Source organism: Streptomyces sp. NPDC039736 (assembly GCF_055596485.1).
Genome location: NZ_JBVIUQ010000014.1, coordinates 1 through 55,132 on the forward strand (window position 1 = coordinate 1; position 55,132 = coordinate 55,132).

Annotated in this window: 53 protein-coding genes (1 of these 53 cut by a window edge); 26 read left to right on the top strand and 27 right to left on the bottom strand. The window is 73.7% G+C overall.

Annotated features, from left to right (window positions below):
* The coding region (locus ACZ56L_RS31930) for a hypothetical protein (protein WP_471068054.1) at positions 1 to 197 on the bottom strand (197 nt) is incomplete at its 3' end.
* Positions 198 to 251: 54 nt separating this feature from the next.
* On the opposite strand from ACZ56L_RS31930, the gene ACZ56L_RS31935 reads away from it, so the two are divergent.
* Both ACZ56L_RS31935 and ACZ56L_RS31940 read left to right on the top strand, forming a co-directional pair.
* Complete coding sequence (locus ACZ56L_RS31935) at positions 252 to 1,550, top strand: DUF6986 family protein (RefSeq protein ID WP_468690719.1); 1,299 nt, start codon at positions 252 to 254, stop codon at positions 1,548 to 1,550.
* A 73-nt stretch (positions 1,551 to 1,623) separates the two neighbouring features.
* Entirely contained in the window at positions 1,624 to 3,525 is a 1,902-nt protein-coding gene (locus tag ACZ56L_RS31940) for a serine/threonine-protein kinase (protein ID WP_471068290.1), read from the top strand.
* Between the two features lie 24 nt (positions 3,526 to 3,549).
* On the opposite strand, the gene ACZ56L_RS31945 is transcribed toward ACZ56L_RS31940, so the two are convergent.
* Complete coding sequence (locus ACZ56L_RS31945; RefSeq protein WP_468690717.1) at positions 3,550 to 4,545, bottom strand: LacI family DNA-binding transcriptional regulator; 996 nt, start codon at positions 4,543 to 4,545, stop codon at positions 3,550 to 3,552.
* Positions 4,546 to 4,837: 292 nt separating this feature from the next.
* Here ACZ56L_RS31945 and ACZ56L_RS31950 point away from each other — a divergent pair, with 292 nt between their 5' ends.
* The 5 genes from ACZ56L_RS31950 (at position 4,838) to ACZ56L_RS31970 (ending at position 9,793) form a co-directional block, all read left to right on the top strand.
* A complete protein-coding gene (locus ACZ56L_RS31950) occupies positions 4,838 to 5,779 on the top strand; it encodes an ROK family protein (RefSeq protein WP_471068058.1) in 942 nt (313 codons plus the stop codon).
* 340 nt (positions 5,780 to 6,119) lie between these two features.
* Positions 6,120 to 6,854 carry a GAF and ANTAR domain-containing protein gene (locus ACZ56L_RS31955; protein ID WP_471068061.1) on the top strand — a complete coding sequence of 245 codons (735 nt, stop codon included), beginning with the start codon at positions 6,120 to 6,122 and terminating at the stop codon, positions 6,852 to 6,854.
* Positions 6,855 to 6,859: 5 nt separating this feature from the next.
* A complete protein-coding gene (locus tag ACZ56L_RS31960; RefSeq protein ID WP_471068064.1) occupies positions 6,860 to 7,594 on the top strand; it encodes an ANTAR domain-containing protein in 735 nt (244 codons plus the stop codon).
* Positions 7,595 to 8,475: 881 nt separating this feature from the next.
* Positions 8,476 to 9,012 carry a cupin domain-containing protein gene (locus ACZ56L_RS31965; RefSeq protein ID WP_471068067.1) on the top strand — a complete coding sequence of 179 codons (537 nt, stop codon included), beginning with the start codon at positions 8,476 to 8,478 and terminating at the stop codon, positions 9,010 to 9,012.
* On the top strand, positions 9,005 to 9,793 hold the full coding sequence (locus ACZ56L_RS31970) for an SDR family NAD(P)-dependent oxidoreductase (RefSeq protein ID WP_471068069.1): 789 nt from the start codon (positions 9,005 to 9,007) through the stop codon (positions 9,791 to 9,793). The genes ACZ56L_RS31965 and ACZ56L_RS31970 overlap by 8 nt, the downstream gene beginning before the upstream one ends.
* Before the next feature lie 7 nt (positions 9,794 to 9,800).
* Here the strand turns inward: ACZ56L_RS31970 and ACZ56L_RS31975 are convergent, their stop codons facing one another.
* Entirely contained in the window at positions 9,801 to 9,983 is a 183-nt protein-coding gene (locus ACZ56L_RS31975) for a hypothetical protein (protein ID WP_345225516.1), read from the bottom strand.
* Positions 9,984 to 10,267: 284 nt separating this feature from the next.
* On the opposite strand from ACZ56L_RS31975, the gene ACZ56L_RS31980 reads away from it, so the two are divergent.
* Complete coding sequence (locus tag ACZ56L_RS31980) at positions 10,268 to 11,329, top strand: NUDIX hydrolase (protein ID WP_471068073.1); 1,062 nt, start codon at positions 10,268 to 10,270, stop codon at positions 11,327 to 11,329.
* Positions 11,330 to 11,399: 70 nt separating this feature from the next.
* Here ACZ56L_RS31980 and ACZ56L_RS31985 read toward each other — a convergent pair whose 3' ends face one another.
* Together ACZ56L_RS31985 and ACZ56L_RS31990 are read right to left on the bottom strand one after the other, a co-directional pair.
* Positions 11,400 to 12,110: an MBL fold metallo-hydrolase gene (locus ACZ56L_RS31985; RefSeq protein ID WP_468690704.1), complete on the bottom strand. Its 711-nt coding sequence runs from the start codon at positions 12,108 to 12,110 to the stop codon at positions 11,400 to 11,402.
* A 113-nt stretch (positions 12,111 to 12,223) separates the two neighbouring features.
* Complete coding sequence (locus ACZ56L_RS31990; protein WP_471068077.1) at positions 12,224 to 13,603, bottom strand: M20/M25/M40 family metallo-hydrolase; 1,380 nt, start codon at positions 13,601 to 13,603, stop codon at positions 12,224 to 12,226.
* A 284-nt stretch (positions 13,604 to 13,887) separates the two neighbouring features.
* On the opposite strand from ACZ56L_RS31990, the gene ACZ56L_RS31995 reads away from it, so the two are divergent.
* A complete protein-coding gene (locus tag ACZ56L_RS31995; protein ID WP_471068080.1) occupies positions 13,888 to 15,273 on the top strand; it encodes a geranylgeranyl reductase family protein in 1,386 nt (461 codons plus the stop codon).
* Between the two features lie 51 nt (positions 15,274 to 15,324).
* The gene (locus ACZ56L_RS32000; RefSeq protein ID WP_471068083.1) at positions 15,325 to 15,699 is read left to right on the top strand and encodes a WHG domain-containing protein; all 375 of its coding nucleotides are present in this window, start codon (positions 15,325 to 15,327) and stop codon (positions 15,697 to 15,699) included.
* Positions 15,700 to 15,722: 23 nt separating this feature from the next.
* Here ACZ56L_RS32000 and ACZ56L_RS32005 read toward each other — a convergent pair whose 3' ends face one another.
* From ACZ56L_RS32005 to ACZ56L_RS32015, 3 genes are all read right to left on the bottom strand, one after another.
* Positions 15,723 to 16,007: a DUF6332 family protein gene (locus ACZ56L_RS32005; RefSeq protein WP_471068086.1), complete on the bottom strand. Its 285-nt coding sequence runs from the start codon at positions 16,005 to 16,007 to the stop codon at positions 15,723 to 15,725.
* A gap of 62 nt (positions 16,008 to 16,069) precedes the next feature.
* Complete coding sequence (locus ACZ56L_RS32010; protein WP_471068089.1) at positions 16,070 to 16,822, bottom strand: maleylpyruvate isomerase family mycothiol-dependent enzyme; 753 nt, start codon at positions 16,820 to 16,822, stop codon at positions 16,070 to 16,072.
* A 73-nt stretch (positions 16,823 to 16,895) separates the two neighbouring features.
* Positions 16,896 to 18,296, bottom strand: coding sequence for an MFS transporter (locus tag ACZ56L_RS32015; RefSeq protein WP_471068092.1), 1,401 nt, complete (start codon positions 18,294 to 18,296; stop codon positions 16,896 to 16,898).
* 67 nt (positions 18,297 to 18,363) lie between these two features.
* Between ACZ56L_RS32015 and ACZ56L_RS32020 the strand changes: the two genes are divergently transcribed.
* Positions 18,364 to 19,608 (top strand): ROK family protein, encoded by a 1,245-nt coding sequence (locus ACZ56L_RS32020; RefSeq protein ID WP_345225534.1) that lies wholly within the window; start codon positions 18,364 to 18,366, stop codon positions 19,606 to 19,608.
* 31 nt (positions 19,609 to 19,639) lie between these two features.
* Positions 19,640 to 20,287 (top strand): maleylpyruvate isomerase N-terminal domain-containing protein, encoded by a 648-nt coding sequence (locus tag ACZ56L_RS32025; RefSeq protein ID WP_345225535.1) that lies wholly within the window; start codon positions 19,640 to 19,642, stop codon positions 20,285 to 20,287.
* A gap of 201 nt (positions 20,288 to 20,488) precedes the next feature.
* Here ACZ56L_RS32025 and ACZ56L_RS32030 read toward each other — a convergent pair whose 3' ends face one another.
* Together ACZ56L_RS32030 and ACZ56L_RS32035 are read right to left on the bottom strand one after the other, a co-directional pair.
* Positions 20,489 to 21,001, bottom strand: coding sequence for an ATP-binding protein (locus tag ACZ56L_RS32030; RefSeq protein WP_471068095.1), 513 nt, complete (start codon positions 20,999 to 21,001; stop codon positions 20,489 to 20,491).
* Between the two features lie 203 nt (positions 21,002 to 21,204).
* The gene (locus tag ACZ56L_RS32035; protein WP_471068098.1) at positions 21,205 to 21,519 is read right to left on the bottom strand and encodes a hypothetical protein; all 315 of its coding nucleotides are present in this window, start codon (positions 21,517 to 21,519) and stop codon (positions 21,205 to 21,207) included.
* A gap of 377 nt (positions 21,520 to 21,896) precedes the next feature.
* Here ACZ56L_RS32035 and cds1 point away from each other — a divergent pair, with 377 nt between their 5' ends.
* The gene (gene cds1, locus ACZ56L_RS32040; protein ID WP_471068100.1) at positions 21,897 to 23,075 is read left to right on the top strand and encodes an L-cysteine desulfhydrase Cds1; all 1,179 of its coding nucleotides are present in this window, start codon (positions 21,897 to 21,899) and stop codon (positions 23,073 to 23,075) included.
* On the opposite strand, the gene ACZ56L_RS32045 is transcribed toward cds1, so the two are convergent.
* Positions 23,072 to 23,548 carry an SRPBCC family protein gene (locus ACZ56L_RS32045; protein ID WP_471068104.1) on the bottom strand — a complete coding sequence of 159 codons (477 nt, stop codon included), beginning with the start codon at positions 23,546 to 23,548 and terminating at the stop codon, positions 23,072 to 23,074. The genes cds1 and ACZ56L_RS32045 overlap by 4 nt on opposite strands.
* 61 nt (positions 23,549 to 23,609) lie before the next feature.
* Positions 23,610 to 24,443, bottom strand: coding sequence for a DeoR/GlpR family DNA-binding transcription regulator (locus ACZ56L_RS32050; RefSeq protein WP_471068108.1), 834 nt, complete (start codon positions 24,441 to 24,443; stop codon positions 23,610 to 23,612).
* A gap of 337 nt (positions 24,444 to 24,780) precedes the next feature.
* On the opposite strand from ACZ56L_RS32050, the gene ACZ56L_RS32055 reads away from it, so the two are divergent.
* On the top strand, positions 24,781 to 27,180 hold the full coding sequence (locus ACZ56L_RS32055; RefSeq protein ID WP_471068111.1) for a hypothetical protein: 2,400 nt from the start codon (positions 24,781 to 24,783) through the stop codon (positions 27,178 to 27,180).
* On the opposite strand, the gene ACZ56L_RS32060 is transcribed toward ACZ56L_RS32055, so the two are convergent.
* From ACZ56L_RS32060 to ACZ56L_RS32075, 4 genes are all read right to left on the bottom strand, one after another.
* Entirely contained in the window at positions 27,177 to 29,585 is a 2,409-nt protein-coding gene (locus ACZ56L_RS32060) for a right-handed parallel beta-helix repeat-containing protein (protein ID WP_468690681.1), read from the bottom strand. The two genes, ACZ56L_RS32055 and ACZ56L_RS32060, sit on opposite strands and share 4 nt — an antisense overlap.
* 102 nt (positions 29,586 to 29,687) lie before the next feature.
* Positions 29,688 to 30,359, bottom strand: coding sequence for an Rv1733c family protein (locus ACZ56L_RS32065; protein ID WP_468690679.1), 672 nt, complete (start codon positions 30,357 to 30,359; stop codon positions 29,688 to 29,690).
* A 95-nt stretch (positions 30,360 to 30,454) separates the two neighbouring features.
* Positions 30,455 to 31,285 (bottom strand): MOSC domain-containing protein, encoded by an 831-nt coding sequence (locus ACZ56L_RS32070; protein ID WP_471068113.1) that lies wholly within the window; start codon positions 31,283 to 31,285, stop codon positions 30,455 to 30,457.
* A 76-nt stretch (positions 31,286 to 31,361) separates the two neighbouring features.
* Entirely contained in the window at positions 31,362 to 31,961 is a 600-nt protein-coding gene (locus tag ACZ56L_RS32075) for a DUF6643 family protein (protein WP_401763216.1), read from the bottom strand.
* 173 nt (positions 31,962 to 32,134) lie between these two features.
* On the opposite strand from ACZ56L_RS32075, the gene ACZ56L_RS32080 reads away from it, so the two are divergent.
* On the top strand, positions 32,135 to 33,547 hold the full coding sequence (locus ACZ56L_RS32080; protein ID WP_345225552.1) for a TerD family protein: 1,413 nt from the start codon (positions 32,135 to 32,137) through the stop codon (positions 33,545 to 33,547).
* Between the two features lie 25 nt (positions 33,548 to 33,572).
* On the opposite strand, the gene ACZ56L_RS32085 is transcribed toward ACZ56L_RS32080, so the two are convergent.
* Positions 33,573 to 34,766: a glycosyltransferase gene (locus ACZ56L_RS32085; RefSeq protein WP_471068116.1), complete on the bottom strand. Its 1,194-nt coding sequence runs from the start codon at positions 34,764 to 34,766 to the stop codon at positions 33,573 to 33,575.
* A gap of 89 nt (positions 34,767 to 34,855) precedes the next feature.
* Here ACZ56L_RS32085 and ACZ56L_RS32090 point away from each other — a divergent pair, with 89 nt between their 5' ends.
* The 4 genes from ACZ56L_RS32090 (at position 34,856) to ACZ56L_RS32105 (ending at position 38,681) form a co-directional block, all read left to right on the top strand.
* A complete protein-coding gene (locus ACZ56L_RS32090) occupies positions 34,856 to 35,683 on the top strand; it encodes a glutamate racemase (RefSeq protein ID WP_471068119.1) in 828 nt (275 codons plus the stop codon).
* Positions 35,661 to 36,227, top strand: coding sequence for a hypothetical protein (locus ACZ56L_RS32095; protein WP_345225560.1), 567 nt, complete (start codon positions 35,661 to 35,663; stop codon positions 36,225 to 36,227). Before ACZ56L_RS32090 ends, ACZ56L_RS32095 begins: the two co-directional genes overlap by 23 nt.
* Positions 36,228 to 36,525: 298 nt before the next feature.
* Complete coding sequence (lnt, locus tag ACZ56L_RS32100) at positions 36,526 to 38,124, top strand: apolipoprotein N-acyltransferase (RefSeq protein ID WP_471068123.1); 1,599 nt, start codon at positions 36,526 to 36,528, stop codon at positions 38,122 to 38,124.
* 35 nt (positions 38,125 to 38,159) lie between these two features.
* Positions 38,160 to 38,681: an NUDIX hydrolase gene (locus ACZ56L_RS32105; protein ID WP_345225564.1), complete on the top strand. Its 522-nt coding sequence runs from the start codon at positions 38,160 to 38,162 to the stop codon at positions 38,679 to 38,681.
* A 73-nt stretch (positions 38,682 to 38,754) separates the two neighbouring features.
* Here the strand turns inward: ACZ56L_RS32105 and ACZ56L_RS32110 are convergent, their stop codons facing one another.
* The 3 genes from ACZ56L_RS32110 to dhaK are packed head-to-tail and all read right to left on the bottom strand — an operon-like array spanning position 38,755 to position 40,829.
* Positions 38,755 to 39,162 (bottom strand): PTS-dependent dihydroxyacetone kinase phosphotransferase subunit DhaM, encoded by a 408-nt coding sequence (locus tag ACZ56L_RS32110; RefSeq protein ID WP_471068126.1) that lies wholly within the window; start codon positions 39,160 to 39,162, stop codon positions 38,755 to 38,757.
* Positions 39,159 to 39,797 carry a dihydroxyacetone kinase subunit DhaL gene (gene dhaL, locus ACZ56L_RS32115; RefSeq protein WP_471068129.1) on the bottom strand — a complete coding sequence of 213 codons (639 nt, stop codon included), beginning with the start codon at positions 39,795 to 39,797 and terminating at the stop codon, positions 39,159 to 39,161. Before dhaL ends, ACZ56L_RS32110 begins: the two co-directional genes overlap by 4 nt.
* A gap of 39 nt (positions 39,798 to 39,836) precedes the next feature.
* Positions 39,837 to 40,829, bottom strand: coding sequence for a dihydroxyacetone kinase subunit DhaK (dhaK, locus tag ACZ56L_RS32120; RefSeq protein ID WP_345225571.1), 993 nt, complete (start codon positions 40,827 to 40,829; stop codon positions 39,837 to 39,839).
* 462 nt (positions 40,830 to 41,291) lie between these two features.
* Between dhaK and kdpF the strand changes: the two genes are divergently transcribed.
* From kdpF to ACZ56L_RS32140, 4 genes are read left to right on the top strand one after another with little or no spacing between them, the layout of a single operon-like run.
* The gene (kdpF, locus tag ACZ56L_RS32125; RefSeq protein WP_345225574.1) at positions 41,292 to 41,381 is read left to right on the top strand and encodes a K(+)-transporting ATPase subunit F; all 90 of its coding nucleotides are present in this window, start codon (positions 41,292 to 41,294) and stop codon (positions 41,379 to 41,381) included.
* Positions 41,382 to 41,388: 7 nt separating this feature from the next.
* Positions 41,389 to 43,053, top strand: a complete 1,665-nt coding sequence (kdpA, locus tag ACZ56L_RS32130; protein WP_471068135.1) for a potassium-transporting ATPase subunit KdpA — start codon at positions 41,389 to 41,391, stop codon at positions 43,051 to 43,053.
* The gene (gene kdpB / locus ACZ56L_RS32135) at positions 43,050 to 45,149 is read left to right on the top strand and encodes a potassium-transporting ATPase subunit KdpB (RefSeq protein WP_471068138.1); all 2,100 of its coding nucleotides are present in this window, start codon (positions 43,050 to 43,052) and stop codon (positions 45,147 to 45,149) included. Before kdpA ends, kdpB begins: the two co-directional genes overlap by 4 nt.
* A gap of 23 nt (positions 45,150 to 45,172) precedes the next feature.
* Positions 45,173 to 45,907, top strand: coding sequence for a potassium-transporting ATPase subunit C (locus ACZ56L_RS32140; protein WP_468690659.1), 735 nt, complete (start codon positions 45,173 to 45,175; stop codon positions 45,905 to 45,907).
* 56 nt (positions 45,908 to 45,963) lie between these two features.
* On the opposite strand, the gene ACZ56L_RS32145 is transcribed toward ACZ56L_RS32140, so the two are convergent.
* The 5 genes from ACZ56L_RS32145 to ACZ56L_RS32165 all read right to left on the bottom strand — a co-directional run bounded on the left by ACZ56L_RS32145 (position 45,964) and on the right by ACZ56L_RS32165 (position 50,794).
* Positions 45,964 to 47,154: a cytochrome P450 gene (locus tag ACZ56L_RS32145; protein ID WP_468690658.1), complete on the bottom strand. Its 1,191-nt coding sequence runs from the start codon at positions 47,152 to 47,154 to the stop codon at positions 45,964 to 45,966.
* A 309-nt stretch (positions 47,155 to 47,463) separates the two neighbouring features.
* Complete coding sequence (locus ACZ56L_RS32150; protein WP_345225588.1) at positions 47,464 to 48,255, bottom strand: ABC transporter permease; 792 nt, start codon at positions 48,253 to 48,255, stop codon at positions 47,464 to 47,466.
* Positions 48,252 to 49,268 (bottom strand): ATP-binding cassette domain-containing protein, encoded by a 1,017-nt coding sequence (locus tag ACZ56L_RS32155; protein WP_471068141.1) that lies wholly within the window; start codon positions 49,266 to 49,268, stop codon positions 48,252 to 48,254. The genes ACZ56L_RS32150 and ACZ56L_RS32155 overlap by 4 nt, the downstream gene beginning before the upstream one ends.
* Positions 49,269 to 49,370: 102 nt before the next feature.
* Positions 49,371 to 50,225, bottom strand: coding sequence for a DUF4097 family beta strand repeat-containing protein (locus ACZ56L_RS32160; RefSeq protein ID WP_471068145.1), 855 nt, complete (start codon positions 50,223 to 50,225; stop codon positions 49,371 to 49,373).
* Positions 50,226 to 50,293: 68 nt separating this feature from the next.
* Positions 50,294 to 50,794 (bottom strand): toxin-antitoxin system HicB family antitoxin, encoded by a 501-nt coding sequence (locus ACZ56L_RS32165; protein WP_468690653.1) that lies wholly within the window; start codon positions 50,792 to 50,794, stop codon positions 50,294 to 50,296.
* A 338-nt stretch (positions 50,795 to 51,132) separates the two neighbouring features.
* Here ACZ56L_RS32165 and ACZ56L_RS32170 point away from each other — a divergent pair, with 338 nt between their 5' ends.
* The 3 genes from ACZ56L_RS32170 to ACZ56L_RS32180 are packed head-to-tail and all read left to right on the top strand — an operon-like array spanning position 51,133 to position 53,542.
* Positions 51,133 to 52,005: an MEDS domain-containing protein gene (locus ACZ56L_RS32170; protein ID WP_468690651.1), complete on the top strand. Its 873-nt coding sequence runs from the start codon at positions 51,133 to 51,135 to the stop codon at positions 52,003 to 52,005.
* A complete protein-coding gene (locus ACZ56L_RS32175; protein WP_471068148.1) occupies positions 52,002 to 52,955 on the top strand; it encodes an anti-sigma factor RsbA family regulatory protein in 954 nt (317 codons plus the stop codon). The genes ACZ56L_RS32170 and ACZ56L_RS32175 overlap by 4 nt, the downstream gene beginning before the upstream one ends.
* A gap of 38 nt (positions 52,956 to 52,993) precedes the next feature.
* Positions 52,994 to 53,542, top strand: a complete 549-nt coding sequence (locus ACZ56L_RS32180) for a YciI family protein (protein ID WP_345225602.1) — start codon at positions 52,994 to 52,996, stop codon at positions 53,540 to 53,542.
* Between the two features lie 30 nt (positions 53,543 to 53,572).
* Here the strand turns inward: ACZ56L_RS32180 and ACZ56L_RS32185 are convergent, their stop codons facing one another.
* On the bottom strand, positions 53,573 to 54,364 hold the full coding sequence (locus ACZ56L_RS32185) for an SAM-dependent methyltransferase (RefSeq protein ID WP_468690647.1): 792 nt from the start codon (positions 54,362 to 54,364) through the stop codon (positions 53,573 to 53,575).
* A gap of 58 nt (positions 54,365 to 54,422) precedes the next feature.
* Positions 54,423 to 55,132, bottom strand: partial view of a methylmalonyl Co-A mutase-associated GTPase MeaB gene (gene meaB, locus ACZ56L_RS32190; protein ID WP_468690645.1) — the 3' portion only. 286 nt of this gene lie beyond the right edge of the window; only the last 710 of its 996 coding nucleotides appear in the window; the start codon falls outside the window, past its right edge — the gene reads right to left on this strand; it ends in the stop codon at positions 54,423 to 54,425.

The following is a 55,132-nucleotide window of genomic DNA, read 5'->3' on the forward strand; positions in this document are numbered from 1 at the left end:
TCTTCGAACTCGTCGACTACGGCGTCGTCGGCGACCTCTTCGAGGTCGTCCCCCAGCTCACCGCCGAGGTCGAAACCCGCAAGGGCTGACCTGCGCATTCCGTACGACTCGGGGCCGCCCGGCATGTGCCGCCGGGCGGCCCCGAGCCGTTCCGGTACGTGTGTCAGGCACCCATTGACTCCCGTCGTGAGCCGCATTAACTTCACTATGCGGATTGTTGATTCCGTGAAGCGGAAACTTGGAGGGTTGGAATGGGTCAGCAGGAGAAGGTGGCAACGAGCCTCGCCGGTGCGGTCAGCGAGGGGATCAGCGCGTCCCTCGCGTCCGTGGACGCGGAGCTCGAACGCCGCTACCCCGGAGACCCCGGAACCCGGCAGCCCGTCCACACCGTGTACGTTCCCGGCAACCTCTACGACGCCGGCACCCTCCGCTCCTGGGGCGACCAGGCGCTGAGGATGCTCGACGAGCACGCGCCGAACGCCGGCGTGTTCGCCGAGGTGCTCGGCCTCGACCCCTCCCTCGCCGACGCCGTCCACGACCGTGTGCGCGCCAAGCTGGAGCGCGAGCCGGTCGAGGACCTCCGGGTCGACTTCGAGGACGGCTACACCGGCCCCGCCGCCGAGGAGGACGCCTACGCCGCCCGGGCCGCACGCCTGGTGGCCGCCTCCTACCGGGACGGCACGGCCGCTCCGTACACCGGCATCCGCATGAAGTGCTTCGAGGCTCCGGTGCGCGAGCGGGCCATCCGCACGCTGGACGTCTTCCTCACCGGCCTGATGGAGAACGGCGGCCTGCCCGACGGCCTCGTGCTCACGCTTCCCAAGGTGACGTACTGCGAGCAGGTCACCGCGATGGTGCGCCTGGTGGAGGCCTTCGAGAAGGCGCACGGGCTGCCCGGGGGCCGGATCGGCTTCGAGATCCAGATCGAGACCAGCCAGTCCATCCTCGGCGCCGACGGCACCGCCACCGTCGCCCGCATGATCGACGCCGCCGAGGGCCGCGCCACCGGCCTGCACTACGGCACCTTCGACTACAGCGCCTGCCTCGGCGTCAGCGCCGCCTACCAGGCCAGCGACCACCCGGCCGCCGACCACGCCAAGGCGGTCATGCAGGTCGCGGCCGCAGGCACCGGCGTGCGCGTCTCGGACGGCTCCACCAACGTCCTGCCCGTCGGCTCCACCGAGAAGGTGCACGACGCCTGGCGCCTGCACTACGGCCTCACCCGCCGCGCCCTGGCCCGCGCCTACTTCCAGGGCTGGGACATGCACCCCGGCCACCTGCCGACCCGCTACGCGGCCGTCTTCACCTACTACCGCGAGGGCTTCGAGCAGGCCGCCGCGCGCCTGGCCGCGTACGCCAACCAGGTCACCGGCGGCGACGTCGCCGACGAGCCCGCCTCCGCCAAGGCGCTCGCCTCCTACCTGCTGCGCGGCGTACAGTGCGGCGCCCTCGACGCCGCCGAGGTGGCCGGGCTCAGCGGCCTGACCCAGGCCGACCTGGAGGGTTTCGCCGCACCGCGCCGCGGGGACCTCACGGCGTCCGCCCGGTAACCGCCCGCCCGGCTGTCACCGCTGCCCCGTACTCTGTGCACGACCACTTTTGGCGTGACGGAACGGGGCAGTGGTGGCCACGGGGGACAACGAGCGGCTGGCCGGCCGCTACCGGGTGATCGAGCAGCTGGGGCGCGGCGGCATGGGCGTCGTCTGGCGCGCCGTGGACGAGGTGCTGGGCCGCGAGGTCGCCGTCAAGGAACTCCGTACGTACAACGACTCCTCCGCGCCCGAACTGGCCGACCTGAAGCTGCGCATGCAGCGCGAGGCACGGGCCGCCGCCCGGGTCCGGCACCCCGGAGTCGTCGCCGTCCACGACGTCACCGAGCACGACGGCCGCCCCGTCATCGTGATGGAACTGGTCGACGGCCCCTCGCTCGACGACGTCCTCGGCGAGCGCGGCCCCCTCGACCCCCGCGAGGCGGCGGGCATCGGCGCGAAGGTGCTGGAGTCGCTGGCCGCCGCCCACCGCGTCGGCGTGCTGCACCGCGACGTCAAGCCCGGCAACATCCTGCTGGAGCGCGGCGGCCGCGTCGTCCTCACCGACTTCGGTATCGCCGCCATGGACGACCCCGGCGACGGCTCGGCCACCCACCTCACGCGCAGCGGCGAACTGGTCGGCTCCCTCGACTACTTGGCGCCCGAACGCGCCCAGGGGCAGGAGCCGGGGCCCGCCTCCGACGTCTGGGCGCTGGGCGCCACGCTGTACGCGGCGGTGGAGGGCGGTTCGCCGTTCCGCCGTACGTCGACCTGGTCGACGCTGACCGCGATCGTCGTGGAACCGCTGCCGGAGCCGGTGCGCTCCGGGCCGCTCGCACCCGTGCTGGAACGGCTGCTGTGCAAGGACCCGGCGCGGCGCCCCGACGCGGAGGAGGCCGCCCGGCTGCTCACCGCCGTCGCCGACGGGACGTCCGCGGCCCCGCGGGGGTTCGGCCCCGCCGCGTCGTACGGGCAGCAGGCGCCGGGCTTCGGCCCACCGTCCCCCTCGCCGTCCCCGGCATACGGTGCCGCCTACGGCCCGAACGCCCCGGCCCACGGGACTGGGCCCGGCCCCGCCGCTGCACATCCCCCCTACGGGACCGGCCCGGACTCCGTCGGCGGGCGATCGCCCGCGTTCCCGGGGGGACCGGTGCCTCCGGGCCGGAGTTACGTTCCCGGGCCAGGACCCTCCGTCGGAGCCCCGGCGGCGGAGCCGTCCGGCCGACGGCGGGCGCAGGCCGACGCCGCGTCCGGAGGCCGACGCAAAGCCGTGGTCGCGGCAGGCGTGGCCGGGGTGCTGCTGGTCGGCGCGGGCGTCACCTACGCGGTGAGCCAGCGGGACGGCGGCGACACCCGGGCGTTCGGCGGTCCGACGGCCACCGCGCCCGTGTCCGGCGACGGCGCACCGCGCCAGGACGGCGCGCTGCCGCCGGGGGCCCTGCCGACCGACGCCGGCCTGAAGACCGCGCTGCCCACGCCCCCCGGCAAGAGCAAGGACACCGGGAAGAAGACGCCGCCGCCCGCCAAGGACGGCAAGAAGCGGGACGACGCCGACAAGGGCAAGACCTCCGATGGCGGGAACGGCGGTGCGGCGACCGGCGGTTCCGCCGGCGGCAAGCCGGGCGGCGGCTCCTCCGGTTCCGGCGGCGGCTCCGCCGGCGGCGACCCAGGCCGCACCACCGGGGGGAACAACCCGCCCCCGCCGCCCGCGGCACCGGCGTGTCACGGCGCGGGCGGCGGCAAGTACAACTGCGACGTCTGGCGCACCGCGGAGTCGATCCGCGCGGGCGGCGAGCGCGCGGGGACGCTCAACGCGGGCACCAACTACTTCTACTGCCAGGCCGACCTGGGCCGCCGGGTCACCTACGGGAAGTGGACGAACGTCTGGTGGGCCAGGACCGACGACGACAGCGGCAACACCGGGGTGTACGTCAGCGTGGTCTACCTCAAGGGCGGCGACAACGACAAGCCGCTGCCCGGACTGCCCACCTGCTGACCCGGCCCGCCCCCGCCGGGCGGATCAGCCGGCGTCCCACGGCGGGATCTCGCCCGAGCCCCGGGCCACCAGCCGCGTCTCCAGCACCACGTGCGACGGTGCGCCGCCCGCCCCGTCGAGCCTGCTGAACAGCAGGTCGGCGGCGGTGCGGCCGAGCGTCGCCGCGTCCTGGGCGACGACGGTGACCCCGGGGACCAGCAGGTCCGCGAGCTCGAAGTCGTCGAACCCGACCAGGGCGACCGGCCGTTCGCGCTCGGCCAGGACCCGTACGACCGTGACTGTCACCCGGTTGTTGCCGGTGAACACCGCGGTCACCGGCTCGTGCGGCGCGTCCAGCATCGTCCGTGCCGCGGCCCGCACCCGCTCCGGTCGCGTGCTGCCGAGGGCGACCCACTCCGGTGCCACCGCGAGCCCCGCGTCCGCCATCGCCGCGTGGTAGCCGCGCAGGCGCTCGGTCGCGGTGTGGATGCGCGGCTGGTCGCCGATGAAGCCGATCCTGCGGTGCCCGTGGGCGATGAGATGGGCGACCCCCGCTCGTGCGCCGCCGAAGCTGTCGGACCGTACGACATCGGCGTCGATCCGGCCCGCCGGGCGGTCCACGAACACGGTGGCCACCCCCGCCGCCATCTCCGGCTCCAGATAGCGGTGGTCGTCCCCGGCGGGGATCACGATCAGTCCGTCGACCCGGCGCGCGCACAGCGCGAGCACCAACTCCTGCTCGCGGTCCGGGTCTTCGGCGCTGGAACCGTTGATGAGCAGCGCCCCGTGCGCGCGGGCGACCTCCTCCACGGCGCGGTTCAGCGGCCCGTAGAAGGGGTCGGCGAGGTCCTCCAGGACCAGCCCGATGCTGGCCGTGCGGCCCTTGCGCAGGACCCGGGCGCTGTCGTTGCGGCGGAAGCCCAGGGCGTCGATGGCCTCCTTGACGCGCCGTTCGGTGTCGGGGGTGACGCCCGGTTCGGCGTTGACGACGCGGGACACCGTCTTGAGGCCGACGCCCGCGCGGGCGGCGACGTCCTTCATCGTCGGCCGGTTGCCGTAACGGCGTTGCGGCGGGACGGGGCGGAAGTGTTTCCCCGCGTCGGAGGACTGGGACCTCCCTGCGGCGGAAGGCGGAGGAGCGGTGTCGGCCACGGTGCGCTGTCCTGTCGGTCGGAGGAGGGGATCGCGGGGCGGCGGTGCCGGTGTGGGCGGGTGGGTGTCGGTGTGGCATCGAGCATAGGGCCCCGCCATCTGGACAACGTTGTCAGCAAAATGGAGACTGACTCCGTCGTTTGATCTTTCCTGTTCCTCTTCCTACTGGAGATGTTCGCCGATGTCCTCCGAGTTCACCGACCTCGTCGCCGCGCTCGACATCGGCGGAACCAAGATCGCGGGCGCGCTCGTCGACGACACCGGCCGGATCCATGTCAAGGCACAACGGGCGACCCCGGCGCAGGAGGACGCGGACGCGGTGATGGGCGCGGTCGAGGAGGTCATCGCCGAACTGCGCACGTCCCCGCTCTGGGCCGGGGCGCGGGCCGTGGGCATCGGCAGCGCGGGCCCCGTCGACGCGTCCGCCGGGACGGTCAGCCCGGTCAACGTCCTTGGCTGGCGCGGGTTTCCGCTGGTCGCACGGGTCGGCGCGGTGGTCGACGGGCTTCCCGTACGCCTCGTGGGCGACGGCGTCGCGATGACCGCGGCCGAACACTGGCAGGGCGCGGCGCGCGGCTACGACAACGCCCTGTGCCTGGTGGTCTCGACCGGGGTGGGCGGAGGGCTGGTCCTCAACGGCCGGCTCCACCCGGGCCCCACCGGCAACGCGGGTCATATCGGCCACATCAGCGTGGAGTTGGCGGGCGACCTGTGCCCGTGCGGCTCGCGCGGCTGCGTGGAGCGCATCGCCAGCGGCCCCAACATCGCGCGCCGCGCGGTGGAACAGGGGTGGCGGCCGGGCCCCGACGGCGACACGACGGCGGCGGCGGTCGCGACGGCGGCCGCGGCCGGTGACCCGGTCGCCATCGCGTCCTTCGAGCGCGCCGCCCGGGCGCTGGCCGCGGGGATCGCGGCGACGGCGACGCTGGTGGAGGTGGAGATCGCGGTGGTCGGCGGGGGAGTGGCGGGGGCGGGCGAGGTCCTCTTCACGCCGTTGCGGAGGGCGCTGGGGGAGTACGCGAAGCTGTCCTTCGTGCGGGGGCTGCGGGTGGTGCCGGCGAGGATGGGGACGGAGGCGGGGTTGGTGGGGGCGGCGGGGGCGGTGCTGCTGGACCCGTGCTGAGGACGGCATCCTCGGCCCTCTCCGGACCCCGGGTCCTCTTCCGGGACCCGGTCCTTTCGGCGGACGCGAAGGCGGTAGCAGGGCCACACGTTCCCACAGGTCATCAGGCACAAGACCATCCGTCGTCCGTGCCACTCTGCCTGCCACCGGGCCGACTGCGGAGCTGCACAATCGAACTCATTCCGAATCGGCGCGCCACCGATCACTCACCAGTCGCCTTTCCGGCGGGTCCGGCCGGCCGGGCCGCTGCCGGGTGGGATCGGGGGGCGGGCCGGTAGGCTGACGGTGCGGGCTGCTCGATGGGAGCGGGGCGTTCGGCGGCCTGGGAAGCGGTGACACGGTGGGGCAGGACGCACGACTGGCCGCTGTACTGGCTGCCCTGGTCTCGTCGGGTTCCGGCGAGCTGGTGGGTGGGGACCCGCAGCTGTGCGCGACGGTTCTGGGAGCAGACGGGGTCGCCGTCTCGGTCCTCACGGATACGGACGGGTTCGAGCGGGTGTGGTCGAGCCCGGGGGCCAGCTCTCTGCTGGAGGACGTCCAGTTCACGGTCGGCGAGGGCCCGGGGGCGGACTCCGCCCGTTCCCGCTCACTTGTGCTGGTCCCCGACCTTGCCACCGTGCCCGCCGACCGGTGGCCGCTGTTGTTGCCGGCCGTGCAGGAGCTGGGCGTGCGGGCTGTGTTCTGCTTCCCGTTGCGGATCGGAGGGGCCTGCCTCGGGGTGTTCACCGTGCAGCGGAGCTCTCCGGGCCCCCTGACGTCCACGCAGACCGACAACGCGCTGATCCTGGCAGCCACGCTCACCGCGGTCCTGCCCCGGGGGGCGGCCCCGGGCCATCCCTTCCTGCAGCAGGACGGCGCCGGGGGCGGGCTGCACCGGGCCGCGATCCATCAGGCCACCGGCATGGTCAGTGTGCAGGCGTCCCTTTCGCTGGACCAGGCGCTGGCTCTGCTGCGCGCCCACGCCTTCCGGCGGGAGCGGACGCTGGAGGTCGTTGCCGATGAAGTGGTGACGCGGCGCTTGCATTTCCGGGACACTTACGAGGGGACGGCACTTCCGTCCGGGACAGAGGGATGACGGCGATGAGCAGCCAGCAACGCGTGATGGACATCCTGGTCGAAGCCGTGGACACCCTGACCCACGACTTCGACCTGATCGATTTCCTGCACCGGCTCAGCACACGCTGCGTGGAGCTCCTCGACGTGGACGCAGCGGGGGTGCTGCTGGTCGATGAGTTCGGCCAGCTCCAGCTGATCGCCGCTTCCGACGAGCGCACCCGGCTCCTGGAACTCTTCGCGCTCCAGCACGAGCAGGGGCCTTGCGTGTCCTGCTACCACACCGGGCAGGGCCAGCTGAACATCGACCTCACCTCGGCTGCCGCCACCGCCGACTTCGGGCCCTTCGCGCAACGGGCCCGCGAGCGCGGCTTCGTCAGCACGCACGCCCTGCCCATGCGGCTGCGCGAACAGGTCATCGGCGCCCTCAACCTCTTCAGCTCCCGCCCCGAACGCCTCAGCGCCCAGGACCTCACCGTCGGCCAGGCCCTCTCCGACGTGGCCACCATCGCCATCCTCCAGCAGCGCACCATCGCCCGCGGCGACGTCGAGCGCGCCCAGCTCCAGTACGCCCTGCACTCGCGCATCGTCATCGAACAGGCCAAGGGCATCCTCGCGGAACGCCACAGCCTCGAACTCGACGCCGCGTTCGACACCCTGCGCAGCTACGCACGCCACCACCAACTGCGCATCACCGACCTCGCCTCCCAGATCATCGACAACAAGCCGCCCCAGGGCTTCCCCCCGGCCCCCCGCCGCTGACCACACCATGCAGCGGCACACCCGCGGCCGTCTCCCGGATGTGCCGCTGGAACGTTCCGGCCTTGCGCCCCGCATGCCCGGCCTCCTTTGCCGCCGGTGAGACGTGCACCTGCTGGAGGTGCGGAGACTGCGGCCTGTTCGCACCTGTCGCACCGTCGCGGGCGCGGTTATGCTCCGGACAAGGTGTTCTCCACCCGCGCCCGGTTGAGATGGCGGCGGTTGCGAGCACCTTCTGGCTCCCTGCCCCCGGGCCGGTCGACCGACCACTGTGAAGGGCCGGAGCCACCTCACCGAGAAGGCGGCTCCCGCCGCGTCCACTGCCGGTCCAGGCCGGGGAGTCCTCCCGCACTCCCCGCGCCCCGGCAGAGGACGCCCACGGCGGGGGCGGCGGCGAACCCGGAGGGGGGCGCCGCCCCCGCAGTGGCAGAGCGGCAGTCAGACCCTCCGCCACCGGAGCGACGGGAGTGGCGTGCGCGGTTCCCGCAGCACGTATGGGCGTCATCGACTTCGAGTCTCATTCCGAAATGATCAGTAAGCACCTTGTGCGGCGCAGCCCCTCCTGCGCCCCCGCCCCCTGGCCCGCCCGGGTGCCGCCCCCCACGCAAGCGCCTGTGCCGGATGCGCGGCCCCGCCAGGCCGTGAGCCCAGCCCCCGTGTCGGATGCGTCAGCCCCGCCCGGCTCGGGCAGGAGAGGCCCCGGGCCCTTCCCCAAGCTCTCGACTTCGTTCGAGCAGGGGAGACCCCGTCCTTTCCCTGAAGCGCTCGCCGCGCGGCCGGTGCACGGTTCCGTGCAGGTGCGTCATGGCCGGGCGCGCGGTTTCCCGCGCCCCTGAGCGGGGCGTCGCAGGCGTAGGCCGTCCGGGGGTGGGTACGTTCGGCGCGTGAAGGACACCGGAAGTCCGTATGCCGAAGCGCACCGTATCGCCGCGCTCCACCAGCTCCGACCCCTCCCCGTCGAAGGCGGGTTGTTCCGGCAGACCTGGGCGGGGAAGCCGGACGGCGCCGGGCGGCCCGCCGGGACGGCGATCACGGTGCTGCTGACCTCCGCACCCGGTGACTTCTCCGCCCTGCACCGGCTGCCCACCGACGAGGTCTGGCACTTCTACCAGGGGGACCCGCTGGAGCTCCTGCTCCTCGCGCCCGACGGCACCGGCCACCGCCTACGCCTCGGAGGCGCCGAAGGAGCCGTGCAGCACGTCGTCGAGGCGGGCACCTGGATGGGCGCCCGCGTCGCGCCCGGCGGGGTGTGGTCCCTGTTCGGCACGACCATGGCCCCCGGCTTCCTCCCGACGGACTACGAGGGCGGTGACGCGGGGGAGTTGAGTGCTTCGTATCCCGAACACGCCGAGCTGGTGAGGCAGTTGTGCCGGGCCGGGGCTCCACTGACCATGACCGAAAGTGACGACGCCCATGCCTGAGACGCCCTCCCGCGACACCTCCCTCCCCGACCTCACCCGCCGCGTCGCCCTCGTCACCGGGGCCGGCGGGCTCATCGGGGGAGGGATCGCCGAGCGGTTCGCCGCCGCGGGGGCCGCGGTCGTCGTCCACTTCCGGCAGAACGAGAAGGCGGCCCACGCCCTCGCCACCCGGATCGCGGAGCGCGGCGGCAGGGCTCTTCCCGTACAGGCGGACCTGACGCGGGAGTCGGAGTGCGCGCGGCTCGTGGAGACGGCCGCCGACTGGCAGGGCGGGCTGGACGCGCTCGTCAACAACGCCGGGGTCCAGCCGGTGCAGGCACTGGGCACGATGACGGCCGAGGACTGGCGGGCGGTGTACGACGCCAACACCACCAGCGCCTTCGCCTGCACCCGCGCCGCCGCGCCCCTGCTCGCCGCGCGCGGCGGCGGCAGCATCACCCACATCGCCTCGATCGAGGGGACCATGGCCACCCCCGGGCACGCGCACTACTGCGCGTCCAAAGCCGCCCTCATCATGTTCGCCCGCTCTGCCGCCCTGGAGTACGGGCCCCACGCGGTTCGCGTCAACACCGTCTCACCGGGCCTGATCGACCGCCCCGGCCTCGCCGGGGACTGGCCCGACGGCGTGCGCCGCTGGACCGGGGCCGCGCCCCTGGGCCGCCTCGGCAGCCCCGCCGACATCGGCAACGCCTGTGTCTTCCTGGCCTCGGACGCCGCCGCCTGGATCAGCGGCACGAACCTGGTGGTGGACGGCGGAGTGAGCGCCGCCCCCACCTGGTAGCGCGCGCTCAGAGCACGGCGGCCTCCGCCGGGGCCCGCCGCACCTCGACCACGAGGAAGCAGTCCGCGTCGAGGTCCATGACGACCTCCGCTGGACACCCCTCCGCGCGGCGCGCGTGGGCGTACTCCTCGGCGGGCCAACTGCCGCGCGGTCCACCGGCCGGAAAACGTCGCAATACAGTGCGGTTCATGCCGCACCTCCTTCGTCCGTGCTCCTGCTGTACCTCTGTGCGCCCAACGAGACTCCGTCACCAGCGGTCACGGCCGCAGTCGCCCCGGGAGCGCCCCCGTTGTCCGCATTGACGCGCGTGGACGGGCGGGCGTTGCCCGGCGCGGGCCACGGATCGGCCACGGTTGTGTCCGTGAACCGTCGCGGTGCGTACGCGAGCCCGTGAAAGGCCCCATGCCGCCGGACCGGGCATCCGTGGCAGGGTGTTGCGGGCAGTCCACCGAGGGACACGGCAGAGGGGGAACCGTGATTGTGTGGGTGAACGGTGCGTTCGGGGCGGGCAAGACCAGCACCGCGCGCGAACTGGTCGAACTGATCCCGAACAGCACTCTGTACGACCCGGAGGTGATCGGCGCCGGGCTCCGCCACCTCCTGCCGCCCAAGCGGCTCGCCGAGGTGAGCGACTACCAGGACCTGCCGATCTGGCGGCGCCTGGTCGTCGACACGGCCGCGGCCCTGCTCGCCGAGGTCGGGGGAGTGCTGGTGGTGCCGATGACGCTGCTGCGGCAGGAGTACCGGGACGAGATCTTCGGCGGACTCGCCTCCCGGCGGATACCGGTGCGGCATGTGCTGCTCCAGGTGGAGGAAACGATCCTGCGCGAGCGGATCGCCGCCCGCGAGGAGCCCGGCGTGAGCGAGGCCGACACCGGGACGCGGGTACGCCAGTGGGCGTACGACCACATCGAGGCGTACCGCGCCGCCCTCGGCTGGCTCACCGGCGACGCCCACGTCGTCGACGGCGGTCGCCGCACCCCGTACGAGATCGCGGAGGCCGTCGCCGAAGCGGTGCGCAGCGGGACGGCCCGGCCCTGCGCGATCGTCCAGACGCCGCCGCCGACCGCCGAGACCCTCGCGGCCGGGGTGCTCCTCTTCGACGCCGAGGACCGGGTGCTCCTCGTGGACCCGACGTACAAGCCGGGCTGGGAGTTCCCCGGCGGGGTCGTGGAGAGCGGCGAGCCGCCCGCGACGGCGGGGCTGCGGGAGGTGGCCGAGGAGACGGGGATACGGCTCGACCGCACGCCCCGGCTGCTGGTCGTCGACTGGGAGCCACCCCGGCCGCCCGCGTTCGGCGGCATCAGGATGCTCTTCGACGGCGGCCGGCTGGCGGGCGGCGCGGCCCGGCGCGTGGTGCTGCCCGGCCCCGAGCTGAGGCAGTGGCGCTTCGTCACCGAGGAGGAGGCGTCCGGGCTGCTGCCCCCCGAGCGGTACGAACGTCTGCGCTGGGCGCTGCGTGCCCGGGCCGAGGGCACCGTGCTCAACCTGGAGGACGGCGTTCCGGTGGGCGGCGAACCGGTCGCGGGGCACTGAGACCGGGCGCGGCGGCAGGCCACCCGGTGCCGGGCGGCCCCGGCTGCGCCACCGACGCGCGGTCCGCCGCCTACTGCCCCGCCGACGCCGTGTCCGCCGCCGCGATCAGCCGGGTCGCGGTGTCCTCCGTCAGCGGGTCGCCGTGTCCGAAGCAGGCCACGGACGGGGCCAGGGAGGCGAGCCGGCGCATGGTGGCCAGCGCCTGGTCCCGGTCCACGTTGAACACGCCCAGCATCACCTCGCCCACCGCCGCCACGCAGTCACCCGTGAACAGGACCCCGTGGTGCGGGAGATGGACCGCGAGGGAACCGTCCGTGTGCCCGGGCGCGTGCACGATGCGCGCGCCGCCGCCGAAGTCGAGGACGTCGCCCTCCTCCAGCTCCCGGTCCACCCGGGTGGCCGGGGCCTCGGGCACCGTCAACCCGTGCTCGTACAGGGGGAGTTCCCAGTCCAGCAGCACCGGCTGCGGCGTGGGGGCGACGCCGCGCACCACGGGGGCGTCCAGTCGGTGCGCCAGCACCTCGGCGCCGTACCGGTCGGCCAGCTCCCCGGCGCAGCCCACGTGGTCGCGGTGGCAGTGGGTGAGCACGATGCGGCGCAGGTCGCGCGGATCGGCGCCCAGGCTCCGTACGGCCTCCTCGATGTCGGCGGCGGCGTCCCGGTTCCCGGCGTCGATCAGCGTCAACTCGGTACCGTCGGGCGTCACTTCACGCCACAGGTAGGCCTGGCCGATCGGGAAACGCAGCATGTGCAGTTGCGGGAGTATCTCTACGAGGTCCATGCGGCGAACGTACGAGGGTGCGTACGTCCGCCGCCATGGGACTTCGCTCAGCGCATAGTTCGCCCAGCGCATAGTTCGGCCCCGTGCCGACCGCCGACGGGGCGCAGGGCGCGTCAGACCTTCTTCGACTCCGCGTAGTGGGTGAGGAAGAGGGCCTCCGCCACCGAGAGGCGCTCCAGCTCCTGGGGGGAGACGCTCTCGTTCACCGCGTGGATCTGCGCCTCCGGCTCGCTCAGGCCGATGAGCAGGATCTCCGCCTTCGGGTAGAGGGCGGCCAGGGTGTTGCACAGCGGGATGGAGCCGCCCATGCCGGAGACCTGCATCTCCTCGTCGGGGTACGCGAAGCGCATCGCCTCCGCCATCGACGTGTACGCCGGGCTGGAGGTGTCCGCCTGGAACGGCTGCCCCTGGCCGACCTGCTCGACCGTGACCCGCGCACCCCACGGGGCGTGCGCCCGCAGGTGCGCGGTGAGCAGCTTCGTCGCCTCGGCCGCGTCCTGGCCCGGCGGCACCCGCAGGCTGACCTGCGCCCGCGCGCTCGCCTGGAGGGACGGCGTGGCGCCGACCACCGGCGGGCAGTCGATGCCGACGACGGTGACGGCGGGGCGCGCCCAGATGCGGTCGGCGACCGTGCCGGTGCCGATCAGCTCGACGCCCTCGTGGACCTTCGCGTCGGCGCGGAACTCGTCCTCGGGGTACTGCAGGCCCGTCCAGGCGCCGTCGGCAGTGAGGCCGTCGACCGTGGTGGAGCCGTCGGCGTCGCGCAGCGAGGCCAGCAGGTGGATCATCGCGGCCAGCGCGTCGGGCGCCGCGCCGCCGAACTGGCCCGAGTGCAGGTTGCCCTCGAGCGTGTCCAGGGTGACCCGCAGCATCGTCATGCCGCGCAGCGTCGCGGTCACGGTCGGCAGACCGACACGGAAGTTGCCGGTGTCGCCGATCACGACGGTGTCGGCGGCCAGGAGGTCCGGGTGCGCCTCCGCGTACCGCTCCAGACCGCCCGTGCCCTGCTCCTCCGAGCCCTCGGCGACGACCTTGACGCCGACCGGGACGCCGCCGTTCTCCCGCAGCGCGCGCAACGCGAGCAGGTGCATGATGAACCCGCCCTTGCAGTCGGCCGCGCCGCGCCCGTACCAGCGGCCGTTCCGCTCGGTCAGCTCGAACGGCGGGGACGTCCACTTCTCCTCGCCGAGCGGCGGCTGTACGTCGTAGTGCGCGTACAGCAGCACGGTCGGCGCGCCCTCGGGGCCCGGCAGGAAGCCGTACACCGACTGCGTGCCGTCGGGCGTGTCGAGCAGGGCCACGTCCTGGAAGCCCTCGGCGCGCAGCGCGTCGGCGCACCAGTTCGCGGCGGCCTCGCACTCGCTCCTGGGGAACTGCGCGGGGTCCGCCACCGACTGGAAGGCCACCAGTTCGGCGAGCTCCGCCTTGGCGCGGGGCATCAGCGCGGCGACGGACGCGGCGACGGGTGCGGCGATCGGGTGGGTGGCGGTCATGGGCACGCTCCTTGTGGGTGCGGACGACGGGTCGGTCTTACGAGCACGACGCTTCGGATACGACGCTGCGGGCACGAGGCCTCGTGCACGACGCTCCGGGCACGAGGCTTCGGGTACGACGCGCGCGCTCCGGCCCGCGTCGGGTTCTTCGGGGGCCCTTCCCGCACAGGTGTGTGTACGGGGAAGACACGACCGATCCTCCCACAGCGGATCAGTCCTCCTCCGCGCCGTAGGATGCCGCAGGACAGCATGGCCACGGGTCGGATCAGGAGCAGAAGCACATCGTGAGCAGCGAGAACGCAGACGCCGCAGCAGACGCCGGACACGAGCGGGACGAGGACGGCGGGCCCGTGTGGGACGTCGTGGTGGTCGGGGCGGGACCGGCCGGGGCCTCCGCCGCTCACGCCGCGGCGAGCGCCGGGCGCCGGGTCCTGCTGCTGGAGAAGGCCGAACTGCCCCGGTACAAGACGTGCGGCGGCGGCATCATCGGCCCCTCCCGGGACAGCCTGCCGCCCGGGTTCGTGCTGCCGCTCCAGGACCGCGTCCACGCGGTCACCTTCTCCCTGAACGGGAAGCTGACCCGCACCAGGAAGTCCCGGAAGATGCTGTTCGGGCTGGTCAACCGGCCCGAGTTCGACCAGGCGCTGGTCGAGGCCGCGCAAAAGGCCGGCGCGGTGGTCCGTACCGGAGCGACCGTCGCCCGCGTCGAACAGCACGGTGCGGCCGTGCCCGACCGGCGCACGGCGGCCGTGGTGCTGGCCGACGGCGAGACCGTCCTGGCACGGGCGGTCGTCGGCGCGGACGGCAGCGCCAGCCGGATAGGAGCACACGTCGGCGTCGAACTCGACCAGGTCGACCTCGGCCTGGAGGTCGAGATCCCGGTGCCCAAGACGGTCGCCGAGGACTGGGCGGGCCGCGTCCTGATCGACTGGGGTCCCCTTCCGGGCAGTTACGGATGGGTGTTCCCCAAGGGGGACACGCTGACGGTCGGCGTGATCGCCGCGAAGGGCGAGGGGGCCGCCACCAAGCAGTACTTGACGGACTTCATCGCCCGGCAGGGACTCGCCGGGTTCGAACCCTCGGTGTCCTCGGGGCACTTGACGCGCTGCCGGGCGGCCGGTTCGCCGCTGTCGCGCGGCAGGGTGCTGGTGTGCGGGGACGCGGCGGGGCTGCTGGAGCCGTGGACCCGTGAGGGGATCTCCTTCGCGCTGCGGTCCGGGCGGCTGGCGGGGGAGTGGGCGGTGCGGATCGCCGAGGCGCAGGACGCGGTCGACGCGCGGCGGCAGGCCCTGAACTACGCCTTCGCCATCAAGGCGGGGCTGGGCGTCGAGATGGGCGTCGGCAAGCGGATGCTGACCCAGTTCGAACGCCACCCGGCGCTGCTGCACGCCGCGATCACGGGCCTGCGGCCCGCGTGGAAGGCCTTCGCGCGGATCACCCGGGGGCAGACGACCCTCGCCGAGCTGGTACGGATGCACCCCGCGGCACAGTGGGCGCTGAACGCGGTGCACAAGGCGGAGGCCCAGCGCAAGCCGGACGAGGTCGCCGGGAAGCCGAGCGAGGCTGCTGAGAAGCCGGACGGGGCCGCCGAGAAGCCGGACGAGGCCGCCGGGAAGCCGGGCGAGGCCGACGGAATGCCGGACGAGGCGCGCAAGGGCGGCGAGGGCTGAGGCGCTCGCGCGGATGACGTACGAGTGACCGGATGACGTGCGAGTGACGAGGTGACCCGCCGGCCCCGTGCGGGGCGGCGGGTCACCTCGTGTTCGCGGGCGGCGCGGCGTGCGTGCGGGTGGCATCGCCGGCACCTGGCCGGTGCTGGAGGTGGTGCCTGTCCCGGCGCCGGCGAGCGTGATACGGAAGACCGGGTGCTTGGGGGCCAGGGGCTGCGGGCCGAGGCGGAGCGGCTGGCGGGGGACATCGCGCCGGATCTGCCGGCGGCTGCGGTGATCGGGTTCGTACGGGTGTGGGCGGAGCTGTTCGGGCTCGTCTCCTTCGAGGTGTTCGGGCACTTCCACCGGGTGGTCGAGGAGCGGGAGGCGTTCTTCGTGCACGCCGTGGAGGGACTGGCCGCGGTGGCGGGCGTCCTGGGGGAGTAGCCGGGGCGTGGGGGAGCGGGGACCTAGGGGTCGGCGCTGGTGCGGCCGGGCTGGTTCGGCTGCGTTCCCGGCGCACCCCGGTAGCCCCACAGCACATGGACGACCCGTACGACGAAGACGATCACGGCCAGCGCCCCCGCCCCGATCCGCACCCCCCGCGCCCACGTCCCCGGGAGGTCGAGCAGGAGATCCGCCGGGGCGGCCACCGCCACGAACGTCACCAGGGCCAGCACGAAGGCGCTGACCAGGGCGTACCCGATCTCGATGGTGATGGCGTCCCGCTGTGCCCGTGTTCTGCTGCTCTCCATGTCCGTGAGTCTTCCTCGGCAGGGGCGCGGTGAAGCCTCCCCGGTGCGGGCGGTGAGGGTCCTCAGTGCCAGGTGATGGGCGACGACTCGCGCCACAGGGCGGCCAGTCGCGGATTCCCGCTCAGTGACACCGCGTCCACCGGAGCCCGGTTCCACAGCACCGCGTACAGTGCCCCGGCGCTGCCGCTCAGCTCGGTGTCCGCCGGGCCCCGGTCGTCGCGCACGGTACGGGGCGGACCGTCGGGCGACAGACGTACGGTCCACACCGTGCCCGGCGGCCCGTCCGTCGGTCGTATCCGCAGCGTCCCCGACTTCGCCGGGCGCACCCGGCTGCGGTCCCGCGCGTGGAACGCGACCAGCAGCTCGTCGATGCCGTCCGCCGCGAACTCCGCTGGCACGTCGCCCACTTCGCGGCCGGCCGCCGACGCCGCGTCCATCCGGTGCACGGCCGTCTCGTGCGCCTGGCGGCGGGCCCAGAACGCGAGCGGTGACGGTGCGGGCAGGAAGGTCCAGCACTCCAGGTCCGCCGGGGCCCCGCGCAACGCCGCCACCAGCCCGGCGTGGCCCTCGCGGAACCAGGACAGCAGCTCGGGGCCGTCCAGGTCCGGCTCCCCCGCGCCGGGCCGGTACTCCCGGTGGCCGCGCGTCACGTACTCCGTGGCCCAGCGGTGCACCATCCCGGTGTGCCGTACCAGATCGCGCACCCGCCAGCCGGGGCAGGTGGGCACCTGGGCCGGGGTGCCCGCGGCCTCGGCCGACCGCGCCAGCAACTGTCCCTCGCGGGACAGGGATTCGATGTGTTCACCGGTGTTCATGCGGCCGATCCTGACACGGCCCTCGCCCGTGCGTCCTTCCTGCCGTCCCCCCGGACGGCTCGACGGCGGACCCTCAACGCGCTCCGGGGTCCTGGGTCCCGCCTGAGCGGTCCTGCTCGGAGCTGCCCGTTCGGCCACCCTGGGGCGCGGACCGCCCGGCCGTCTGCCCCGCGGTCCGCGCCAGCAGGCCCAGGCACGAGGCCCCGGCCGCCAGCACCGCCACCGTCGTCAGCGCGGCCGGCAGCGACAGCCAGTCCGCGAGGAACCCGATCGCCGGCGGGCCCAGCAGCATCCCGCCGTAACCGAGGGTCGACGCGGCCGCCACCCCGCCGGGGCCGGCCAGCTCGCCCGCCCGCGAGATCGCCACCGGGAAGATGTTCGCCAGCCCCAGGCCCGTCACTGCGAAGCCGAGGAGCGCGAGCCACAGCGTGGGCGCGAGGGAACCGAGCAGCATGCCGACGGCGGCCGTCGCCCCGCCCAGCACCAGGGTCCTGGTCTGGCCGAGCCGTTCGAGGAGCGTGGTGCCGGAGAACCGGCCGATCGTCATGGCCAGCGCGAAGAGCGAGTAGCCGGCGGCTGCCGCGCCCGGGTGCGCGCCCAGGTCCTCCTGGAGGTGCAGCGGCCCCCAGTCGGCGATCGCCCCCTCGCCGTACGCCGTGCACAGGGCGATCATCCCGAAGAGCGCGACGACGCGGCGCGAGCCGACGGGTGCTGCCCGCCGCTCCGTTTCCGTACGGGTCCGCACGTCCGGTACCTGCGTACGGCCCCGTACACCCGGTACCTCCGTACGGTCCCGCACCTCCGTCACCCCGGGCGCCTCCCGCGCCCTGGGCACCTCTGCCACCGCAGGCACCAGCCTCTTCGACTCACGCAGCAGCGTCGGCCCCGCCGCCACCGTCAGCAGCAGTCCGGCCAGTGTCAGCAGTGACAGGTGCGCCAGCGGTGACAGCTCGCCCGCCACCAGTCCGCCGAGCCCCGCGCCGATCATGCCGCCCAGGCTGAACGCCGCGTGGAAGCTCGGCATCACCGGGCGGCGCAGCGCGGCCACCACATCCACCGCCGCGCTGTTCATCGCGACGCTGATGCCTCCGTACAGCGCACCGAACACCAGCAGGACCAGCCCCAGCGCCAGCGGCGAACGCGTCAGCGGCGGCAGCGCGATGCTCAGCGAGAGCAGCGCCGCGCACGCCACCGTCACCCGGAAGCTGCCGAAGCGGCCGCACAGACGGCCGGTCAGCGTCATCGTGATCACCGCGCCCGCCGACACCCCGAGCAGGGCCAGGCCCAGTGCGCCGGCCGACGCGGAGGTCTGCTCCTTGATGGCCGGGATGCGCACCACCCACCCGGCGAAGAGGAAGCCGTCGAGGGCGAAGAAGAGGGTCAGCGCGGTGCGCAGACGGGAGAGAGAAGGGGTGGCGGGGCTTTCGCCGGGTCGTCCCGCCGCGGTCGTCCGGACTTTGTTTAGGTTCGGCACAAAATCAGCATAGGGGGAGCCGCCCGGGCGGGGCAAGGCGCTTCCGGAGCGTGGCAGACTCGGCTTCATGAACGCCGAGGGGACCAGGGTGGCCAGCGCCAGGACGAAGTTGGACCGGGGGAGAGGAGCGCTGGGACCCGCGCTGGAGCTCGTGCACACGGGCCGCGCCCCGACCCGCGCCGTCCTCACCGCCGAACTCGGCGTGACCCGCGCCACGGCCGGCGCGGTCGCCGCCGAACTGGAAGCGCTCGGCCTGATCCGCGTCGACTCCAACCCCGGCGCCGCCGCCGGATCGCAGGGCCGCCCCTCGCACCGGCTGACCGTCGACGACACCGGCCCGGTCGTGCTCGCCGCCCAGGTGCACTCCGACGGCTACCGGGCCGCCCTCGTCGGCCTCGGCGGACGGATCGTGGCCACCGCTCCCGGCTGCCAGGACGTCGACGCCGATCCCGCCCAGGTCATCGGCGCGGTCGTCGACGCGGGCGCCCGCCTGCTGGCGGAGTCCGGCCGCCGCTGCGCCGGAGCCGGGCTCGCCGTCCCCTCCGCCGTCGCGGAGCCCGAAGGCACCGCCCTCAACCCCCTCCACCTCGCCTGGCCCCCCGGCGCCCCGGTCCGCGAGATCTTCGCCCAGCACGTCGCCGCCGCCGGGATCGACGGCCCCGCCTTCACCGGCAACGACGTCAACCTGACCGCGCTGGCCGAACACCGGCACGGTGCGGGCCGCGGCGCGCGGCACCTGCTCTGCGTCGCCACCGGACACCGCGGCGTCGGCGGCGCCCTCGTCCTCGACGGCCGCCTGCACAGCGGGAGTTCGGGCCTCGCCCTGGAGGTCGGCCACCTCACCGTCAACCCGGCGGGACGCCCCTGCCACTGCGGCAGCCGGGGCTGCCTCGACGTGGAGACCGACCCGCTCGCCTTCCTCGCGGAGGCCGGCCGCACCCCGGGCCCCGAGGTCTCGCTGCTCCAGCAGTCCCGCGACCTGCTCCGTGAGGAGTACGCGGACAAGGCGGTACGGGCGGCCGCCGAGGCCCTCGTGGACCGGCTCGGCCTCGGTCTCGCCGGGCTCGTCAACATCCTCAACCCGGACCGGATCGTCCTCGGCGGCCTCCACCAGGCCCTGCTGGCCGCCGCCCCCGAGCGGCTGCGCGCCGTCGTCGCCGACCGCAGCCTGTGGGGGCGCAGCGGCGGGGTGCCGATCCTCCCCGGCACCCTCGACCACAACTCCCTGGTCGGAGCGGCGGAGTTGGCCTGGCAGCCGGTGCTGGACGATCCGCTCGCCGCGCTGGCGGCCGGCGCCGGAAAGGGACGGTGACCGCGTTCGGCGGGCTTGGTACGGTCCGCGCATGACCCTCACCCCCGCCGACGCCCCCGGCACCCGGCTCACCCCCGCCGACCTGCGACTGGCCGCCGACCTGGCCGTCGCCGCCCTGCGCCCCGCCCGCGACGCCGACTGGAGCGTCCCGGCCGGGGGGCTGGAGTGGGACTGCTGGGAGACGGCCGAGCACCTGATCGACGACCTGTTCTCGTACGCCGCCAAGCTCGCCGCCGAGCGCACCGGCTCCAACGTGCCCTACCGGCGGACCGCCGAAAGCCCCGGCGGCCCCGACAACGCCGTGCACGTCGAGCGCGCCGCGGGCCCCGAGGGGATGCTGGCCGCGTTCGAGGCGGCCGCCGCGATCATGCACGCGGTGGTGTCGGTGAAGCCGCCCGAGGCCAGGGCGTACCACGTCTACGGCGATTCCGACCCCGAGGGCTTCATCGCCATGAGCGTCGTGGAGATCCTCGTGCACACCCACGACCTGACGACCGGTCTCGGCCTCGCCGCCTGGGAACCGCCCGCCGACCTGTGCGCCCGCGCCCTGTACCGCCTCTTCCCGCACGTCCCCGGCGGCGCCGACCCCTGGCCCACCCTGCTGTGGGCCACCGGACGCGGAGACCTCGCGGGCCGCGAGCGCCTGGCGGAATGGCGCTGGTACGGCGCCCCGCGCTGAGGGAGGCCCCTCGCGTCGGAGGAAGACGGTGAGGGACGACCCCTCGCGCCGGAGGAAGACCCGGCGCACGGAAAGGATTCCCCCGCGCCGAGGGCAGACCCTTCCTCCGGAGGGGTGCCGCCCCATGCCCGGAGGGGTGCCGCCCCACGCCGAGCGGCCGGCCCGGGACCCGGGCCGGCCGTCGCGGAACACGGTTTTCGGTCAGCCCACCGCCGCGGTCCGGGCCTTCCGGCCGCGTTTGCTGCGCTCGCGCTCCGGGCGCTGCGTCAGCGCCACCACCGTCGCGGGCTCCAGGGCGGTGTCGGCGGCGGGCGGGGGAGCGGAGGCGGGCAGCGCGAACCACACGGTCTTGCCCTTGTCGCCCTCCTGGCGCACGCCCCAGTCGTCGCTGACGGCCGCGATGAGCGCGAGCCCGCGCCCGCCGGTGTCGAGCGGCTCCGCCGCGCACACCGTGGGCGGCCGGGGGTCGTGGTCGTGGACGGACACCGTGAGCCGGTCGAAGAGCAGCTCGATCTCCACGGTGCACGTCTTGTCGGGCTGTGCGTGCTGATGGACATTGGTCAGCAGCTCGGTCACGCCGAGTGCCGCCGGGCCGATCAACGGGTCCAGTTGCCAATAGCGCAATTGTGCGGAAACGATCCTGCGGACTTGGCCGATCCGCGCCGGTGCAGCTTGGAGCTTCACCGTGCAGTGCCTGCTGGGATGGTTGATCACTGCTGCGACTCCCCGGGGTGAGGTCCGGAAGGCGGTCGAAGAGCTTCGGTGTGAGGGGTGCGGTTCGAGCTGAGCGGCGGGCTGCTTCGCAGCGTCACCGCGGAAGCACCCGGAGTGAGATACCGCCAGAGTGGACCCATGGACGGCACCACGCAACTCGCGTTCCTCCGGTCCGCGGCGGCGGCTCCGTCCGGCGCGCCCCCTCAGCCACGTGCCGTACCGCTCCGCGCGCCGCCCGGCATCCCCACCGACCGGAGCGCGTTCAGCAGGCGTCCGCCCACCTCGGCGGAGGTGAGCCGGTAGCGGATGCCGTTGAGGCGGGCCACCGTGCGGTCGCCGCCGGCGAACCACGGTTTGCCCGCGGTCACCGTGCCCAGCGGCGCGCTGTCGATCAACTGGCCGTCGCTTCGCAGCAACGCCAGTACGCCGTCCCGTACGACGACCTGTCCTGCCCTGGTGAGTGAGCGGGGCCACCGCTCGATCCTCACTCCCCGCACGCTGAAGTCGGGTTCCGCCATGGGCTGTTCGTCTCCTTCCCGTGCTGCTGTGCCGGTGCGGACGTCGTGGTTCGCCCCCGTTCGTACCCCCGCTGTCTCTGGGCAGTCTGCACGGCGGGGGGCGTGCACACCAGGGGGGCAGGCGCACTGAAGGGGGCATTCCACCTCTGCGCCCCCAGTGCGCCCCGAGCGGTGACACAAGGGAGTGCTATGGCTGCCCAAAGTGAACGTTTGTGCAGGTGGGCGGCTTACAGTGGCAAGTGGGAGATCGCTGTGCCGGGCGCGCATGCCGCGGGCACAGCAGTCTCCGGACCGCGCCCCACAGGACCCCTTCGGGTCCCGCGGAGGCCGTACGACACCGCACGGGACAGCACAGAGCAGCACGAGGAGTGGCGCGGATGAGCAGCAGCGAACCGGCACGACGCGGCCCCGCCGCGGGGGCCGACGCACCCCCGGCCGGCCCCCCGGCGGGCAGCATCGCGGTGCCGACGGTCGACGTCGACCGGAGCGACCCCGCCTACCGCGCCTGGCTGAAGGAGGCGGTGCGCAAGGTGCAGGCGGACGCCAACCGGTCGGCCGACACCCATCTGCTGCGCTTCCCGCTGCCGGAGCAGTGGGGCATCGACCTCTACCTCAAGGACGAGTCGACGCACCCCACCGGCAGCCTCAAGCACCGCCTGGCCCGCTCGCTGTTCCTGTACGGGCTGTGCAACGGCTGGATCCGGCCGGACCGCCCCGTCATCGAGGCCTCCAGCGGGTCCACCGCCGTCTCCGAGGCGTACTTCGCGAAGCTCATCGGGGTGCCCTTCATCGCGGTGATGCCGCGCACCACGAGCGCCGAGAAGTGCCGCCTGATCGAGTTCCACGGCGGCCAGTGCCACTTCGTGGACGACTCCCGCAAGATGTACGAGGAGTCCGCCCGCCTCGCGGCCGAGACCGGCGGACACTACATGGACCAGTTCACCTACGCCGAGCGGGCCACCGACTGGCGCGGCAACAACAACATCGCCGAGTCGATCTACCAGCAGCTGCGTCTTGAGCGCTACCCCGAGCCGAGCTGGATCGTCGCCACCGCCGGCACGGGCGGCACCTCCGCCACCATCGCCCGCTACGTGCACTACATGCAGTACGACACCTTCATCTGCGTGCCCGACCCGGAGAACTCCTGCTTCTTCGACGGCTGGAACGACCACGACCCGCTCGCCACCAGCGACTGCGGCTCCCGCATCGAGGGCATCGGCCGCCCCCGGATGGAGCCCTCGTTCGTCACCGGGGCCGTCGACCGCATGATGAAGGTCCCCGACGCGGCGAGCGTGGCGGCCGTACGCGCCCTGGAGGCGGCCCTGGGCCGCAAGGCGGGCGGCTCGACCGGCACCGGCCTGTGGAGCGCGCTGAAGATCGTCGGGGAGATGGTGGAACAGGGCCGCAGGGGCAGTGTGGTGACGCTGATCTGCGACCCCGGCGACCGCTACCTCGACAAGTACTACTCCGACGCGTGGCTGGCCGAGCAGGGGCTGGACATCGAGCCGTACGCGATGGCCATGGCGGAGTTCCTCCGTACGGGAGTCTGGCCCTAGCCCCTGTCGCGGGCCGCCAGCCGGCGGTCCAGCGCACGGACCGCGGCCCGGAAGGAGCGCCCCACCCCGGGGCGCGCCGCCCGCAGCACCAGCCGCAGCGGGGCCGGGCCGTCGACGGCCATGGTCCACTGCACCCGGGTGGCCGCCCCGGTGGGCCACATGCGCCACTCCTCCAGCATCGCGGTGACGCCCGGGGCGTTGGTGACGTCGATCCGGTACGCGTACCGCAGGCCCGGCTCGGCCGCCACGACGGTCTCCAGGAACCTGGTGCCGCCCTTGAGGCGCACCTCGCGGCCCCCGTCCGTCGGCCGGGCGAAGGTCACGGCGGTGAACCAGCGCGGCCACGCCTGCGTCTCCTCGGCCAGCGCCCGGTACACGTCATCGGGTCCGGCCGCGACCTCGGCGGCGAAGACCAGGCGTACGGGCGCGGACTCGGCGAAGTCGAGCCCGACACCCCGCAGTCGGCGGACCATGCGGCACGCACCTCCGAGGAGCGGCGGAAGACGGTTGCGCGCAACGGTAGTTGACGTGACGTCAGAAGTCTTCGGGACCGTCGGGGCTCTCGCCCGCCACCACCAGCCCCGGCAGATGCTCCGCCAGCTCCTCGCGCGCCGCGGCCGACAGGCCCCGGTCCGTCACGAACGCGTCCACCTGGTCCAGCGCGGCGAACGAACTCAGGCCCACCGTCCCCCACTTGGTGTGGTCCGCGACCACCACCACCCGGCGCGCCGAGCCCACCAGCCGGCGGTTGGTCTCCGCCTCCGCGATGTTCGGCGTGGACAGGCCCGCCTCGGCCGATATCCCGTGCACCCCCAGGAAGAGCACGTCGAAGTGGAGCGAGGCGATGGCCCGGTCGGCGACCGGACCCACCAGCGCGTCCGACGGCGTGCGCACCCCGCCGGTCAGCACCACCGTCGCCGCACCGACGGTGTCCCCGCCCGCCTGGCGCGCGGTGTGGAACACGTCCGCCACCCGCACCGAGTTGGTCACCACCGTCAGGTCCGGCACGTCCAGCAGGTGCCTGGCCAGCGCGTACGTCGTCGTGCCCCCCGACAGCGCCACCGCGCTGCCCGGCACCGCCATCGCGGCCGCCGCCCGCGCGATGTCCTCCTTCGCGGAGAGCTCCAGCGCCGACTTGGCCTCGAAACCGGGCTCGTGCGTGCTCGCCTCCGCCACCGGGACCGCGCCGCCGTGCACCTTCTCGACGACCCCCTGGCGGGCCAGTGCGTCGAGGTCGCGGCGGACCGTCATGTCCGACACGTTCAGCCGCCGGGTCAGCTCGTTGACCCGCACCCCGCCGCGCCGGCGCACCTCGTCGAGGATGAGGGCACGGCGCTGTTCGGCGAGCAGGTTCTGATTCTCGGTCACTGCGGGCCCGGGTCCTTTCCACGACGCTGTCAGGGGCTGTTCATCCTCGCACGGGGCGCCAACACGCCTCCACGACCGGTGTGAAGGGCGCCCGGGCGTGCGACGGCGGGGGGCGACGTGCGAAGAAACCGTGGTGGGGGCGGGCGGCGGGAGGCGCGTCCGGGATGCTGAAAACCCCTGGTGCGACCGGGAGTGGCCGGGTACGGCGGACGGGTACAACAGGGGTACGGCGACCCGCCGGCCCACGGCCCCGTGTGCCGCATCCGCCTCCCCCTCACCCGCGCCCCCCATATCCGCACGAGAGCCCCCTCGCACACGCACGAGAGCGAGTCCCGCAGTGCCCGCTGCCCCCGCCGCCCCGGACGGCCCCCCTCCGCAGACCCGCCGCGCCCCTGCCCACACCCCCGGGCCCCGTGTCCCCGAAGCCCCCGACCCCGACACCGAGACCGACCCCGACGCCCCCGCCCTGGAACTCCTGGTGCACGGCGTCGGCGGGGCCACCCCCGAGGAGATGCTCGGCGACCCGCGCACCACCCGCGTCACCGGCGACGCCACCGCCGCCGTGTTCCGCCGCACCGAGGACGTCGACGCCGAGGACCGCCCCGGGGACCACCGGAACAAGCCGATCCCCGAGGCGTACGTCTGGTCCAACCTCACCTCGGGCAACGGCATCCGGGCGCTGTGGCTCCTCCTGCTGCCTTTCATGGTCGTCAACCTCGCGCACTGGATGCGCCCCACCGCCGGGGGGAGCGCCCGGACCGTCCGCTTCTACGGCGTCCTGGTGCGCCTCGTCGCCCTCACCCTCACCCTCCTGCTCGTCGCCGCGGCCTGCGAGGTGGCCCTCGACCTCACCGCCTGGCAGTGCGCGGGCTCCGCGTCCTGCTCCGGCGAGAAGTCCTGGCTGGGCTTCCTGTCCACCGCGCACGGCGGCTGGTGGAGCCAGCCGGGCCGCCGGATCGCGCTGGCGGCGCTCGTCCCCGCCGCCCTCACCGGGCTGCTCTGGTACCTCTCGCACCGCACCTGGAGCGCCTACGAGTCCCAGCAGCCGCTGCCGGGCGCCGAGGAGGACGCGGCCGGACCCGCACTCGGCCGCCCCGGCTTCTGGTACGGGCGCCGCCTCGTCGCCCGGCTGCGCGCCGCGCACACCGCCGCCGGATTCCTCGTCGTGGCCGCGGCCCTCACCGCCGCCACCGCCCGCCACGACCGCGCGGCGGACAGCACCGTCCTGGACGTGTGCGGCTGGGCCCTCCAAGGAGCGCTCCTGGCCGGTGCGGTCGTCGTGGTCTGGGTGGTGTGCCGGCGTGGCCGCACCGAGTCCCGCTTCGACACCGCCCTGGACCGCGCCCTGGTCGGCCTGCTCCCGGCCGGCGCGCTCGTCGGGCTGGTCCTCGCCGTCCTGTACGCGGGCTGGTCCCGGCCGGCGTGGAGTTCGGTGGGCCGGCTCGACGGCGGGGCCCGGTCGTTCGGCCTGCTCACCCTCGCCCAACTGCTGCTGGTCCTCGCGCTGGCCGTGACCGCCGTGCTCCTCGACCGCCGCGCGCCCGTCGCCCGCACCGCCATGCGCGGACTCGGCGGACCCGCCGTCGCCATGCTGGCCTGCGCGCTCGGCGGCGTCATGACCGGCGGTGTCGCCCAGCGCGTCGCCGACTGGCTCGACGGTTCCGGCACCCCCGGCATGGCCACCGGACCCGACGCACCCCTCGCCGGTCCGCCCGTCCTGCTGACCTGGCAGGCCTCCGTCATCCCGCCGCTGCTGCTGGTCCTGCTCGCGCTCGCCCTGTACTACGGGGTGCGCACCTGGCGGCTGCGCGCCGCGCTGCGCCCCGTCGTCGAGGCCGGACACCCCACCGAGCGGCCCGACCCCGTGCGCACCGGCCGCATCGCCCTCGCCCGCGCCGCTGCCGAGCTCACCGACCACGCCCCCCGCATGCTCGCCGCACTGTCCGGAGCCACCCTCGTCCTCGGCGGCATCGCCCTGACCGGGGCCGTCCTGTACGACGAGGTGCCCGGCCGCGCCGCCGAGGGCACTCCGTCACCGGTGGAGGCCGTCGCGCACACCGCGCAGTCGCTCGGCTCCTGGCTGATCGGCTTCGGCTTCCTGCTCCTGGTCACCTGGGGGCGGCGCGCCTACCGCGACCCCAAGGCGCGCCGCACCATAGGCATCCTGTGGGACGTCGGCACGTTCTGGCCGCGCGCCGCCCACCCCTTCGCCCCGCCCTGCTACGCGGAACGCGCGGTGCCCGACCTCACCTGGCGGATGGCCACCTGGACCGAACGCACCCGGGGCCGCCTGGTCATCTCCGGCCACTCCCAGGGCAGCGTGCTGGCCGCGGCCGCCGTGTGGCAGCTCCCGCGGCGCACCCGCCGCCGGGTGGCCCTGCTGACGTACGGCGCACCGCTGGAGCGGCTGTACGGACGCTGGTTCCCGGCCTACTTCGGCCCGGCCTGCCTGCGCCACCTGCACGACGAGGTCGACTGCTGGCGCAACCTCTGGCGGCACACCGACCCGATAGGAGGCCCGGTCCGCGTCGTCCCCGACGAGGGCCGCCACCCCGTGGACCACGACGCGCTCCTCGACCCCCTCGCCTACGGGCGCACCCGTACGCACCCCCTGCCCGCACCGATCCTCGGCCACTCCGACTACCAGGCCGACCCCGTCTTCGCCGCCGAGCGCGACGCACTCCTCGACCGGCTGCCGGAGACGAACCTGCCCCGGCAGAACACCCCGCACGGCTAAGGGAGTTCGGGCAGGTCGTCCGGGTAGAGCAGGGTCAGGTCGTCCGTGGACACCTCGGTGAACTGGGCGACCCGGCCCGCGTGCCGCTCCACCATCGACTCGAACGTCTGCCGGGCGGTACGGCCGTTGCCGAACGCGGGGCCCTTGGGCAGCGCCGTGAAGTACTTCAGCAGTGCCTCCGGCGTGCCCGTCCCGAGCCGGTACTCGTGGTCGTCGGCCTGCTGCCGGACGATCCTGAGCAGCTCGTCCGGCTCGTAGTCGGAGAAGGTGATGGTCCGTGAGAAACGGGACGCCACACCGGGGTTGACGGTCAGGAAGCGCTCCATCTCGTCCGTGTAGCCCGCGACGATCACCACCACCGCCTCCCGGTGGTCCTCCATCAGCTTCACCAGGGTGTCGATGGCCTCCTTGCCGAAGTCCCGGCCGGAGTCCTCGGGCGAGAGCGCGTACGCCTCGTCGATGAACAGCACCCCGCCGCGCGCCTTGTCGAAGGCCTCCTGGGTGCGGATCGCGGTGGACCCGATGTGCTCGCCGACCAGGTCCACCCGGGACACCTCCACGAGGTGCCCGCGCTCCAGCACCCCGAGGGAGGCCAGGATCTCTCCGTACAGCCGGGCCACGGTCGTCTTGCCGGTGCCGGGGGAGCCGGTGAAGACCAGGTGGCGGCGGACGGACGCGGCCTTCAGGCCCGCCTCCTGGCGGCGCCGGCCGATCTCGATCATGTCGGTGAGCGCCCGCACCTCGCGCTTCACGCTCTCCAGGCCGACCAGCGCGTCGAGCTCCCCGAGCACGTCCTGCGAGGAACGGGCGTCCTGAGGGTCGACCGGTGCGGCAGGGACGGCCGTCACGGGCCGCGCCACCGGGACGGTGGAGAGCAGCCCGGGGATCTGGACGGCCGTGCGGACGGCGGGCGGCGGTTCGACCGCCGCCGCCCTGACGGCGCTCTCGTCGCTGGTGCAGTCCTCGACCAGGGGGCCGTCCTCGGCGAACTCGTAACCGCCGCGCACGCACCGCTCGGTGCGGCAACGCGTCAGCGTCGTACGGCAGCCGTCCATGACGTGGAAGCCGTAGCCGCTGCTGCCCGCGACCCGGCAGGCGTGGAAGGTGCCGCGGCCCTCCGCGGAGACGTAGAAACCAGATTCGGCGGGGGAGTTGACCGTGGTGCGCTCTATCCGGGGGTCGGCGCCCTTGGTGACGATGACGCCGGTCTGCACGGCGTCGATGGTGCAGCCCGCGAGGGTGCCGCCGCTGCCGTGGTCGCGGAACCAGGCGCCCGTGGACGCCTCCTTGATCCGGCAGTCGTCGAGCTGCGCGGTCGCCCCGTCGCTCACCGACACGGCGGTGTTGCGCACCTGGAAGAGGTCGCTGTCGACGATGTCCGCGCGCGAACCCCGGTCCAGGACGAAGACCGCGTCGGGCACGTCGTGCACCCGGCAGGAGTCCAGCACGACGGTCGCGCCGTCGCTGACCCACACCGCCGGGTAGTCGCCCGTGCTGTCGTGGATCTCGCACCCGTTGGCGTCGACCCGGGTGCCGGGGTCCCACACGGACAGCCCGTTGCGGCCGAAGCGGCGCACCGTCGTGCGCGACAGCGTCAGGACCGCGCGGCCGCGCAGGTCGATCGCGTTCTCCGGGATGTCGTGGATGTCGCAGTCGGAGAGCGTGAGCACCGCGTCCGAGTCGAGCGTGACGCCGTCCGCCGAGGTCCGGTGCACCGAGCACTCCGTCAGGTGGCCCGCGCCGCGCGAGGAGACCTGCACGCCGGTGCCCTTGACCTCGTAGATCTCGCAGCCGATCGCCTCCACCCCGGAGCCGTCGCCGGTCACCGCGAGCCCCGAGCCCGACGTGTGATGGATCGAGCACCGCTCCAGCCGGGGATGCGCCCCGCCGCTGACCGACACCCCCGCCTGTCCGGCCGCGACGACCTCGCACTCCTCGAACAGGCCGCCCGCGCCGTCCAGTACGCCGATGCCGACGCCGCCCGGATTGTCCACCGTGCACCGGCGCACCGTCGGCCGGGCCGCCCCGCGCACCTCGATGCCGACGGCCGAGCGCGTCACGATCCGCAGCCCCTCGAACTCCGGGGTGCCGTCCTCCACCGACAGGGCGGGCGCCGCCGAGTCCTGGCCCTCCAGACTCAGGTCCTGCACCACCGCGGAGGCGCGCACCGTCAGCGCCACACCGTCCGTCGGAGCGATCCGCACCGACCCGGCCGCACCCTCCACACCGCGCAGCGTCACCGCGCGCCGCACCACGAGGTTCTCCCGGTACGTTCCCGGAGCGATGGTGAGGACGTCGCCGTCCCCCGCGGCCTCCAGGGCGGCGGCGAGGGAGTCGTACTCACCCGTGCGGCGCCGCCACCTGGAAGTGCCGGAGTGCGTCACCTGGACCGTGCCCTGTGCCATGGCGTGTGCGTGCCCCCACCTCGTGCGTCCCGCTGCTCGCGCTGATCTCGCTGCACCACCGTAGCGCGCGGGGGAGGCGCGGTTGACCGGGTCGCCGCGGCGTCAGCCGCCCGTGCCCGCCCTGCCCCACTCGGGGCCGACCTTCGCCCACGCCCGGTCGAGCCGCTCGTACCGCCGACGCATGAGCCGTCGTACGACCAGCAGCCGTACGCAGTGGGCGAGTCCGGCCGACACGGCGCCCGCCCCGAAGCCCGTCAGGGCCGCCTGCGCGGTGGCCGTCGAGGCGGTCACGGGCCGGTTCACGAGCCGGCCCCGGTCGTCCGTCCACAGCGGGAAGGTGTCGCCCGGCTCGGCGCTGCCGCGGACCGTGGCGACCCGCCCGGTGCGTGCGCTGCCGTCGGGCGCGGTCCAGCTCGCCGGCACAGTGACCGGCCCGGCGTATCCGGCGCCCGCCTGCGCGCCGCCGGGGCGGCTTCCCTCGCGCGCCGGCCGTAGCACGGTGCCCGTCGTCGCGTGCCGCTCCCGGTGCTGTTCGACCACCTCCCGCTGGAGCGAGGCGTTCGCCCGCAGGCCCGTCACCAGTCCGACGGCGGGGGCGGCGACGCCGATCAGCACCAGGGCGACCAGCGCCACCCAGGCCTCGGCCCGGTCGGTGGGGCGGCACAGCGGACTGTGCCGCCAGCGCCACACGCCCGAAGCCGTCCGCCGGGCGCGGGCCGGCGGGACCCGCCGCGCTTCCGTCGCGGGCCCTCGCGGCCCGTCCGCTGCTCGCACCGTCCCGATCCCCTTCCGCGCCGGCTCAACGCGCCTGCCGCATCGGCGAGTTCCCGGCGAGGGGCCCGCTCATTCGGCCGAATCGGGACAGAACTCTATGGTGCCTCGGCCACCACCGGGTCGCCGATCCGCAGCACACCGGCCGTCTCGGGGATCAGGTTCTGGCCGAACACCAGGCTCTTGCCGAACTTGCGGTGCCGGGCCAGCGAGCGCAGCGGTTCCTTGCCGCGCTCGGCGGTGGCCTGGTCGGTGGTGGTGACGACGCAGCGCCCGCACGGCTTCGCCACCCGGAAGGCGAGACCGCCGATCGTGATCCGCCGCCACTGGTCCTCGGCCCACGGGGCGGCTCCCGCGAGCACCACGTTCGGCCGGAACCGGTTCATCGGAAGGGGGCCCTCGTCGGGCAGATCGCCCTGTGCGATCAGGGAGTTGAGGGCGTCCAGCGAGGCCAGCGTGGTGACCAGCAGCGGGAAGCCGTCGGCGAAGCTCACCGTCTCGCCCGGCCCGGCGAAGGCCGGGTCGACCGGGCGGCGGACGGCCGGATCGTCCAGGTGCACCAGGCGGGCCTCGACGCCCAGGTACGCGCTCCACCACGCGTCGGCCGCGGAACCGGCGGGCACCGCCTCGTACGTCTCGCCGAAGAGAACCACCGGCACCGTGCGCACGGGCTGCGGCACGGGAACGTCGAGGGGTTCGCGGCCGGGGGCGGACACCCGGACCGCACCGCCCGGCAGCGGCTCCGAGGAGGCGAGCGCCATCCGCGCGTACTCGCGCTGGGTGACGGCCCTGCCCGACGCGTCGGTCACCAGCCAGCGGCGGTCTCCCGCCGGCCCCCACGGCTCGATCGCCATCTCGCGGGGAGCGCAGCCCCGCGTCGCCTTCACCGGATAGAAGTGCAGCGCGTGCACCGACACGTCGTTGGTCATGGGCCCATCCTGCCAGCAGGCTCGGACATCTGTCCGAGCCTGCTGCGAGCCTCCGGTGCGCCGCTGCCGACAGGGGCTAGTAGCCCCGACCGCCCTGCTGGTACTGGCGGTTGTACGGGTCCTCGTACGGCGCCGCGGCCGGTGCGGGGCGCGGGGCCACCGGGCGCATCGCCTCGTACCCGGAGGGTGCGACCGGGCGCTGCGGCTGCTGCTGGGGCTGCTGCATCTGCGTCTGCATCTGCTGCATCTGCGGCGCGACCGGGCGCTGCGGCTGCGGGCGCTGCATCTGCGGGGGCTGCTGTGCGCCCTGGTAACCGCGCGGCGGGGCCGCCTGCTGCGGGATGTACGGGGCGGGCGCGTTCTGCAGCTGCGGCGCCGGGGCCTGCTGGAGGTGCGGCGCCTGCTGGTAAGCGGCCGGGGGCTGCGCCTGTGCGGGCTGGGGATAGCCGTACCCGGGCTGCGGGTGGGAGGGTGCGGCCGGCAGTGCGGGAAGGCCCGACGACAGAGCCGGCAGGGCCGGCAGATGGCTGTTGCCGGTGTCGTACATGGCGGGCACCCGGATCGGGGCGATCTGGGGCGTACCGCGCTCCGCGACGAGAGAGTCGTAGATCGGGGTGTCCGGGAAGGACGGGGCGGAATAGTAACCGCCGCCATAGGTGGAGCGGGGGGAGGTCATGGCACATAAGTTAAGCCCAAGATGTTCTGTAAGGGGAGTCCGGTAAGAGTGTTGTTTCGCGCGTTCTGGGTAGCCCTGGGTCACTAATCAGAGCGAACTTGGGAAAATCGGTCGTCTTGTGGCGTCAGGATCGGGTAAGGAACGGTTCATTTCGACTCGCGTTGGGGGCGAGCATGTCCATGCTTAAGGGAACCAATGTGCCGGTGCCGGCACAGTCCGTGCGCATCGAAGTGGGCCGCGGGTCCGGGCCGGGGGTGCCGGACGTCGACGCGTCGGCGCTGCTGCTCACCGGCGGGCGGGTGCGCTCCGACGCCGACTTCGTCTTCTACAACCAGCCCGTCCACGCCTCGGGCGCGGTCCGGCACGACGGCAAGCGGCCCGGCGCGGGCGGCATCGTCACGGACACCGTGTGGGTCGACCTGGCGCGCGTGGAGAGCGCCGTGGAGACCGTGGTGCTCGCCGCCTCCGCCGACGGCGGCAGCTTCGGGCAGGTGCCCGGGCTCCACATCCGCGTCCTCGACGCGGCGAACGGCGCGGAGCTCGCCCGCTTCGACAGCCGGGACGCCACCGTGGAGACGGCGTTCGTCCTCGGCGAGCTCTACCGCCGGCAGGGCGCCTGGAAGTTCCGCGCCGTCGGCCAGGGGTACAGCAGCGGTCTGGAGGGGCTCGCGACGGACTACGGCATCACGGTCGACGAACCGCAGCAGCCGGCCCCGGCGCCCGCCCCGGTGACCCCGGCCCCCACGATCCCCACCGCCCCGTCCTGGCCCACGCCCGCCACCGCCTCCGCCACCCCCCAGGCCCCGGTGTGGCCGACGGCGCCCGGCTCCACCCCGCCGCCCGCGCCGGTGCCCACGGCTCCGACCATGCCCGCGGCCCCCACCGTGCCGTCCGCCCCGGTGCCCTCGCACGCGACGCCGCCGCCCGCCGCCGCGGCCCCCTCCCCGGTGCGGCTGACCAAGGTCACGCTCACCAAGTCCTCGCCGACCGTCTCGCTGGCCAAGCAGGGCGGCACCGGCGGCGCCATGCGCGTCAACCTCAACTGGGAGTCCCGCAAGCAGTTCAAGGGCTGGGGCAGCAAGCTCGGCCGCGCCATGGCCCAGCACGCCGACCTCGACCTCGACCTGTGCGCCCTCTACGAACTCACCGACGGCCGCAAGGGCGTCGTGCAGGCGCTGGGCAACGCCTTCGGCGCGCTGAACCAGCCGCCGTACATCCACCTCGACGGCGACGACCGCACCGGAGCGGTCTCCTCCGGCGAGAACCTCACCATCAACCTCGACCACAAGGACCGGCTGCGCCGCGTCCTGATCTTCGTCACCATCTACGAGGGCGCGCGCTCCTTCGCCGACCTGCACGCCACCGTCACGCTCACCCCGCAGAACGGCGCGCCCATCGACTTCTCCCTCGACGAGTGCACGGTGCCCTCCACCGTCGCCGCGCTCGCCCTGATCAGTTACGAGAACGGCGACCTGACGGTCCGTCGTGAGGCCCAGTACCTGGTGCCGCAGCGCGGGGTCAGCCCGCAGCGCACCGTCGACCAGGCCTACGGCTGGGGCATGAACTGGACCCCGGGCCGCAAGTAGCCCCCGCTTCCCGCCCGTCGCGGGATCAGCGGTCGGGCGCGGTCCGGGGACGGGCGTACGTCCGCCCCTTCCAGGCCGCGCCCCGGCCCCGGTGGTGCCGCACGGCCGAGTCCACCGTCATCAGCGCGTAGAGCAGCGCCGTGACCGGCAGCAGCGGGGCCAGGGCCAGGTTCTGGCGGTAGTAGCGCAGCATCGGCAGGTACGTCGCCGCCATCACCGCCCAGGCCCCGAGCCCCGCCCACCCGGCCGCCGTGTCGCCGGTCAGCAGCCCGGTGGCCAGGGCGTACGGGGGCGCGAGATACACCAGGGCCAGGCCGAGGACCGTACCGAGCAACAGGACGGGGTTGTGCCGCAGTTGGGCGTACGCGCTGCGGGCGACCATCCGCCACAGGTCGCCGAGGCCCGGGTACGGGCGCACGCTGTCCACCCGCTCGGCCAGCCCCAGCCAGATCCGCCCGCCGCACCGGCGCACCGCACGGGCCAGCGACACGTCGTCGATGACCGCTCCCCGAATGGACTCGGGCACCTGTGCGCGCACGGCCGTCTCGGTGCGCAGCAGCACGCAGCCGCCCGCGGCGGCCGCCGTGCGCCCCGTGCCCCGGTTGACCCACCGGAAGGGATACAACTGCGCGAAGAAGTACACGAAGGCCGGGACGATCAGCCGCTCCCAGGGGGTCCTCACCCGCAGCCGCGCCATCTGGGAGACCATGTCGAAGCCGCCGCGCCCCTGGGCGTCCGGCAGCGCCGCGGCCACCAGCTCCCGCAGACTGTCCGGCTCGTGGGCGATGTCGGCGTCCGTGAGCAGCAGGTACGCGGGGCTGCTCTCCCGGGCGGCCGCCATCCCGTGGCGCACCGCCCACAGCTTGCCCGTCCACCCCGGCTCCGGCTCGCCCGGGGCGACCACGGTCAGCGGCAGTCCGCCGTGGCGCCCCGCCAGCGCGCGGGCCAGCTTGCCGGTGCCGTCGCTGCTGCCGTCGTCCACCAGGATCACCTCGGCGCCGCCCGGATAGTCCTGGGCCAGCAGCGAGGGCAGGCTGTCGGGGAGCACCTCGGCCTCGTCGCGCGCGGGCACCACCACGGCCACGTACGGCCACTGCCCCTCGGCGGGGCGGGCGCGCGGCGGCAGGCGCTGGTCGGTGCGCCAGAAGAAGCCCCGGCACAGCAGCAGCCACAGCCAGACGGTCAGTGATCCCACGGCGATCCACGCGACGACGCTCACCCGTCGCAGTCTGCCGCAGGAGCGACGGCTTCCGGGGGCGCGCGCAGGGCTCAGGGGGGAGTTTCGGGCCGGTCGTCTAAGGTGACTGGGTGAAGATCGCGCTCATGGACTCCGGGATCGGCCTGCTCGCGGCGGCCGCGGCGGTGCACCGCATGCGCCCGGACGCCGACCTCGTCGTCGCCTCCGACCCCGACGGAATGCCCTGGGGGCCGCGTACTCCCGACGACATCCGGGCGCACGCGCTGGCCGTCGCCCGCGCGGCGGCGGCCGAGGGGCCCGACGCGCTGATCATCGGCTGCAACACCGCGACCGTGCACGCCCTGCCCGCGATCCGGGCCGAACTGGAGCCGGGGATTCCGGTGATTGGGACGGTTCCCGCGATCAAGCCCGCCGCGGCTTCGGGCGGCCCCTTCGCGATCTGGGCGACCCCGGCCACCACCGGAAGCCCGTACCAGCGCGGGCTGATCCGCGACTTCGCGCAGGGCGTGGAGGTCACCGAGGTGCCCTGCCCCGGACTCGCCGACGCCCTGGAGACCGCCGACGAGGAGGCGATCGACCGCGCGGTGGCGGCCGCGGCCGCGCTGACCCCGCCGGAGGTGAGGACCGTCGTCCTGGGATGCACCCATTACGAACTGGTCGCCGACCGCATCCGGGCGGCGCTGCGGCGGCCCGGCCCCCCGGCCCCGCTCACGCTCATGGGGTCGGCGGAAGCGGTGGCCGCGCAGGCTCTGCGCAGGGCCGGTCTGGAGCCCGCGCCGGCCGCCGATCCGGCGTCCCGCCTGACGGTTCTGCTGAGCGGACGGCGTTCCGCGGGCCTCACCGCCCCGGCCCTCGCGTACACCGAGGGCCGTCTGCTCGCTGCCATGACCGCAGAACGTGAGTACGCTGCTACGCATGAGGGACTTCCCCCGCGCTGACGACGCCGACGGTCTCCCGAGCGAGTCCGCCCCCACCGGCACCGCCGTCTGGCAGGGCCGTGCCACCAATCGCGCCCAGTGGCTGCTCGCGGCCGCCGGCGCGGCGTTCCTGGCCCTCGGCATCGAACTGGCCGTCGACTCGTCCGGGACGCACGGCGCCGTGCCGCTGGTCATGTCCGTGGTGGGGTGCATCGCGGTCGGGCTGCTGGTCATCTTCGGGACGCTCGCCTTCGTGCACGTCGCGGTCAGGGTCGACGACCAGGCCCTGGAGGTGCGCTGCGGCCACATCGGGCTGCCGCGGCGGCGGATTCCGCTGTCGCACGTGGTGGGGGCCGAACTGGACCCCCGGGTCACGCCCCGCCAGTGGGGCGGCTGGGGTTACCGGTGGCGGCCCGAGCAGGGGATGGCGGTGGTCGTCCGGCGGGGCGAGGCGGTGGTGCTCAGACTCGGCGACGGGCGGACCTTCACCGTGACGGTGGACGGCGCGGCGGAGGCGGTACGGGTGATCCGGAGCCGGTGCGGGCTGGGCCCGGCGGACCGCTGAGGCACGGGGCGGGCGGGGCCGTCGTCGCCGGGCCGCCGCCCCGGCCGCCCGCCCCTGGACCGGCGGGGCCGGAACGGACCGGCGGGGCCGGGCACGGATGCGTCGTGGCTGGTCGCGCCCCTGGAGGTCCGCCCGCGGAGCGCAGCGGTCGCGCCCGTGCTGCGAGCCGCGGGGCGGAGTGGTCCCGGGCCCCGGGCGGACGCAGCGCGCAGGACACCGCAGGAACGATGCTTCCCGGTCGGCCCACGGGCGGGACCGCCCTGCTCACGCGGGCTGCGGCCACCGTAGACTCCGCCGGGTGAGCGCGACCATCACCCCCGTAGCAGCCCCGCCGGAACCTGCCCCGGCCGCACCCCGCCGAGGAATGTGGCTGGTGCGCACCCTCGCGGCCGCCGTGTCAGGACTGCTGCTGTACGCGAGCTTCCCGCCCCGCCCCCTGTGGTGGCTGGCCCTGCCCGGCTTCGCCCTGCTCGGCTGGGCCCTGCACGGGCGCAGGCCGCGGGCCGGGTTCGGGCTCGGGCTGGTGGCCGGGCTCGGCTTCCTGCTGCCGCTGCTGTCCTGGACCGGCGAGGAGGTGGGGCCGGTTCCGTGGATCGCGCTGACCATCGCCGAAGCGGTCTTCGTGGGCTTCGTCGGCATGGGCGTCGCGGGCACCTCCAAGCTGCCCGCCTGGCCCGTGTGGGCGGCCGGGCTGTGGATCGTGGGGGAGGGCGCGCGGGCCCGCTTCCCCTTCGAGGGCTTCTCCTGGGGCAAGATCGCCTTCGGGCAGGCGGACGGCGTGTTCCTGTCGCTGGCCGCGCTCGGCGGCACCCCGCTGGTGGGCTTCGCGGTCGCACTGTGCGGCTTCGGCCTCTACGAGGCGGTCAGGCAGGCCCTGGCGTACCGGCGTACGAAGCGGCTCCCGCGCGCCGGGGCGGTGGCGGCGGCACTGGCCGTCGTCGTCCCGCTGATCGCCTCGCTCGCCACGCGTCCGCTGCTGGACGACTCCGCCGAGGACGGCACCGCGACCGCCGCCCTCATCCAGGGCAACGTGCCCCGCCTGGGCCTGGACTTCAACGACCAACGGCGTGCGGTGCTCGACAACCACGCCCGGCGTACGGAGCAGCTCGCCGACGAAGTCGCGGCCGGTACGAAGCCCGGGCCCGACTTCGTGGTCTGGCCGGAGAACTCCTCCGACCTCGACCCGTACCGCAACGCCGACGCACGCGCCGTCATCGACCGGGCCGTCCGCAAGATCGGCGTCCCGGTCGCGATCGGCGCGGTGCTCACGCCGGAGAAGGGCCCGCTGCGCAACACCCTCATCCAGTGGGACCCGCGACGCGGCCCCGTCGACACGTACGACAAGCGGCACATCCAGCCGTTCGGCGAGTACATGCCGATGCGGGACGTCGCCCGCGTCTTCAGCAAGGACGTCGACCGGGTGCGCCGCGACTTCGGACCCGGCGAGAAGGTCGGCGTCTTCGACATGGCGGGCACCCGGGTCGGCCTGGTGACGTGTTACGAGGCGGCTTTCGACGACGCCGTGCGCGACACCGTGCTGCACGGGGGCCAGGTCATCGCCGTGCCCAGCAACAATGCCACCTTCGGACGCAGCGAGATGACCTACCAGCAGCTCGCGATGAGCCGGGTGCGGGCCGCCGAGCACGGGCGGGCGGTCCTGGTGCCGGTGACCAGCGGCGTCAGCGCGGTCATCCGGCCGGACGGCACGGTCGTCCAGCAGACCGGCATGTTCGTGCCGGACGCGCTGGTCGCGAAGGTGCCGCTGCGGTCGTCCCTGACCCCGGCGACCCGGCTGGGCATCGGACCCGAGGTCTTCCTCGGGCTGCTCGGGGCGGCGGGCGTGGTGGGGGCGGTGGTCCGGCGGGTGCGGGCGCGCCGGGGCGCGCAGGGCGCCTGAGGAGGTGCCGTGTCCGGTCCCTTAGGGTCGGGAGCATGGCTACTCCCGACTTCATCAAGAACATCCGTGCCACTGCCGGGCACCAGCTTCTCTACCTCCCCGGCGTGACCGCCGTCGTCTTCGACGAGCGGGGGCGGGTGCTGCTCGGGCGGCGGTCGGACAACGGGGAGTGGTCCGTCGTCGGCGGCATTCCCGAGCCGGGGGAGCAGCCCGCCGAGGCCGCCGTACGGGAGGTGTACGAGGAGACCGGCGTCGAGTGCGTCGTCGAGCGGGTCGTGCTCGTGCAGACGCTGCGGGCTGTGCAGTACGGGAACGGCGACATCTGCCAGTTCATGGACGTGACCGTCGCCTGCCGGGCGACCGGCGGCGAGGCCCGGGTGAACGACGACGAGTCGCTGGAGGTCGGCTGGTTCGAGGTCGACGCGCTGCCCGGGATGCGGGAGTTCGCGACGTTCCGGATCGAGCAGGCGCTGGCGGACGAACCGACGTGGTTCGCGCAGCCGGGGGAGTTCGCGCTGGGGGTGGCGGGGGTGGGGGTCACGCCCGCCGGGCACTGAGGGGGGCGGCCGCACGGGGCGGTCGGTGGTGGTTGCTCGCGCGGTTCCCCGCGCCCCCGAGGGGGCGCCGTGCTCACGTCTTCCGGTAGGTGTACGCCTCCGAGGCGGCCGCCGCCACCATGTCCAGGTCCGCCCCCGTCGAGGCGGTGACCAGGGCGGCGACCGTGCCCTCCACGAAGGGGGCGTCCAGCAGGCGCGTGTTCGGGGGTAGTTCGTCCTCGTCGGCGAGCAGGGACTTCACCGTCAGGACCGCGCTGCCCAGGTCGGCCAGGACCGCCACCCCCGCGCCCTCGTCCACCTCGTGGGCGGCCCGGGCGACGAGGTCCGCGTTCGTGCCCAGGCCCCCGTCGACGTCGCCGCCCGCCGCCGCGACGGGGGCGGTCGGCCCGCCGCCCGCCAGGCCCCGCGCCAGCTCGGCGACGGCCGTGGCCACCGCCGCACTGTGCGAGACCAGCACCAGGCCCACCCTCGCGCCGCTCATCGGTCGGCCTCGGCGGTCGCCGCGAGCGTACGGAAGAGGAGTGCGGCGGACGCCGCCCCGGGGTCCTGGTGGCCGACGCTGCGCTCCCCGAGATAGCTGGCCCGCCCCTTGCGCGCCCGCAGCGGCACGGTGGCGAGGGCACCGCTCTCGGCGGCGTCCCGGGCGGCGCGGAAAGCGGCCGCGACGTCCTCCTGCTGCTCCGCCGCCGCCGCCTCCAGCGCGTCCACCGCCGGAAGCAGCGCGTCCAGCATCGTCTTGTCGCCGGGAGCCGCACCGCCCAACTGGGCGACGGCGTCCGTTCCGGCGCGCAGTGCCGCCGCGAACGCGGGCAGGGAGACCTCGGCGGACTCGCCCAGGGCCTTGCCCGTGCGGCGCAGGAGGGTTCCGTACAGCGGGCCGGAGGCCCCGCCCACCGTGGAGATCAGCTTCCGGCCCGCGGAGCCGAGCACGGCGCCGGGGGAGCCCGGCGGCCCCTCGCCCTGCGCCCGGGCAACGGCCGCGAAGCCCCGCCGCAGGTTGCTGCCGTGGTCGGCGTCCCCGATCGCGGAGTCCAGCTCCGTCAGCCGGTCGGCCTCCCGGTCCACGGCGGCGGCCACGGCGACCGTCCAGCGGTGGAAGAACGCGGAATCCAGCATCACAGTCCTCTCCTGGAAAGCTTCCGACGGCACGTCGGCTCACCGTCCCCAGCGCAGAGCGGCCGTCTGCACCGGTGCGTCCCACCAGTGCAGCAGCTCCTCGTCGACCTGGCACAGCGTCACCGAACAGCCCGCCATGTCGAGCGACGTGACGTAGTTCCCGACGAGGGTACGGGCCACGGCCACCCCCCGGCCCGAAAGGGCGCGCTGCACCTCGGCATTGAACCCGTACAGCTCCAACAGGGGAGTCGCCCCCATGCCGTTCACGAGTGCCAGGACCGGACCGGTCGGGCGGAGGTCGTCCAGGAGCACGTCCACCGTGTGGTCCGCGATCTCCCGAGCGGTCATCATGGCGCGGCGCTCGCGGCCCGGCTCGCCGTGGATGCCGATCCCCAATTCGAGCTGGCCCGGCGGGAGTTCGAAGGTCGGGCTGCCCTTGGCCGGAGTCGAGCAGGCGCTCAACGCCACGCCGAAGCTGCGCGCCGAGTCGTTCACCTTCCGGGCGGCCTCCGCGACCCGCTCCAGGGGCGCGCCCCCGTCCGCCGCCGCCCCGGCGATCTTCTCCACGAAGAGGGTCGCCCCGGTGCCGCGCCGCCCCGCCGTGTGGAGGCTGTCGGTCACGGCGACGTCGTCGTCCACCAGCACCCGTGCCACCCGGATGCCCTCCTCCTCGGCGAGCTCGGCGGCCATGTCGAAGTTGAGCACGTCACCGGTGTAGTTCTTGACGACGAACAGGACGCCCTCGCCGGAATCCACGGCGGCCGCGGCGCGCACCATCTGGTCGGGCACCGGCGAGGTGAAGACCTCCCCGGGGCAGGCCGCCGACAGCATCCCCGGCCCCACGAACCCCGCGTGCAGCGGCTCGTGCCCGCTGCCGCCCCCGGAGACCAGCCCCACCTTCCCGGCCACCGGCGCGTCCCGCCGTACGACCACCCGGTTCTCGACGTCGACCGCGAGTTCGGGATGCGCGGCGGCGATGCCCCGCAGCGCGTCGCCGACGACACTCTCGGGAACGTTGATCAGCATCCTCATGCGTACCTCCAGGAAGGGCGGGCGGGACGGGCCGGTACCGACGCTGGCTCAATCGGGCCCCCGGGTCAACGGGACCGCGCCGAGTCCGGCGGCCCGGTCCGGCGGGCCGCGGTCCAGGAGGCCGGCTCCCATGCGCTCCGGGGCCGGCCCCGGAGCCCTGCCCGTACGCCCCGCAGGCACGGGCGGAGGCGGGGGTGCGTATGGAGGGCGTCAAGGCTCGTACAGGACGCGTCAAGAGCGGCGCCATCCGCGTCAGGGGTGCGTCAACGCAGGTCAGAAGGGGGGTGCGAGGGGCTTGGCTCATCCCGGGGCGCACGGCGCAGGTCGTGGGCCCCGGTCGTGAGACCTGCCTCTGTTCACCCACTGCATCCAGGAGCCCGCGATGGCCGATCTGGCCTTCGTCGTCACCACGCTCGCGGTTTTCGCGCTGGTGGCACTCGTCGCCAAGGGGGTGACGAAGCTGTGACCGCCGAGAACGTCGTCGGCCTGATCGTGGCCGTCGCCCTGCTGGGCTATCTGATCCTCGCCCTTGTGTACCCGGAGAGGTTCTGAGCCCGATATGTCTCCCGTCCTCGCCGGAGTGCTCCAGCTCCTCGCACTCGTCGCGGCCCTCGCGCTCGCGTACCGCCCGCTCGGCGACCACATGGCCGGTGTCTACTCCTCGACGCGGCATCTGCGCGTCGAGAAGTGGATCTACAAGGCGATAGGCGCCGACCCCGGCACCGAGATGCGCTGGCCCGCCTACCTGCGCGGCGTCCTCGCCTTCTCCCTGGTCAGCGTCCTCTTCCTGTACCTGATGCAGCGGGTGCAGGGCAGCCTGCCCGGCTCGCTCGGCTTCTCCTCGATCGACCCGGACCAGGCGTTCAACACCGCCGCCTCCTTCGTGGCGAACACCAACTGGCAGTCGTACTCCGGCGAACAGGCCATGGGCCACGTCGTGCAGACCGGCGGCCTCGCGGTGCAGAACTTCGTGTCGGCGGCCGTCGGCATGGCGGTCGCGGCCGCCCTCGTCCGCGGCTTCGCCCGGTCCCGCACCGGTGAACTCGGCAACTTCTGGGCCGACCTGGTGCGCGGCACGGTCCGCATCCTTCTGCCGATCTCGGTGATCGGCGCCCTCGTCCTGGTCGCCTGCGGTGCCGTCCAGAACTTCTCCGGCATCCACGCGGTCGGCCAGTTCGACGGCTCCGCCCAGCAGTGGAACGGCGGCGCGGTCGCCTCCCAGGAGGTCATCAAGGAGCTGGGCACCAACGGCGGCGGCTACTTCAACGCCAACTCCGCCCACCCCTTCGAGAACCCCACCGCGTTCTCGAACCTCTTCGAGGTCTTCCTGATCCTCGTCATCCCCTTCGCGCTGACCCGCACCTTCGGGCGCATGATCGGCTCGCTCAAGCAGGGGTACGCCGTCCTCGCCACGATGGCGACGATCTGGCTCGGCTTCACCGCGCTGATGCTGTGGACCGAGTCCGCCCACCACGGACCGGCGTTCGACCTGGCCGGCGGAGCCATGGAGGGCAAGGAGACCCGCTTCGGCATCGGCGGCTCGGCGATCTTCTCGGTCGCCACCACGCTCACCTCCACCGGCGCGGTGAACTCCTTCCACTCCTCCAACACCGGCCTCGGCGGCGGCCTCAACCTGCTGGGCATGCAACTCGGCGAGATCGCTCCCGGCGGCGTCGGCTCCGGCCTGTACGGCATGCTCATCATGGCGGTCATCGCGGTCTTCATCGCGGGGCTGATGGTCGGACGCACGCCCGAGTACCTGGGCAAGAAGATCGGCACCCGCCAGATCAAGTTCGCCGCCTGCTACATCCTGATCACCCCGGCCCTCGTCCTCGGCTTCACCGCCGTCGCGATGGCGCTGGACGGCCCCCGCGACTCGATGCTGAACTCCGGGGCGCACGGCTTCTCCGAGATCCTGTACGCCTACACCTCGGGCGCCAACAACAACGGCTCCGCGTTCGGCGGGCTCGGCGCGGACACCGAGTGGTTCAACTCGACCATCGGCATCGCGATGCTGCTGGGCCGCTTCCTGCCGATGGTCTTCGTCCTCGCCCTGGCCGGCTCGCTCGCCGAGCAGACCCCGGTCCCGGAGACGGCGGGCACGCTCCGTACCCAGAAGCCGCTGTTCACCGGCCTGCTGGCCGGCACCATCATGATCATTACCGGTCTCACCTACTTCCCCGCGCTCGCGCTGGGACCGCTTGCCGAAGGGCTCGCCTCATGAGTACGACCACCGTGGCCCCGCACCAGGAGACCCCCGCGGGACCCACCCCTGACGGCGGTGGCGGCCGGGTCGGCGGAGGGCTCTTCGACCCGAAGCTGCTGCTGAAGTCGTTCCCGGACGCACTGCGCAAGCTCGACCCCCGGGTGATGGTCAAGTCACCGGTGATGTTCGTGGTCGAGGTCGGCTCCGTGCTGACGACCGTCTTCGCCCTCCTGAACCCGGGGGACTGGTTCGGCTGGGCGATCACCGCCTGGCTGTGGCTCACCACCCTCTTCGCCAACCTCGCCGAGGCCGTCGCGGAGGGCCGGGGCAAGGCGCAGGCCGACACCCTGCGCAAGGCCAAGTCGGACACCGTGGCCCGCCGGGTGACCGGGCCCGACGAGGAGCGGGTGCCGGGCGCGGAACTGCGCATCGGAGACCTGGTCGTCTGCGAGGCGGGCGACGTCATACCCGGCGACGGCGACGTGGTGGAAGGCGTCGCCTCGGTCGACGAGTCCGCGATCACCGGCGAATCGGCCCCCGTCATCCGGGAGTCGGGCGGTGACCGGTGCGCGGTGACCGGCGGCACCAAGGTCCTCTCCGACCGGATCGTCGTCAGGATCACGACGAAGCCGGGGGAGACCTTCATCGACCGGATGATCAACCTGGTCGAGGGCGCCGCCCGGCAGAAGACGCCCAACGAGGTCGCGCTGAACATCCTCCTCGCGTCGCTCACCGTCGTCTTCCTGCTGGCCGTCGTCACCCTCCAGCCGTTCGCCGCCTACGCGGGCGCCGCCCAGTCGATGATCGTGCTGGTCGCGCTCCTGGTCTGCCTGATCCCGACGACGATCGGCGCACTGCTCTCCGCGATCGGCATCGCGGGCATGGACCGCCTGGTCCAGCGCAACGTCCTGGCCATGTCCGGCCGGGCGGTCGAGGCGGCGGGCGACGTGTCGACGCTGCTGCTCGACAAGACCGGCACCATCACCCTGGGCAACCGGCAGGCGGCCGAGTTCCTTCCGGTGCGCGGGGTGACCGCCGCCGAGCTGGCCGACGCGGCCCAGCTCTCCTCCCTCTCCGACGAGACCCCCGAGGGCCGCTCCGTCGTCGTACTGGCGAAGGAGGAGTACGGCCTGCGGGAGCGCCACCAGGGCGAGCTGGTCGGAGCGCAGTGGGTGGCCTTCACGGCGCAGACCCGCATGTCGGGCGTGGACGTGGACGGACGCAAGGTGCGCAAGGGCGCCACCGGGTCGGTCGTGGCCTGGGTGAAGGAGCGGGGCGGCCGGGTCGCAGACGACGCGCAGGAACTCACCGATCGGATCTCCCAGGCCGGCGGCACGCCGCTGCTGGTGGCCCTGGAGGACGCCGACGGCGCACGCGTCCTCGGCGTCGTCCACCTCAAGGACGTCGTCAAGGACGGCATGCGGGAGCGGTTCGAGGAGCTGCGCCGGATGGGCATCAGGACGGTCATGATCACGGGCGACAACCCGCTGACCGCCAAGGCCATCGCCGAGGAGGCGGGCGTGGACGACTTCCTCGCCGAGGCCACCCCCGAGGACAAGATGGCCCTCATCAAGCGCGAGCAGGCGGGCGGCAAGCTCGTCGCCATGACCGGCGACGGCACCAACGACGCCCCCGCCCTCGCCCAGGCCGACGTCGGCGTGGCGATGAACACCGGAACCTCGGCCGCCAAGGAGGCCGGGAACATGGTGGACCTGGACTCCAACCCCACCAAGCTCATCGAGATCGTCGAGATCGGCAAGCAACTCCTCATCACCCGGGGCGCGTTGACCACCTTCTCGATCGCCAACGACGTGGCGAAGTACTTCGCGATCATCCCGGCGATGTTCGCGGTGGTCTACCCGGGGCTCGACACGCTCAACATCATGGGCCTGTCCTCCCCGCAGTCCGCGATCCTCTCCGCCGTGATCTTCAACGCGCTGATCATCGTCGCGCTGGTCCCGCTCGCCCTCAAGGGCGTCCGCTACCGGCCGATGAGCGCGGACCGGATGCTGCGGCGCAACCTCGGGATCTACGGACTCGGCGGCCTGGTCGCCCCCTTCGTCGGCATCAAGATCATCGACCTGCTCCTCTCCCTCGTCCCCGGGCTGCGTTAACCAGAAAGCGTGCTGATCGCGTCATGAACAACTCCGCAGTGAACACCGGCCGGCTGCTGGGAGCGGGCCTGCGCGCCCTGCTCGTCCTCACCCTCGTGTGCGGGGTCCTCTACCCGCTCGCGGTCACCGGCGTCGCCCAGGCCCTCTTCCCCGCCAAGGCGAACGGCTCCGAGCTCAAGGACCCGGCCACGGGCGAGGTGGTGGGCTCCGAGCTGATCGGGCAGTCGTACAACCTCCCGCTCAAGAACGCGGAGGACACCCCGCGGGCCGACCTGCGCTGGTTCCAGCCGCGCCCGGCCAACGGACTCGGCGCCAACAGCGTCAACACCCAGTACGAGCTGATCCTCTCCGGCGCCACCAACCTCTCCGGCGACAGCGGCGCCGTCGACGGGAAGTGCCCGGCCAGGCTCTCCGCGTACCCGACCGAGGAGGAACGGGCCACCCTCTGCTACAAGGTGCTCAGCGCCCGGCAGGCCGTCATCGAGGACAACTCGGTGAACGGGTACACGGTCGAGCCCTCCGACGTCCCCGCCGAGGCGGTCACCTCCTCCGGCTCCGGACTCGACCCGCACATCTCGCCGGCGTACGCGGAACTCCAGACGCACCGGGTCGCCGCCCGCAACCACCTCGACGTCGCCGCCGTCGACAGGCTCGTCGCCGAGCACACCGACGGCCGCACGCTCGGCTTCCTCGGAGAGCCCCGGGTGAACGTCCTCAAGCTGAACCTCGCGCTCAAGTCCCTGGCCGCCAAGGGGTGACGGGGCAGGGGCACGACAGGTGGCGGGCCCCTCCGGGGCGCCCGTCCCCTGTCGTGTCACACGTCCCAGGTCACCGGCAGGCTCTTCACGCCGTACACGTCCGCCGTCTCGGGGCGCAGCGCCACCTCCTCGGCCGGTACGGCCAGGCGCAGCGTCGGGAAGCGCTTGAGCAGTGCCGGGAAGGCGACCCGCATCTCGACGCGGGCGAGCTGCGCCCCCAGGCACAGGTGCACTCCGTGCCCGAAGGCCAGGTGCCGGCCGGCCTCCCGGTGGATGTCCAGCGTGTGGGGGTCGGGGTAACGCTCCGGGTCGCGGTCGGCGGTGTTGTACGACAGCAGGACCGTGGTCCCCCGCTCGATGGTCCGACCGCCCAGCTCGACGTCCTCCGTGGCCGTGCGCATGGAGGTCTTGACCACGGTCAGGTACCGCAGCAGTTCCTCGACGGCCTTGTCGGTGCGGGAGAAGTCGGCGCGCAGCGCGGCCAGTTGCTCCGGGTGCTGGAGCAGCGCGAAGGTGCCCAGGGCCAGCATGTTCGCGGTGGTGTCGAGTCCGGCCGCCAGCAGGATCAGGGCGACGCCCTGCAACTCCTCGTCGGTCAGGTCGCTGTCCGTGAGCTCGCTGAGCACGTCGTCGGTGGGGTGGGCGCGCTTGGCGGTCACCAGCTCCGCGAGGTACCGCTGGATCGCCGTGTACGCGGCGGTCAGCTCCTCGTCGCTGGGCTCCCCGTTCATGAACAGCGCGATCTGCTCCTCGAAGGACGCCCGCTGCTCGTACGGAACGCCCAGCAGCTCGCAGATCACGATGGTGGGGATGGGCTTGGCGAACGCCGTCACCAGGTCCGCCGACGGGCCCGCCTTCTCCATGGCGTCCAGGCACTCGGTGGTGATCTGCTCGATCCGCTCGGTCAGCAGCCGCATGCGCCGCGCGGTGAACCTGGCCGTCAGCGGCTTGCGGTAGCGCGAGTGCTGCGGGTCGTCCATCAGCAGGAACTCACCGGGCGGCGCCGGCGGCAGCCGGAAGTCGACCACGTTCAACAGGTCCTTGCGCGAGCTGAACCGGGGGTCGACCAGTACCGACCGCACCAGGTCGTACCCGGTGACCATCCAGCCGGGCACTCCGCCGGGGTGGGTGATGCGGCTCAGCGGGGCCTGCTCCCGGGCGTCGAGCAGCTCCTTCGGCGGGTCGAAGGGGCAGCCGGAGGTGCGCTCGGTGGGGAGCGGGGCGAGGGTGTGCGGGGTCGCGCTCATGACGGGTCCTCTTCTCGGACTTCGGGCGGCTGTCTGGGCCGTTGTGTGTTCTGCGGCTTCTGCGGCTTCTGCGGCTTCCGGCTGTCCCAGGCGTCCGCGGCTTGGGGCCGGTGCTCCGGGAACGCGGCACGATGTGTTCAGCACTTGCTGAAAGCTACGTAGCCTTCGTGATGTGGTCAATTGGCTCTACGGCTCAAGTGCAGGTCAGCGGGCGCAATTTGATGCAATGACGCTGGCGTCGAACGCAATGGATCGTTGCAATGGATGCCCCCGAAGGCAATGCTCGGAGGCGCCTCACCAGGGCCCGCCCTACGCGGGATCGCGCTGGAACACCGACTTGGACCAGAAGTAGCCGAGGACGGCGAGCCCCAGGCACCATCCCGCGGCCAGCCAGCCGTTGTACCCGATCCCGGTGCCCCGCAGCAGCCCGCGCAGCGTCTCGACGGCCGGGGTGAACGGCTGGTACTGGGCGATCGGCTGGAACCAGCCCGGCATCGCCGCCACGGGGACGAACGTGCTGGAGATCAGCGGCAGGAAGACCAGCGGCAGCGCGTTGTTGCTCGCCGCCTCGGCGTTCGGGCTGATCAGGCCCATGCCGACGGCGATCCAGGTGAGCGCCAGCGAGAACAGCACCAGCAGCGCGAAGGCGAGCAGCCACTCCACGACGGTGGCGTCGTGCGAGCGGAAACCGATGGCCACGCCGACCGCGCCCACGACGACGACGCTCAGCACGCACTGGAGCACGCTGCCGACGACGTGCCCGACGAGGATCGACCCGCGGTGGATCGCCATCGTCCGGAAGCGGGCGATGATGCCCTCGGACATGTCCGTGGAGACGGACACGGCGCTGCCGATCGTGGTGCCGCCGATGGTCATCAGCAGGATTCCCGGCACGACGTACGCCACGTACTCGGCCCGGCCGGCCCCGGCGCCGCCGATGCCCGCGCTCAGCGCGTCCCCGAAGACGTAGACGAAGAGCAGCAGCAGGACGACCGGCGTGAGCAGCAGGTTCAGGGTGAGGGACGGATAGCGGCGGGCGTGCAGGAGGTTGCGGCGCAGCATCGTGGAGGAGTCGCGCACGGCGAGGGACAGGGAGCTCATCGCAGAGCCTCCTTCGGCTGGTGGGAAGCGGCGGCGGGGCCGGCGCCGGGGGTGGCGGTGCTGCTGGTCAGGGCGAAGAAGACGTCGTCGAGGTCGGGGGTGTGCACGGTCAGCTCGTCCGCCTCGATCCCGGCGGAGTCCAGCCAGTCCAGGACGGAGCGCAGCTCGCGCTGGCTGCCGTCGCTGGGGAGCTGGAGCGCCAGGGCCTCGTCGTCCCGGCCGGCCCCGTGCAGGACGGCGGCGGCCGACCGGTACGCCGCCGGGTCGGTGAAGCGGATCCGCACGTGCCCGCCGGGGACGGTGCGCTTGAGTTCGTCGGCGGTGCCCTCGGCGACGATCCTGCCGCCGTTCAGCACCGCGATCCGGTCGGCCAGCTCGTCGGCCTCTTCCAGGTACTGGGTGGTCAGGAAGACGGTGACGCCGCCCTTGACGAGTTCGCGCACGATCTGCCAGGTGCGGTGGCGGCTGCGCGGGTCGAGCCCGGTGGTCGGCTCGTCCAGGAAGATGATCCGCGGGCCGCCCACCAGGGTCATGGCGATGTCCAGCCGGCGCCTCATGCCGCCGGAGTAGCTCTGGGCGGGCTTCTTCGCGGCCTTCACCAGGTCGAAGCGCTCCAGGAGCTCCGCGGTGACCCGGCGGCCCTCGCGGCGGGGCAGGTGGTGCAGGTCCGCCATCAGGAGCATGTTCTCCTCCCCGGTGATCAGGCCGTCGACGGCGGAGAACTGCCCGGTGACGCCGATCGCGGCACGCACCGGCTGGGGGTCCGCGGCGAGGTCGTGGCCCGCGACGCGGGCCCGGCCGCCGTCCGCGGCGATCAGGGTGGAGAGGATCTTCACGGCGGTCGTCTTGCCCGCGCCGTTCGGTCCGAGGAGGGCGAAGACGGACCCGGCCGGGATGTGCAGATCGATGCCGTCGAGGACGGTCTTGCCGCCGTACGACTTGCGCAGTCCGGTGGCGGCGACGGCGGAGGGGGAGTCGGTCCGGGGTGCTGGGGGCGCGGCAGGAGAAGGCATGGGAGTTCCCGTTCTGGGGGGTGGGCGGCTTCCGGGGGTGCGGAAGGGGGTCGGGTTCCGCGCGTGCGGCGGCTCTCCGGGAGCGGGGCGCTGGGCGGGGGGTCAGGCCTTGGCGCGGCGGACGGCGATGTTGCCGTACTTGGTACGAGCACGGATCTTGACGGTCTCCTCGGCCCCGGCCGGCGGCGCGGACGCGGCGAGCGCGTTGTGCACCCGTCCCGCACCCGCGTCGGCGTCGAGCCAGGTGGCCGTGGACGCGCGGACGCCGATCTCGATGGCGCCGTGGCTCGTCTCCACCTGCACGGTGCCGCGCGCCACCTCGGCGATGCGCAGCGTCCCGTGGGCGGTGACCGCGGTGACCGAGCCCTCGGCGCGGGTGACGTCGATGTCGCCGACGGCGTTGCGCACCCGCAGCTCGCCGGTGACGGTGCCGACAGTGGTGGTGCCGTGCGAGTTCTTCACGGTGGCAGGCCCCTCGACGGACCCGATGCGTACGCTGCCGGAACTGGTGGTGAGTTCGGCCCGGCCCGCGACCCGGTCCACCGCGATCGAGCCGTGGGCGGAGGTCAGGTCGAGCGGCCCGGTCTCGTCGAGGCGGACGTCGCCGGAGGAGGTCTTCACCCGCACCTCCCCGAGCCGTCCCTCGGCGAACACATGGGTCCAGGACCCGGTCATCTCGACGTCCGAACCCGTGGGCAGCTCGACCGTCACGTCGACGCTCCCGACCCGGCCGATGCCGAGGCCGAGCAGGTGGGGCTTGGGCGTCCTGATCGTCAGCACGCCGTTCGTGAAGGTGACCTCCGTCTGCTCGGCGGCGCGGGCGTCCACGTCCTTCCCGGCGGTGCGGGGCCGCACGACGACGACGGTGTCCGTACGGTCGGTCGCCGTGAACTGGAGCGAACCGGCCTCCACGCGGACCGTGGTCATGATGGGGCCCGGGGTGTCGAAAGTGGGCATGGCTGTTCCGTCCTCCTGGGTCGGGCGGGCGTCCCCGCGGGTGGGGCGGGGGCTGTGCTGGTGCGCTGCTAGCGGGCCCAGCCGGTGAAACCGCTGTCCCCGGCCGGGGTGCCCTCCGTCGTACGGGACGGGGTGCGGGTGTCGAGCGCGGTAGCGGCGGCGCGCACCAGCCACGCGTTGAGCGACAGGCCCTCGCGGACCGCGGCCTCCTCCGTGCGGGCCTTGAGGCGCGGGGAGAGGCGCAGGTTGACGCGGGCGGTCCCGGCGTCGTCGCCCGGACCACCGGACTGCGGCGGGGCAGGGCGCACCGGGGCGCCGCTGTCGGCGGGCGGCAGCGTCACCACGAAATCGGGGTCGAGACCTCGCATCCGTACGTCCACCGACCCGGGGGCGAGCTCCCGGGTGATCTCGTTCGCCGCGGCCGAGAGGACGTGCAGCAGGGTCAGCCGGGCCGCCGCGTCGAGGGGAGCGGCGAGCCGCTCCGCGAGCTCCCGGGCCTCGACACCGCCGGCTCGGACGGCCGCCGCGAGTTCGCGGCGGAGGATGTCGACGTACGGGGTGAGGTCCATGGCGTCATCATGGCACCAGATTGGCATCATGGGCAAGTGATCCGGAGAGATTCGCGAAATTGCAGGGGCGGCGGGCTGTTACCTGCGTCTTTGAAGGGCGCTGCATCGTTCCGGGAAAGCGCCGCAGAGGCTGGTCTGGGCAGAGTGGCGTCATGTAGTGCCACTTGGGGCCCGATACGGCATCACACCCTGGCGCACCCCACCGCGACCGCACCCCGGGCGACCGCCGACGGCATGGCGGGGACGGGTGTGCGGAGGGGAAGGCCCCGCCAGGGGTGCGGCCGGTGTGTTTTCATGGGTCGGACAACACAGGGAAAGCCGGGCGGGGGACGTACAGCGTGGCCGAAGCGCCGAAGGCGGTCGAGCCTCCCGTCCGGGCGGCGGTGGGGCGGCACTCCAGCATCGTCTACTCCGACGACCGGCGCTGGGCCGAGCACCTGTGCACCTTCGTCCGGGACGGCCTGGACCGGCACGAGGCGATGCGCTACTTCGCGTACGCCACCGAGCCCGCGCAGGTGCTGCGCACCCTGAGCGACGCCGGCATCGACGCCCAAGAGGCGGCGCGCAGCGGGCAGTTGACCGTGACGAACGTGGCCGCACCGCACCGCGGCGATGCCGTCTTCGACCCCGACGGCCTGATCGGCCAGTGGCACGAAGGAGTGGACGCGGCCTTCGCGGACGGCTACCGGGGCCTGCGGGTGATCGGCGAGATGTCCTGGGCGGAGCGGGACACGGACGACGCCGACCGCATGCTGGAGTACGAACTGCGCGTCCACCACGAGGTCTTCGAGCGACTGCCGCTGACCGGCTGGTGTTTCTACGACCGGCGACTGATGTCCGAGGAGCGATTGAACGTGCTGGCGGGCGCCCATCTGACGCACCGGGGGGACTCCGTCGCCGAACCCACCCTGCAAGTGGCACCGCTGGACGGCGCCCCCGGCTTCCTGCTCAACGGCTCGGCGGGCTGGGACACACGGCGCACCGTCGCCGCCGCTGCCGCCGCCCTCGTCCGCACCCCGCACCCCCGGCCCGAGCTGGACTTCTCCGCCCTCCAGCACCTCGACGCCGACTCCCTGGTCACCCTCGCCCAGGCCGCCGCCCGCCGTCCCGGCGGCGCCCCCCTGCGGATCAGGCAGGCGCCGCCGACGCTGCGGCGCCTGCTCGACCTGTTCCCGGAGCTCGGCTCCACGATGGAGGTCGTCGTCCGATGACCACTGACTCCCCCGTGGCCGCCGCGTCCGGCCGCAGGACCCCCTTCTTCCACCCGGCCCTCTTCTACGCCACCCCCGACGCCTACCTCGACGGCGTCGGCGGCTTCCTCCGTGACGCCCTGGCCGAGGGGCAGCCCGCCCTGGTGGCCGTGCCGGGACCCAACCTGGCCCTGCTGCAGGACTTCCTCGGCGCCGCGGGCACGGACGTCACCTGGGTCGACATGACCCGGGCCGGACGCAACCCCGGGCGCATCCTGTCGATGCTCCAGGAGTTCGCCGACCGCACCGACGGACGCCGGGTCTCGATCGTCGGCGAGCCGATCTGGGTCGGCCGCACCCCGGCCGAGGCCCTGGAGGCCACCCGCCACGAGGCCCTGATCAACCTGGCCTTCGAGGGCCGCGAGGTCGGCATCCTGTGTCCCTACGACACCGCCCTGCCCGCCGACGTCCTGGCCCAGGCGTACCGCACGCACCCGGTCGTCGGCGGCCCCGAGCCGTACCGTGCCAGCCCGCGCTACAGCGACCCGCGCGAGGTGTGCCGCGACTGCGACCTGCCGCTGCCCGAACCGCGCGAGGCCGTCGCCCTCGACTTCGACCTGGACGCGCTGGCGGACGCCCGCGACGAGGCCGACGCCTGGGCGCGGGCCGCCGGCCTGTCCAGTGCCCGGCGTGCCGACTGGCTGCTGGCCGTCGGCGAGGCGCTCAGCAACTCGGTGCGCCACGGCGGCGGCCGGGGAGTGCTGCGCATGTGGCGCGACGGCGGCTCGGCGGTCGCGGAGATCAGCGACCGGGGCCTGCTCGCCGACCCTCTGACCGGACGCCGCCGCCCCGACCCGTTCGCCGCGAACGGCGGGCGCGGCGTGTGGATCATGCACCAGTTGTGCGACCTGGTGGAGATCCGGGCGGCGGAGCGGGGACTGGTGCTGCGGCTGCACCTGGACCTGGGCTGAGACCTGTTCCGGCCGTCCCCCGTGGGTGATCATGGGGCATGGAATTCTTCTGCTACCACCGGGACCGCACGGGCTCGCTGCCGCTGCGCGAGGCGCTGGGGGAGGCGCACTGGTCGTACATGGACACGTACGCGGAGCGACTCCGCGCCCGGGGGCCGGTGTTCACCGCCGACGACGTCCTCGTCGGCAGTGTGCACATCGTCGACCTGCCGGGGCCGGACGCCGCCCGCGCGTTCGCCTTCGACGAGCCCTGCTACCAGGCGGGCGCCTACCGGGACGTGCTGGTCCGGCGCTGGCGCGACGCGCTGGGGCGCACCATGTGGGAGTTCCCGGGCGGCCCCGACGACGACGGCGACCGGTACCTGGTGCTCGGGCTCGGCGAGGGGGCGGCCGCCGACCTGGAACCACCGGCCGACCGGGACCGGCTCATCGCGTACGGATCGCTGCTGTCCGACGACGGCGGCACCTGGGTGGGCACGGCGGCGCTGGTGAGCGCCCCGGACGCGGACTCGGCGCGCGCCGTCCTGACCGAGGACCGCTACACGGACATCGAGGTGCACCACTGGCAGTTCGGCGGCCGGCGCTGAGGGACCGCGGCGGCGACCCGGGCGCCGGGGTCACGGCTTGCGGCCGACGCCGCCGAACATGGCCACCTCCGGGGGGAGCCGGCCGTCGCCCTCGGGCCGCCAGTGGTTGCACGAGACCAGCCCGGGGGCGAGCAGGTCGAGACCGTCGAAGTAGTGCGCGATCCGGTCCGGGGTGCGCTGGGTGAGTTTCGGCGTGCCGTTCTCGTTCCAGAACGCGACGGCCTCGTCCACGTCCGGCATCGCCGGGCTGGTGATCGTGTGCGAGAGCACCAGGTGGCTGCCGGACGGCAGGGCGTCCATCAGCCTGCGCACGAGAGAGTACGACTCGGCCTCGTCCTCGATGAAGATCACGACGCCGAGCAGCATCAGGGCGACCGGCTGCGACAGGTCGAGGGTCCTGGCCGCGTGCGCGAGGACGCCGTCGACATCGCGCAGGTCGGCGTCCGCGTACGCGGTGCGGCCCTCGGGCGTGCCGGTGAGCAGCGCCTGGGCGTGGGTGAGGACGACGGGGTCGTTGTCGACGTACACCACACGGGCGTCCGGTGCGACGCGCTGGGCCACCTCGTGCGTGTTGTCCGCGCTGGGCAGGCCCGTGCCGACGTCCAGGAACTGGCGGATGCCCGCCTCGCCGGCGAGGTGGCGCACCGACCGGCCGAGGAACGCCCGGTCCGCGCGGGCGTAGTCGCCGATGCCCGGGTGCAGGGCGCGGATCCGGTCGCCCGCCGCCTGGTCGACGGGGTAGTTGTCCTTGCCGTCCAGCCAGTAGTTCCAGATCTGGGCGGTGTGCGGGCGGGTCGTGTCGATGCGTGAAGCCGCGGTCATGCGGGATCTCCCGGTGTCCTCGAGTGCGCCGAACCTGTGTGCCGTCCGGCCCCCCGGGTCACCGGCCGGGCTGCTCGCCGAACGCCTCCAGGATCCTTTCCGCCGCCAGCGTCGCCGTCAACTCCCCGTTCCGCAGGCCCCGTTCCACCCCGGGGGTCACGTCGCGCACTCCCGGATGCGAGCGCAGCCGCTCCAGGAGCTCGTCGCGGACCATCGACCACGCCCAGTCGACCTGCTGGTCGGCGCGCTTGGCGGCCAGGCGGCCGGTGGAGTCCAGGAGCGTACGGTGCTGCTCCAGCCGGTCCCACACCGTGTCGAGCCCCGCCGACTCGCGGGCGCTGCAACTGAGCACCGGCGGGGTCCAGGCCGCGTCGGCGGGGTGCATGAGGCGCAGCGCGCCCGCCAACTCCCGTGCCGCGGAACGCGCGTCGCGTTCGTGCGGGCCGTCCGCCTTGTTCACCGCGACGACGTCCGCCAGTTCCAGGACGCCCTTCTTGATGCCCTGGAGCTGGTCTCCGGTGCGCGCCAGCGTCAGCAGCAGGAAGGTGTCGACCATGCGCGCCACGGCCGTCTCCGACTGCCCGACGCCCACCGTCTCCACCAGTACGACGTCGTACCCGGCGGCCTCCACCACCACCATCGCCTCACGCGTCGCCCGCGCCACCCCGCCCAGCGTGCCCGCCGAGGGGGAGGGGCGGACATACGCGGCCGGATCGACGGCCAGCCGCTCCATCCGGGTCTTGTCGCCCAGGATGGAGCCGCCGGTAC

What these genes read in the sequence shown, in the direction of transcription:
- ACZ56L_RS31935 (WP_468690719.1), top strand. Translation starts at nt 252, where the DNA reads ATGGGTCAGCAGGAGAAGGTGGCAACGAGCCTCGCCGGTGCGGTCAGC.
- ACZ56L_RS31945 (WP_468690717.1), bottom strand. Translation starts at nt 4,545, where the DNA reads ATGAAGGACGTCGCCGCCCGCGCGGGCGTCGGCCTCAAGACGGTGTCC.
- ACZ56L_RS31950 (WP_471068058.1), top strand. Translation starts at nt 4,838, where the DNA reads ATGTCCTCCGAGTTCACCGACCTCGTCGCCGCGCTCGACATCGGCGGA.
- ACZ56L_RS31960 (WP_471068064.1), top strand. Translation starts at nt 6,860, where the DNA reads ATGAGCAGCCAGCAACGCGTGATGGACATCCTGGTCGAAGCCGTGGAC.
- ACZ56L_RS31970 (WP_471068069.1), top strand. Translation starts at nt 9,005, where the DNA reads ATGCCTGAGACGCCCTCCCGCGACACCTCCCTCCCCGACCTCACCCGC.
- ACZ56L_RS31975 (WP_345225516.1), bottom strand. Translation starts at nt 9,983, where the DNA reads ATGAACCGCACTGTATTGCGACGTTTTCCGGCCGGTGGACCGCGCGGC.
- ACZ56L_RS31985 (WP_468690704.1), bottom strand. Translation starts at nt 12,110, where the DNA reads ATGGACCTCGTAGAGATACTCCCGCAACTGCACATGCTGCGTTTCCCG.
- ACZ56L_RS31990 (WP_471068077.1), bottom strand. Translation starts at nt 13,603, where the DNA reads ATGACCGCCACCCACCCGATCGCCGCACCCGTCGCCGCGTCCGTCGCC.
- ACZ56L_RS32005 (WP_471068086.1), bottom strand. Translation starts at nt 16,007, where the DNA reads ATGGAGAGCAGCAGAACACGGGCACAGCGGGACGCCATCACCATCGAG.
- ACZ56L_RS32010 (WP_471068089.1), bottom strand. Translation starts at nt 16,822, where the DNA reads ATGAACACCGGTGAACACATCGAATCCCTGTCCCGCGAGGGACAGTTG.
- ACZ56L_RS32020 (WP_345225534.1), top strand. Translation starts at nt 18,364, where the DNA reads ATGAACGCCGAGGGGACCAGGGTGGCCAGCGCCAGGACGAAGTTGGAC.
- ACZ56L_RS32025 (WP_345225535.1), top strand. Translation starts at nt 19,640, where the DNA reads ATGACCCTCACCCCCGCCGACGCCCCCGGCACCCGGCTCACCCCCGCC.
- ACZ56L_RS32035 (WP_471068098.1), bottom strand. Translation starts at nt 21,519, where the DNA reads ATGGCGGAACCCGACTTCAGCGTGCGGGGAGTGAGGATCGAGCGGTGG.
- cds1 (WP_471068100.1), top strand. Translation starts at nt 21,897, where the DNA reads ATGAGCAGCAGCGAACCGGCACGACGCGGCCCCGCCGCGGGGGCCGAC.
- ACZ56L_RS32045 (WP_471068104.1), bottom strand. Translation starts at nt 23,548, where the DNA reads ATGGTCCGCCGACTGCGGGGTGTCGGGCTCGACTTCGCCGAGTCCGCG.
- ACZ56L_RS32060 (WP_468690681.1), bottom strand. Translation starts at nt 29,585, where the DNA reads ATGGCACAGGGCACGGTCCAGGTGACGCACTCCGGCACTTCCAGGTGG.
- ACZ56L_RS32070 (WP_471068113.1), bottom strand. Translation starts at nt 31,285, where the DNA reads ATGACCAACGACGTGTCGGTGCACGCGCTGCACTTCTATCCGGTGAAG.
- ACZ56L_RS32075 (WP_401763216.1), bottom strand. Translation starts at nt 31,961, where the DNA reads ATGACCTCCCCCCGCTCCACCTATGGCGGCGGTTACTATTCCGCCCCG.
- ACZ56L_RS32080 (WP_345225552.1), top strand. Translation starts at nt 32,135, where the DNA reads ATGTCCATGCTTAAGGGAACCAATGTGCCGGTGCCGGCACAGTCCGTG.
- ACZ56L_RS32095 (WP_345225560.1), top strand. Translation starts at nt 35,661, where the DNA reads ATGAGGGACTTCCCCCGCGCTGACGACGCCGACGGTCTCCCGAGCGAG.
- ACZ56L_RS32105 (WP_345225564.1), top strand. Translation starts at nt 38,160, where the DNA reads ATGGCTACTCCCGACTTCATCAAGAACATCCGTGCCACTGCCGGGCAC.
- ACZ56L_RS32110 (WP_471068126.1), bottom strand. Translation starts at nt 39,162, where the DNA reads ATGAGCGGCGCGAGGGTGGGCCTGGTGCTGGTCTCGCACAGTGCGGCG.
- dhaL (WP_471068129.1), bottom strand. Translation starts at nt 39,797, where the DNA reads ATGCTGGATTCCGCGTTCTTCCACCGCTGGACGGTCGCCGTGGCCGCC.
- dhaK (WP_345225571.1), bottom strand. Translation starts at nt 40,829, where the DNA reads ATGAGGATGCTGATCAACGTTCCCGAGAGTGTCGTCGGCGACGCGCTG.
- kdpA (WP_471068135.1), top strand. Translation starts at nt 41,389, where the DNA reads ATGTCTCCCGTCCTCGCCGGAGTGCTCCAGCTCCTCGCACTCGTCGCG.
- kdpB (WP_471068138.1), top strand. Translation starts at nt 43,050, where the DNA reads ATGAGTACGACCACCGTGGCCCCGCACCAGGAGACCCCCGCGGGACCC.
- ACZ56L_RS32140 (WP_468690659.1), top strand. Translation starts at nt 45,173, where the DNA reads ATGAACAACTCCGCAGTGAACACCGGCCGGCTGCTGGGAGCGGGCCTG.
- ACZ56L_RS32145 (WP_468690658.1), bottom strand. Translation starts at nt 47,154, where the DNA reads ATGAGCGCGACCCCGCACACCCTCGCCCCGCTCCCCACCGAGCGCACC.
- ACZ56L_RS32150 (WP_345225588.1), bottom strand. Translation starts at nt 48,255, where the DNA reads ATGAGCTCCCTGTCCCTCGCCGTGCGCGACTCCTCCACGATGCTGCGC.
- ACZ56L_RS32155 (WP_471068141.1), bottom strand. Translation starts at nt 49,268, where the DNA reads ATGCCTTCTCCTGCCGCGCCCCCAGCACCCCGGACCGACTCCCCCTCC.
- ACZ56L_RS32160 (WP_471068145.1), bottom strand. Translation starts at nt 50,225, where the DNA reads ATGCCCACTTTCGACACCCCGGGCCCCATCATGACCACGGTCCGCGTG.
- ACZ56L_RS32165 (WP_468690653.1), bottom strand. Translation starts at nt 50,794, where the DNA reads ATGGACCTCACCCCGTACGTCGACATCCTCCGCCGCGAACTCGCGGCG.
- ACZ56L_RS32175 (WP_471068148.1), top strand. Translation starts at nt 52,002, where the DNA reads ATGACCACTGACTCCCCCGTGGCCGCCGCGTCCGGCCGCAGGACCCCC.
- ACZ56L_RS32180 (WP_345225602.1), top strand. Translation starts at nt 52,994, where the DNA reads ATGGAATTCTTCTGCTACCACCGGGACCGCACGGGCTCGCTGCCGCTG.
- ACZ56L_RS32185 (WP_468690647.1), bottom strand. Translation starts at nt 54,364, where the DNA reads ATGACCGCGGCTTCACGCATCGACACGACCCGCCCGCACACCGCCCAG.